Origin of the sequence: Paenibacillus sp. NPDC058898, assembly GCF_049316025.1 — a bacterium.
Classification (GTDB): Bacteria; Bacillota; Bacilli; order Paenibacillales; family Paenibacillaceae; genus Paenibacillus_AQ.
Window position 1 is genome coordinate 1 of the sequence record NZ_JBMOSM010000020.1, and the last position, 57,671, is coordinate 57,671.

Genomic DNA, 57,671 nt, shown 5'->3' on the forward strand with positions numbered 1-57,671 from the left:
GGCCCACATGAAAATCTATAACGCAACAAAACCTACCAATGAACCCCGGTCGCACGCCCATCAATTGGCCTCGATAGAGGTTTTCTTATATTTAAAGATCCAATGCGGCTATAAGTCCCGGGGGGGGGGGGACTGAAATCGCATTAAACCAGGGTTTTCAAGGAATCTGGCGTGAATGGTGCCAACTCGTTTAAACGTCCGTCTCGAACCTTAGCAGCCCACTCTGGATCAGCCAGCAGGGCACGGCCTACGGCAACCAGGTCAAATTCATGCTCCTCAAGGCGGTTCAGCAGCTCTTCAAGGTCCTTCTGGCCGGCACCTTTACCTTGGGTGAAGAGGCTTGTAAATACTTCATCGAGGCCGACAGAACCAACGGTGATGACCGTTTTCCCTGTCAGTTTCTTGGCCCACCCAGCAAAGTTCAGGTCAGAACCTTCGAATTCAGGCTCCCAGAAGCGGCGGGTCGAGCAGTGGAATATATCGACTCCAGCGTCAGACAGCGCGGTTAACAGCTGATCCAGCTTTTCAGGCGTATCCGCCAGCTTTGCTTCATATTGGGTCGTCTTCCATTGGGATAGGCGGATGGCAACAGGGAAGTCCGGGCCCACCGCCTGACGGACAGCTTTTACCACTTCGACCGCAAAGCGGGCGCGCTTCAGCATGTCACCTCCGTATTCATCGGTACGCTGGTTCGTTCTCTCCCAGAGGAATTGGTCGATCAGGTATCCGTGGGCACCATGGATTTCTACTCCGTCAAAGCCAATGCGCTTGGCATTCGCGGCCGCATCGGCATAAGCTTGAATGACCTGCTCGATCTCATCCTTGGTCATCGGCTTCGTGACGACATTGCCGTCCAGGTCAAGTCCGGATGGTCCGATGGGAAGTGCCTCCGGATTTGGCTCGGCGCCTATTGGTCTAGTCATGCCGATATGCCAAATTTGCGGCATGATCTTACCGCCGACTTCATGGACCTGACGGACCACCTCAGCCCAGCCGTTCAATGCGGCTTCACCATGGAAGTTAGGCACATTGGGGCTATCGGTAGCCGCTGGATGGTTAATCAGTGTTCCTTCGGTAATGATCAATCCGACGCCATTCTCCGCACGCCGGCGGTAGTAAGCGGCCACATCCGGGCCTGGAACGCCGTTAGGGGAGAACCCGCGCGTCATAGGGGCCATCACCACGCGGGACGAAAGAGTAAGGTTACCGATGGTAAATGGCTCGAATAGGGCTGCTGTAGAACGGACATTTTGATTTTGGTTGGTCATGTATGGAATCCTCCAATATGTTTAATATGCTTTTCTGTATTTTCATAAAAATAGATATATATGATAAAAAGAAAGAGCTTTTAAGCTTAATCTTCAATTTCACTTTGCTTTTTAAGCCTAAAGCTCTTTCTTGAGTTGTTCGATAAAACGCTGAATGCCTTCCTCATTCCGTCTGTAATATGTCCACTGGCCCGCTCGATGGGATTCCAGTAGACCGGCCTTTTGCAATTTTACCAGGTAGCCAGAAACGACCGACTGAGCGAGTCCTGTTTTATCCGAAATGGAGCCCACGCAGATACCGCCCTGAAAATCACATTTCGAAGGCATGTGATCCTGCGGAGCAAAATGTTCCTCCGGATGCTTCAGCCACTCCAGGATTTTAAACCGGGACTCGTTTGATAGTGCTTTGATGGTTTGTAAGGTATCCATACGCTTATTATATCTATTTTTATAGAAATGTAAATATGGTTTTTAAAAAAATGGCTATCGGAAGATCAAAACAAGACCAAGCGTTTGTTGTTTTGCCGTATGAAGGATGCAGACTACAGCTTACCGTGCTCCCACAAATTCAGCTGATTTGATGCCGGCTTGGCGGCCGAAAATAATGATCTCGGCAACAGAGTTGCCACCGATCCGGTTTTGACCGTGCAACCCGCCTGTTAGTTCACCGGCTGCAAACAATCCTGGAATAGGCTTGCCGTCTTTATCCAAAACTTCCGTGTTCGTGTTGATTTTTACGCCGCCCATGGTGTAGTGAATACCGGGGGCGATTTGGATGGCGTGGTATGGCGCTTCGGACAAGTCGTTATCCATGCCTGTCGTTCTGTCGAATTCGGTATCTTTATTGTTCTTCACCGCACTGTTCCATGTATCCAGTGTGGCTTTAAGCTGATCAGCTGGAACGCCCATTTCTTTGGCTAAAGACTCGATCGAATCACCGTGAATGACAAAGCCCATTTTCTCATATTGCTGAATCGCTTTGACGCGAGATTTTACCCCGGAATCGAACACAAGATAAGCCGATTTTTCAGGAAGCTTATTGATGGCGGCGGTGACATTGTCCCGAGTATCCAACTCGTTTGTGAAACGTTTGCCTTGGCTGGTCACGAGGATGGCTCCTTCTCCCCGAACGGCCTCCCCGATGAGATAAGATTTCTCCTGCTGCACCGTAGGGTGAACCTGGATTTGATCCATATCGACCGTTGTACCGCCGAACTTTTCAATCATGGTGATGCCGTCACCGGTGCTGCCTTCCTGGTTGGTGGTAACGTACCCTTTCAGATCGGAGCGAACTTCGGAAATCATGTCCATATTGGCTCCGAAACCGCCAGTTGTCACAACGACGGCATCTGCTGCAATGTTTTTCTCATCATTCTCGTTGAAGATGACTTTGACGCCTTTTACCTTGCCGTCTTTTTCTGTAATATCCGTTACCTTGGCATTGACGAATAGCGGAATTTCTTGTTCTTGTACATTTTTTACCAGTCCGTTGACAAGGTATTGTCCTACTGCTGAGCCGTCCTCAGGACGGTGCGTGCGTTTTTCGTTCATGCCGCCCGTAATGGTGATATTGTTCAACCGAATCCCAATGGAATCCAGCCAATCGATCGCGCTTGCCGAGTTGTCAACGAAGAAACGAAGCATGTCTTTGTCGTTGGTTCCATGACCGCCCTTTAAAGTCTCTTCATAAAATAAATCGTTGTTGTCCTTAATGCCCTGTTCTTGTTGGAACTTGGTTTCGGAAGCATTCATGCCCGAAGATGATTTTATGGTATTCCCGCCAGCAATCGGCATTTTTTCAAAAATGACCGGATTCATGCCTTTTTCTTTTGCCTCAAGGGCAGCAGACATACCGGCTCCGCCTGCACCGACGATGATGATATCATACTTTTCTTTGAGCTGATCGATCGGCGTATAACCGGTTTGGGACGCACCCGAAACGGCCGTTTCTTGGTCTTCTTCTTTTTTCGTGTTGTCCTGACTCTGATCCTGGTTCCCGCTGCCGCATCCCGCGATAGCAAGCATGAAAGAGAGAATGAGTATAAGCGTTGCTGCAAACTTCCTTTTCACTGTGTAACCCTCCATTTTCTCTATATCTATTTAGTTGACCATAAAGAGCCAATCGAAAAAGGAGGTCGTAACGTAGGAAAGCGAGAAGCGAAAGGGAACGTGAGCGTCACCTTTACTCTTCGAATCTCAGATCTTCCCCGGTTGCCTCCCTCCGGTTGCCTCGTCAGGTCCACTTCATTGTAATATAGAGCAATCAATTATGTGGTGAATTATTTCACAATGTGTATTGGGTTTTATTTATTACGATGCTACCCGGGCTACGATCTCTTGACTTCCTGCGTGTTTTCCAATTTATTTTGCCTCATAAGGATACCGCTTTTTCGCGTTGAGTTCCTTTATAATGAAGATATATAATCTGATCATTGCCTCTGTGGATGATTACGCTCTTGATTGGAGGGGTTTTATGGCACAAACAACAAAAAAGGCGCTTGCCCTATCGCTAAAAAAAATGCTTGAGAAAAAAACGCTTGATAAGATAACTGTTATTGATATTGTTGAGGACTGCGAAGTAAATCGCCAAACGTTTTATTATCATTTCAAGGATATTTATGATCTTGTGGAGTGGATTTGCACAAGCGAGGCTACCATAGCGTTGGATGGCAAGAAAACATATGACACGTGGCAGCAGGGCCTATTGCAAATATTTGAGTATGTGCTGAAAAACAAGGCGTTTGTGACGAGTGTCTATCATTCGATTAAACGAGAGCAGCTGGAAAGGTACCTATTTAACGTAACCTATAATCTTTTGATAGGAGTTATCGAGGAAAAGGCCGTTACGATGTCGATCAGGGATGATGATAAGTCGTTTATCGCTGACTTTTATAAATATGCGTTTGTAGGATTGATGCTGGATTGGATTGCTAAAGGGATGAAGGAAGAGCCCGCTGCGATTGTGGACCGGCTAAGCATTTTGATTCAAGGGGATATTTTTTTCGCGCTTGAAAAGTTTAAATCGCACCACGATCATTAGACAATATTAGGCTTTTGTCGAAAGTTTCGACATTAGGCGGACATTGTCTATAGGAGACCTCCGAATATTTTCTTATGATGAAGTTGCTAGAATCAATTCGGAGGTGACTGGAATGTATTATAGCAATGGAAATTATGAAGCGTTTGCCCGTCCGGAAAAACCGGTCGATGTCGACAAAAAATCAGCATATCTGGTTGGAGCCGGTTTAGGCTCTCTGGCAGCTGCGTGCTTCCTTGTGCGCGACGGCCAAATGAAGGGAGAACGGGTTCACATTCTGGAGGAGCTTAGTCTTCCCGGAGGTGCCTGCGACGGAATTCATGACAGCGATAAAGGTTTTATTATTCGCGGTGGACGGGAAATGGAAGATCATTTTGAATGCTTGTGGGATTTGTTCCGTACTATTCCGTCTCTGGAAATTGAAGGCGCATCGGTTTTGGATGAGTTTTACTGGCTGAACAAGAAAGATCCAAACTATTCACTAATGAGAGCCACGGTTAACCGAGGCGAGGATGCCCATACGGATGGAAAATTTGCTCTGAGTGAAAAAGCTTCGCTGGAAATCGTGAAGTTATTCTTTACTCGAAACGAAGATTTGTATGATAAGCAAATTACCGATGTATTCACGGAGGATTTCTTTGCCTCGAATTTCTGGCTTTACTGGAGAACGATGTTTGCCTTTGAAGATTGGCACAGCGCTTTGGAGATGAAGCTTTACATTCAAAGATTCATTCACCATATTGGCGGACTGCCTGATTTTTCGGCGTTAAAATTTACGAAATATAATCAATATGAGTCATTGATTCTGCCAATGATGAAATACTTGCAGTCGCATGGCGTTCATTTCCAATATGATACAACGGTCACGAATGTAGTATTTGATATTCAAGGTAATAAGAAGGTTGCTAAGCAAATTGTATGTCGCCGTGCTGGCAATGAGGAATATATCGATTTAACGGAAGATGATTTGGTGTTTGTGACAAATGGCAGCTGCACGGAAAATTCTTCTTCGGGCGACCATCATCGTGCGGCTGAATTCAATCGTTCCGCAGGCGGCTGCTGGGAGCTCTGGAGAAATATCGCCAAGCAGGATCCATCCTTTGGGCGCCCCGATAAATTCTGCACGAATACGGAAGCGACGAACTGGGAATCGGCAACCGTTACGACACTTGATGACAGAATCCCGCCCTATATTGAAAAAGTTTGTCAGCGCGACCCGTTCAGCGGAAAGGTCGTTACCGGCGGCATCGTGTCCGTAAAGGATTCCAAGTGGCTCATGAGTTACACTTTAAATCGTCAACCGCATTTCAAAGAGCAGCCGAAAGATCAGCTTGTGGTATGGGTATATGGATTATTCACCGATGTTCCGGGCGATTACGTCAAGAAGCCGATGAGAGAATGTACCGGCGAGGAAATTACGATGGAGTGGCTGTACCATCTGGGTGTGCCGGAGCATGAAATTGCTGACATGGCTGCCAACTCTGCCCGCTGCATCCCGACCATGATGCCTTATATTACGGCATTCTTCATGCCGAGAACAGAAGGAGACCGGCCAAAAGTAGTTCCGGATGGTTGCGTCAACTTCGCGTTTATCGGACAGTTTGCCGACACGGTTCGCGACACCGTATTTACAACCGAATATTCGGTTAGAACGGCAATGGAGGCTGTGTACACCTTATTAAACGTAGACCGCGGCGTACCCGAAGTGTTCGGCTCCTGCTACGATGTCCGTGTACTGCTGGACTCCACTTCTAAAATGATGGACGGTAAAAAACTAACCGATTTGAAGCTTCCGTTGATCATGAACTTATTGGAAAAGCAGGCTTTGAAAAAAGTTTCCGGAACCGTCATCGAAGATATATTGAAACGCTATAACATCATATAGTCGAAGTTCCATTGTCAAAGATGATATGGAACATCAATGAGCGCACCAATCCAAGATTGGTGTGCTGTATGGGAAAAAACAAACACGATAGATCCCTGGCCTTTATGGCCTTTGGAGACCTATCGTGTTTATTTATTCTTTGAAGGAAAGGCCCTTCTCGGCAAGAGCTTCGCGCAGTATTCTGATCGCTTTGGGCCCTACCCCGTGAAGCGCCAGTAGTTCTTTCTCGGATGCTTGGGTGAGGTCGGCAAGCTGATGATAGCCTGCAGCGATTAGGGCTCGACGTGCAGGTTTACCGGCTTTAACGGGAAAGTCGCTCTCTTCAGCAGGAGCGGATGTTTTATCACGCATGGAGATCCCTCACTTTTCGGTTGTTTTGTTAAAGCGGATACAAGCATAAGAAGAATGAGCGGTAGAGGCTAAGTTTGTAGGAATAATTTAGTAAGATTATGTTATACATCTCATGTTCTGTAAAGAACGAATTCCATACTCATGGCAGAAAAGGCAGATTCATGGAGGGTTCAGGCAATCTTCATAAATTCTATTGACAATCTTAATGAGAATAATTATCATTGTGCTGAGTGTTGATAATGATAATTGTTCTCAATAATTATTATTAGTAAACAATATCTACAATACATAGAGGGTATGAGGGGGAGAAATTCAATGCGCAGTATGAAGGGTCTCGTGTTTATCGTATTGATATTTGCATTGGTTTTAGCCGGTTGTGGCGGAGGCGCGGCATCCAATGATGGAGGCGGCTCTACCGCAGCGCAGAATTCAGATCAAGGGGCCGCACAGGGTGGGGATAACACCGAGGCCACGCCGGAGACCCGAACCATTAAGCACGCCCTGGGCGAAACGGAAATCACTGGCGTTCCTAAGCGTATTGTCGCACTGGAATGGCTTTACGCGGAGGATGTCCTTGCGCTCGGCGTTCAGCCCGTCGGCATTGCAGATATTGAGGGGATGAACCAATGGGTAAACATTCCGGTGGAGATCGGTTCGGACGTGACCGATGTCGGCACTCGTCAAGAGCCGAATCTCGAGCTTATCGCTTCCTTGAAGCCGGACCTGATCATCGGTTTGAAATCGAATCTTGAAGCTGGCTATGATACGTACAACAGCATCGCGCCAACATTGGTATTCGATCCTTATCCGGTTGAGGGACAAGGGGACCAATATGAAGAGATGGTTAATACCTTCAATACGATTGCTGACGTGCTTGGCAAAAAAGACGAAGCTGCAAAAGTGCTTAGCGACCTGGATCAAACCTATGCCGACGCCAAAGCCAAGCTTGAAGCTGCCGGTATGACGGAAAAACCATTTGCGCTGGCGATGGGGTACAGTAACCAGAATGCGGTGACGTTCCGGATTTCGACGGACAATTCCCTGGCCGTCAAAATTTTGGAGCACATCGGGTTAACCAATGCCCATAAGCCTAATCAATTTGAGGTTTATGGATTTACCACTGGGGACGTAGAGGCATTGCCTGCCCTTCAGGATGCGAATTTCCTGCATATGATTCAGGATAGCGATAACGTCATCGAGAATCAATTGAAGGACAATCCGGTATGGAAAGGTCTGAACTTTGTTAAAGAAGACCGCGTGTATGCACTTGGCGGTGACATGTGGCCATACGGCGGCCCATTGTCTGCCCAAACCATGGCCCAGAAGACAGCTGATCTGCTCACAAAATGAGTCTCGGTAAGAAACTGGCACAAGGCTCCGCGGCGGTGAGCATCCATCCAGCCCCACCCGTTTCCTCAGGTAGGGGCTGGAAGCCGTTATGGATGCTGGCTGGAGGCCTTGTGGCTCTGTTATTTCTCACGTTTATCAGCTTGACGCAAGGGCTAGCGGATATATCCGTCAAAACGGTGGTACAGGCATTGGTGTCTCCGCAGGATATTGCAGATCATCATCTCATCCGCAGTGTGCGCCTTCCTCGAACAGTGATGGGCTTATTATCAGGCGCGGCCTTGGCGGTGTCGGGCGTGCTCATGCAGACCGTGACGCGCAACCCGCTGGCATCGGAGACAACGCTTGGCGTGAATGCCGGCGCTTATTTGGCCGTCGTGGCGGGGATGATCTTCTGGCCGGGACTGCTGCATCAGTATGCCCTTCCTTTGGCTGTGGCAGGGGGAACACTGGCGGCTGTAGCGGTCTATGCGCTGGCGGGAAAAACGCAGGGCTCCCCCTTGCGGATTGCATTGTCCGGGATGATCGTCACTCTGGTTTTATCCTCCGTTACGAGTGCGCTTGTGCTGCTGAACCAGCAAACGACGCAGGGGATTTTTCTGTGGGGCTCCGGCTCGCTAATTCAGAATGACTGGGATGGCGTAGCTTTCTCATGGCCGTGGATCATTGGCGGGCTGATCGTGCTGTGTTTAGCGGTACGCCAGTGGGACATTCTGACCCTCAATGAAGAGTCGGCACGTTCCCTTGGCCAAAAAGTCGGCACCACCCGCTTGCTTGCGATGGGGGCAGCCATTGTGCTGGCCTGCGTGACCGTGAGCGTGGTCGGTCCGATCGGCTTTATCGGGTTGGTCGCTCCTCATCTGGTCCGCCTGTCCGGCGTGATCCGGCATGCGGGGTTAATTCCGCTGGCTGCCTTATGGGGCTCTGCTCTGCTTGTCGGGGCCGACACGGTGGCCAGGATGTTCATAAACGCCTACGGTGAGCTTCCGGTCGGGGCCATTACGGCCATGATCGGAGCCCCGTGCCTCATCTGGCTTGCCCTGCGGGTATCCCGCTCGTTGATTGGAGGGCGCGGGGCTTCCGGCGGATCGGCCATGGCGGGCACGAACCTGCGCCGGATACCATATCCGGCCTTGGTAACACTGTTCAGCGTGCTGCTGGCGCTGGTATGGATATTCAGCCTGATGAGCGGCAGTCTGCGCATTCCCTTCACGGAAGTGCTGGCCGTGCTTACGGGAGGCGGCGAGTCGATGTATCGCCAGATTCTGCTGGAATTCCGCTTGCCGAGGCTGCTCACAGCCGGCTTGTCCGGCATGGCGCTGGCCGTCAGCGGCAGTCTTCTGCAGAATGCGGTCCGGAATCCGCTGGGGGATCCCCAGGTGATCGGAGTGACCAGCGGAGCCGGTGCGGGCGCACTGCTTCTGATGGTAGGTTTTCCGCAATTGTCGGCTGGCTGGGTACCGGTCGGAGCGGTTCTCGGAGGGTTGGCTGCAGCCGCTTTGGTGTACGCGGTGTCCTGGAAAAGAGGACTTCATCCGACGATTCTTACGCTGGTCGGCATTGCCGTCGCCGCGCTTGGTTCTGCCATCATCAATCTGATGATCATTCACGCGAAGGTCGACGTAGCGCCCGCATTATCCTGGATGGCAGGAAGCACGTATAACCGGGGCTGGACGGAGGTGCAGCGGATTGTTCCCGCCATTCTGATCCTGCTGCCTCTGGCTGCATGGCTCGGGCGGAAGGTGGATCTGCTGACGTTCAGCGAAGAAAGCTCCACCGGTCTCGGCCTTCATGTACGGAATACCCGGATGTATGTCGCCATCATTGCAGTGCTGTTGGCTTCGATTGCCGCAGCCAATGTCGGCTCGGTCGGCTTTATCGGACTGCTTGCGCCGCATGCCGCCAGAATGCTGGTTGGGGCCCGCCATCGGCAATCGATGGTGATCGCTGCGCTGCTCGGCGGAATTTTGCTGGCTGGGGCAGACTGGATCGGTAGGGTGGTCATGATTCCGAAGGAATTGCCCTCGGGTATCGTTACCGCGCTTTTGGGAGCGCCGTATCTGTTATATTTAATGGGGAAATCCAATAAACTGAAAAAGAAATAACCGTATGTTGAATATCCAAAAAGGCTATTCCATAGTCGCCAAGAGAGGTGATATGGGATGGCCTTTTGGTCTTCATTCGGTTGATTATTAGATTTGCCTCGCTTTGCTTCTTCTGGCTGTGGTCGGCTGTTAGGCTTCCGTGTACCGCACAAAAGACAGGATGATATCCTGCGGATGATCTCCGAAACCCGAACCATATAGATTCAGGCCGTTCGGGTGCTCGGCGTCTTTCTTCACCTCAAAGCGGACGCGGATTGGCCGGTTAAAGGCAAGCTCCAGCGAATCGATGGTCGTAGCACTGGATTCGTGGCCATTGACCTGGCTGCCCTGCTTGGTTACGCGCCATTCCGTCAGCATGCCGTACTCACTGCCGCTCCTCCATTTATCCGGGGTGAGTTTCCCCTTGCGATCACCAAAATCACCGGGACTTGTCCAAGTACCTACAGGGAGGTCGTTGATGCTAACGGTGATGTCGGATGGCCAATCCTGCTGGAAGGAAGGCGCCTCGGAGCTAAGCTCCGCTCGGATGCGCAGCTCATCAAGAGCCGCTCCGGGCGGCATAGGGTTCGCAAAATAATATTCGATATATCCTGATCCCGAGAACCAGAGCAGCGCAGCCTCCGTTCGTTCCGGCATGTAAAAGGCGCGTGGATCGTCAGGCGATCCGATCAGAGATCCGTCCCGAGCTGCCATACCGCAGGTTGGCTCGATATAGCAGTGGGAGAACATGCCGATCGGCATGTGAATTTCTTCCGTGCGCTGCAGCCCCTCGCCGGGCTTCGAGGGGAGTTCGAGAAAAATGGAGCGGCAGGTGACGGCGCAGATTTTTTCCCGATTCGCTCCTTGCGAAGAGACGATCAGATCCGCTTGCTCCAGCATCTGGACATTAATGGATACCGTGGGCTGGGCAATCTCAAGCGCCTCCGCCAACTGACCGACACTCATCGGTTTATCGCCGAGCGCTTCAAGGATGCGGACACGGACATCACTGGATAGGGCCTTAGCTACTTCCACGATCCGGGATGCCGGATAACGGTTGGTTTCCAGCTTCGATTCGTTCATAATCCCCTTCCTTTACTGAAGAGTTGTAGTAGCTCCAAGTGTACAATAAATTCGATATATTGTAAAAACATAATATACATTGCATTTACTATATATAGGTGCTAGAATATGGGCAAATTCAGAAAAAGGAAAGGTTGTGTATGCTTCATGAAGACTCCTGTAGCACCCTCCATTCACACGGAAATTCCACGCGCAGAGTACCCCAGACCGGATTTTGAGCGAAAAGACTGGTTGAATTTGAACGGCCAGTGGTCGTTCCGGCTCGACACGGAAGGATCAGATGATGTACGACAGCAAGCGGGTACGAGTACCGGTGATGACGCTACTGCCTTACAGGGCGGAGACGCTAGCCTTTTTACCTCAGAGATTACGGTGCCGTTCTCTTGGGTTAGTCCCTTGTCCGGGATTGAGCGTAACGAGAAGGGGGTAGGCTGGTATCGTCGGTCCGTGAAATGGGAGCCGGCGAAGAAGCAGTCCCGAATCTTTCTGCGGTTTGGCGCCGTCGATTATCTGTGTGATGTATGGGTCAATGGCAAGCATGTCGGCTCGCATCAAGGTGGCTACGGAACCTTTGAATTTGACGTGACAACGGTGTGGGATTCGGCAAAAGACAATACAATCGTTGTGCGTGCAGAGGACTTCGACCACAATTACCAAGCCCGCGGGAAGCAGGGGTATGGCGAGATCCGGGGCATTTGGCAGCCAGTTTGGCTGGAGGCCCGGCCGCAAACCTACATGGAGCAAGCCATCTTTACGACTTCCATTGACGGTCAGATCGAGTTGAAATCCAAGATCCAGGCTCAAGAAGCAGGCGTAGCGACACTCCAACTCTCGTTTGCGGAGGGCTCAGTTACACATCAGGTGGAGTGGGAGCTGCAAGAAGGCGCGAATGAACGGACAACGGTATTCCAAGTCCACGACCCACGGCTGTGGAGTCCCGAAACCCCTCATTTATATGAAGGGGAACTGCGTTTGACCGGTTCATCCGGCGAGGATGTCATCCATACTTATTTTGGCATACGCGAGATCGGAACGGCGAAGTTCGACGGACGGGATTATCGCTGGATTACGCTCAACGGAAAGCCGGTCTATTTAAACGGGACGCTGGACCAATCCTACCACCAGACAGGATTTTTCACCTATCCGACGGATACGGAGATGCGGGACGAGATCTATCTGATGAAACGGCTTGGACTGAACTTCGTGCGGATTCATATTAAACCTGAGGAGCCCCGCAAGCTGTATTGGGCGGATAAACTCGGGATTCTGGTGATGGAGGATATGCCATGCTTCTGGGGGAATCCGGATGAAACAGCACGTTCTGCCTATGAACGCGAGGCGCTGGAAGTGATTGAACGGGACCGGAATCATCCGTCGATTTTTTCCTGGGTCATGTTTAACGAAACTTGGGGACTCCGTACGGATAGCGAGTCCGCCGGCCTGACGGGCGGCGAAGGACAGCATCGGTATTATCTTCCGGAGACGCAGGAATGGGTTAGGGAGAAATACAGATGGGCCAAGGAGCTGGACCCGACCCGGATTGTGGAGGACAATTCTCCATGCGCTTACGATCATGTGGAGACGGATATCAACACGTGGCATTTTTACATCAATGGGTATGAACCGCTGCGCAATCATATCGAGGAGATTGTCCAGAAGACTCATCCGGGATCCGAACATAACTATATCGGCGGCAATCAGCAAGGCGACGCTCCGCTCATGAACAGCGAATGCGGAAACGTGTGGGGAATTGACGGGGGAGCCGGGGACAGCGATCTCGCGTGGCATTACCGTTACATGCTGAACGAATTCCGGCGCCATGATAAGCTGTGCGGTTTCGTATTTACGGAATTCCGTGACGTGACAAACGAATTCAACGGCTACTATCGTCTGGATGGGACGGACAAAAAATTCGGATACGAGGATTTCGTGCCGGGTATGACGATCGCCGACCTGCACACGCCGGACTTCATCGTTATTGACGCACCGCCTTGCCAGACGCTGGAGCAAGGGGCGGAGGCCGTCATACCGCTGCTGCGCTCCAGTTATTCGGATCAATACCATGGACAGAAGCTTATTCTGGCTTGGGAATTATCCTATGATCAGCTCGGAACGAAGGTTGTCGCTGATCAAGGGACCTTGGAAGTGGCCTGGGACGGCTACGGTGTTACGCCACTAACGGAATTGAAGCTTCGCATGCCGAAGACCGATGCGGTTGCGATCCTCGGAGTTCGTCTTCTGAATGCAGCGAACGGTGTGGTAACGCGCAACTTTACAACGTTTGATGTGCGTGGAGGACAGGGACAGGGGAACGATGGAGTGGAAGGCAGAATCGTAAGCATCCCGGTTAACACATTCCGTGAGCAAAGCTTCAGCTACATGTGGGAGGCGCTTCAAGGCTCCAAAGTGAATGGCGGCGGAGAGGGCCGATTCGTCTATGAGGTGCAGCTGCCAGATCATGACGAACAGCCGCTGATCCGCGATATCGAGATTTTCTTCGAGGCTGGCGCGAAACGCTTATTAGCCAGAAATATCGAGGGTGCACGGCATCGCACGCACGGAATCGACTTTATGCACGGGGCGTCGGCAGACGTGGAGTATAACCCAAGCACTTATTATATGACGGATGAAGAGCTGCATGAATCCCGTGTATCCGTGTGGGTGGACGATGTCCAAATCGGCGAGGCTGTGCTCACAGATGATCCTGCCGATAGCCGGGGCGTTCTGTCGTGGCACTATCAGCCGGTCCATAATCTTCTGGAAGAGGCCGGTTCGTACGGATACCTGTGCCAGGCGCAGGTGCCGGGAAGACTCGCGGCTGAGCTTGACCGCAAGCGCAGCTTCCAACTGGAGCTGCGGGCCGAGGAAGGCGGCATCAGTCTGTACGGACGGAATGCGGGCCGCTATCCGATCGATTTGTTGGTGCGGTGCCGGTGATCATGGCAAATACGAACCATTAATGTAAAGTATAATAGTAAGTGGGCTGTCCATCTGTAGTATAACTACGTGCCGGGCAGCCCATTTTTTATGGAGATTTTTCGACTCAATAGCCCTGAGGTGGAAATATGGTGTTATCGGATATTCTCGCCTTCTATGAAAATAACGCCGCTCTCTTACCTCACTTAGTCTGTGCGTGCAATTATTTCAGTATTAAAACTCGCTTGGCCTAGATATACGCCCTAATCCCAATCCATATAAAAAATTCACCACGAGCTTTTCTTGCCCACAATCAGGACAATCAAGTGCGACACGCCTCTCCCATAAACTCAACCACCGATCAGGAATAATCTTGTATAGATGTCAACTGATTTTTCTAACAACTATTTTTCTATACATCCCCTTCAGCATGACGGGTTTATCTTCTTCTATACTTAAATTTTTATTATTTCTTAGGTATAACTCTTCAAAATTCAATCCAATATCTGTCCCTAAGACTTTAATGAGTGGTCTAAACAACTTTTTTGATAACGAGAGTTTATTGTTACTAGGGGTAAATTTATCGAAAATAACGATCCTTCCTTCTTGTTTTAAAACTCTACCCATTTCTTGAAAACACTTGTCAGCATCAGGTACTACGGAAAGAATTAGACTTCCAACCACATAGTCAAACGACATATCGTTAAATGCCATATTTTGAGCGTCCATTTCTAAAAACGTAATGCGTGAATTCTTGAATTTCGCTCTTGCTTTTCTCAACATATCTGGTGAGAAATCTATAGCCGTTATATCTAAATCATAATGGTTCAATAACTCTAAATCAGCTCCTGTACCAACACCGACAAAAAGTATCTTTTGTGTGTTATTGAAGGGGGTCTCTTGGAATATTTGTTTACGTGCATGGAGAAAAACGTTTGAATTGAAAATTTTATCATAAATGGGTGACCAGATTTTATAAATAATTTTATTCCAATTGTTATTCATTAGTTGGCTCCTGAGTAATTATTAATAGATATCTGCCGCTAATTTTTACAAATCCGAGGTTACTTCTGACAACCAAGGATCACTACATTTATACTAGGTATTTCGATTCGATCTTCCTCTTTTCACAGAACTTCAATAGTCTACTCGCTTCTTCGCCCTATTCTTCCGGGACTGAGGGCTGCTAGAACTGCATCGTGAATGCGTTGTTATCGGATCTAATTGCCCTTTTTGATTAATATGGATTTTTCCTTTAATGTCAGTTTAATGGAATTAGCCTCCGCGGCCATTTGTTTATGTACTGTAATAATGCAATCAAGGCGGGTAAGTTTTTCTCTGAGTTTAGTATTATTAGGCTCGTCTTCTAACTGAGCCATAATGGAAAAGAACTGTGGGACCTCCCACACACTTCTTATAGCAGTGCTTAAACAGAATCCATACCTCACTAATCTTATGTCACCCTGCCATCCCATATCTCGCAACCCCCCCAGGTATGCATTATATAAAGAGTTCTGAAACTTCATATATTGGTCAGGCGGAATAATTCCAAGACTCATGTTCACCCCGAATAACTTACCCAAGTCTTCGCCAATACCAGATATACTCATGAACTGCCAGTCGATTAGAACGAGTTGACTTTCGCTCTCTTCTTTTTTAACGAGAAACATATTCATCTGGCTCATGTCTTGATGTGCCAATACACGCGGCAGCTGTTGGAGCGAGTCTATTGAAGAGTCAATGTTACCGAGCAGATCTTGATACCAACCCCACCAAGTACTTCGCACATTGTCTGTAGCTATTCGACTTACATACTCCTCCACATTAGGAGCATACATGCGGCATGCAATCGACCATGATTTGAGCCAAGCCCTGCATATCCACTCATATTCAGGTATCATTTTTATTCCTTTAAGATAGGCACCATTAAAACGACCTAATTGTCGGGCGATGTATGAAAATTGCTCAACTGTTTTTGGGTATACGCCCTTAACATATTCCATCCAGATCCATAGGGTACCATCTTGTTGTTCTTCAACTAAATAGCTCTCTGCACTATAAATAGAATCAGGAAGTTCTCTTAAAACCCCTGACTCCAATACAAGTGCTTCACGTCTCCAGTAGTTGTGATGTTCAACGTTATCCTTTTCGGCTGTGTCTGGCTTAATGATTTTTAAGATAACGCACCACGGCTTTAATTCGTTATATACCTTTACTAACCCATGCAAACGAAATATACCAGAGGTTGTGAAGTTTGGGGTCTTATAATCACTATCATCACAAGTTATTGACACAAGTTCAACAGCTGAATTTCCATGTATGGATTTAATACAAGCGTTGATCTGGTCAATTTTATCCTCTATAGGTATGTTGGAATTATTCTTCAAAATAATTTCTGAGTGCATTTAATCTATCCCTTTATTTAATTTTTACTTGCATTGATTTTAGATAATGTTTTCTCTACGAATTCACCCATTTCCCACATAGAACCCAATGGTCAAATTCGTCTAATGCACATATACAGTATATTAGACGAAGAGGAGGTCAATCCTGCTCCATCTCCGACAAGGTTGCTTCACATGAAAATCAAGCCTTATAAAAAAGCCAGCGTCATCCGAGTGGTTGGATAACGCTGGCTTCTTCTGCCTGTCTTGCAACGAACCTGTTTCACCGCTTCTTCCAGAACAGCTGCAGCGCCATCTTCGCGCACCATAGGGAGAACAGCAGGAACAGCAGCGCCCAGACGAAGGCCGGGAGCACGGTCATGTTGGCCAGGTTGGAGGCGTCGCCCGCTTGCTTGGGCTGGGTCAGCGCCATGATCAGGAGGGTTAGCGGACCGACTACAGATTCTTCCAGCACGAGAAAGGCGAGCAGCAGGTAGTAGAAATTACGGACCTTCTCGCCAAGGAAATAGAAGATCAGATTCACGATCATAAAAATAATGAGCCACCATAATCCATAGCCGGCGCGTACGAAGAAAATGATCATGATGAGGGCAAGCACGGTAATGGTGATCAGGCCGGTGTCCTGTTTTTTCTTGGCATAGCCGTAGAACATCAGAATGGCGAACAAGGATGCCGACATATAGCCTGCAAGCGAGACCACAATCGGACTCCAGCCACCGGAAGCCAGCATGGAATAGGTCACGCCGCTGTGATCGGGATTCAGCTCGATGCTGAGCACCCGTCCCGACATGAGAAGGGTCATGACGGCATGCCCCAGCTCATGGATCATCGTATCCAGGATACGGAACCAGGAAGAGAAGGGGATCAGTCTTGTCAGAATAGCCGCACCCACTAGAAATAACAATGCTTTCAGCCATTTATTCATTCGAAGGTCCTTTCAGCATAAAGTCATTCGCTAGACTATCATTCCGTCCATTATAATACAGATGAGAAACATGTGAAAATCGGTTAGTCCCTATAGGTTAAATGGTATAATTGAAGTTGTGACGGAGGTTCATATTCGATGAAAAACGATAAGCCTAACAACGACAATCACATAGAACATATAAGACATACTACGCTCGTGAATGACCAAGGGATTCGTTTTGCTGAATTTGAGCTGGCCGGCGACGAGCAGGACGTCTCGTTACCGGACAAGCCATCAGATCATCAGGGGAAGGAACCCGTTGATTCTGCTGCCAGAGCGAAGGAATCCCTGATTGTGAAGCCGCAGGAGCCGCTCGATATGAATTGGGGCGAGGACTTCCGCTACGTGACCAAGGAGCGGCAATTCGTGCAAAAGGCGAGGGAACTCGCTTGGCATGTAGAGGGGGAGGCCCCTTTTGTAGCCTTCAAAAGCTATTGGCCGACCTACGACCAGATGGCCAGCGACCAGTTCAAATGGTATTTTTACTGGCGGGAGGAAGTAAGATCCGGGCGGTACCCGGATACGGACTTATCCTATTTGTTTGTCTATTTTTACGAGCTGATCCATGGCGTCGGCTGGAGCGATCCCCAGCAGGGCTATGCATTGATGGAGCAGGCGTGGACAGCCTACCGGAAGCGTTATGCCAAGCTGGATACGTACCTGCGGGAGTGGCTATATGATTTTATGATCGTGCATGGCCTGGATATGCCGATCCGGGAAACGTACCAGCGCTTTCCGCGCGTCTTGTCCGCTGAGCTGAAGGAGAAGGAATGGAAGCGCCGGTTCTCTCTCCAGCCCGTGGAGCTATCATGGGAGCTGCTGCTGGATTTGCTGGATTATGACGTGGAGAAGAGCCGTTTTTACCAGGAGAATGGCCGCAAGGATCTGGAACAGTATGCCCCGAAGGTGATTGCGCTCGTGGACAGCTATTTGACCAAAATGAAGGGGCAGCGCTTCATCGACCGCTTTCAGCCACGGCCTCGGCAGGTGAAACGGCATTTATTCCGCAGCGCCGTGTACGATCATGGGTTATACGGGCGAAACGTCGTGCTGACGGTGGTGTCCTTAAGCGAGTACGCTCCTCTGCGCTCCTATATAACGGGGCTGGTTCGCTTGACCGAGAATAAGCTGCGGGAATTGAGAGGCTTCAAGGGACGGCTGCGCGGCGCGGATGCGGTTGAGCCCGAAGTGGAAGAGATCATTACCCGTTATTTGAAAAAAGAGATTCAGGAGCAGCTGGAGGCACAGCGCAAACAGGCGATACCTGAGGTTCAGATCGACACAGGGAAGCTGCGCAGATTACAGCGGGAGTCGGACCAGGTCCGCGACATGCTGCTTACGGAGGAAGCGGGGCAGCAGGCTGAAGTGATCAACAGCCAGCCGGCAGTGGAGTCTGTTCCATCAGTTGGAGTTTCTTCAGCCTACTTCAAAGATGCGGGAACAAGCACTAACATGGCTTCGCCTTCCAAAGGCCGGTCCTCCCGAAAATCGGCGGCGAAGAAACCGGACGTGTTCCAGGCGGTGATGGATTTTGATGCGGATCCTTATGAGCCGGGCGCCATAGAGGTGCGTGATCAGCTTGATGAAGCAAATGGCATCGTTCGTTCCGTGAACACGGAAGAATCAGAAGCAGCTAATAGAAGGTTTATGGAGCCATCAGGGAGTGCTGATGATAGCACGATGCCATCCATGGACTCTCTAGAGCTCAAGCCACTGCCTTCATCGGAACATTCATCTGAAGCTGGGGGTATCCATGTTATGGATCCGCACGTTGTAGATGAAGAGGCGATTTCAGTGATGCCTACAGTAGGAGAGCGGTCGTGGCAATGGGAGGTAGAGGATGAGGAATGGCAGGAGCTCGCAGAGCGTCTCAATCCCATCCACCTGGAAGTTCTTCACGCCCTCAAGGCGGGAGCGAACCGTCCGAGACTGCAGCAAATTGCGGAGAAGGCCGGTTCCATGCCGGCGTTATTGCTTGATGAGATCAATGAGGCCGCGATGGATACCATCGGCGATCTTCTGATCGATGGAGAGGCCATTGCGGATGATTATATAGATATGCTGGAAACATTAAAGTCCGTGTAACCGGACGGATTGAAATCGTTTGGACTCGCTATGACTGTAAGATGCTTGAAAGAGGTGGAACTATGACGGAATTAAAAATACCGAAACGGCTCACAACGGCCCTCGTAAACTCTTTAACGGCAGGGGTTGTGCCGCGGGTGGGGCTTGAGTTCATCGCCGTCGGCCGGAAGCCGGAGGTGGAGTCCATCCTGCGCGATATGGATAATATCGCCGAGGGCGGCGCTGCTTTCCGCCTGATTACGGGCCGTTACGGAAGCGGCAAAAGCTTCCTGCTGCAGATCATCCGTAATTACGCGATGGACCGCGATTTCGTGGTGGCGGATGCGGATCTGTCGCCGGAGCGGCGGTTGGTGGGTACGAAAGGGCAAGGGCTTGCCACTTACCGTGAGTTGATGACCCATCTGTCCACAAGGACACGTCCGGACGGGGGCGCGCTGGAGGCCATTTTGCAGAAATGGATCGCCGCGATCCAGCAGGACATCATGCAGGAGACGGGCATGCGGCCGGATGACCCTGCCCTGAACGATCGGGTGGAGCTGCAGATCTATGCGGTGACCAACGGCATGCAGAATCTGGTGCACGGGTTTGATTTTGCGAAGGTGCTGGCTGCTTACTGGAACGGCTATAAGCTTGGTGACGATGACCGCAAAGGGGCAGCGCTGCGCTGGCTCCGCGGGGAAGTACCGACGAAGACGGAGGCGCGCAAGGACCTTGGCGTTGGGGTCATTATCGATGACGACAACTGGTACGAGTATATAAAGCTGTGGTCGGAATTCACGGCTGCCATCGGTTATAAGGGATTGCTATTGTTCATAGACGAAGGGGTTAACCTCTACAAAATCACCAACAGCGTGTCTCGTCAGAGCAACTACGAGAAGCTGCTGACCATGTTCAACGACACGATGCAGGGCAAAGCGGAGCATTTGGGCATTTATATGGGCGGAACGCCGCAGTTTGTCGAGGATGAGCGCCGGGGGCTGTTCAGTTATGACGCGCTGCGCTCCCGCCTGATTGACGGGCGTTATGGGAGTGGTTCGCTGAAAACCTACACCTCGCCCATTTTGAAGTTGGACATGCTGTCGTATGAGGAGATTTTGATCCTCCTGCAAAAGCTGCGGGATATTCACGCTCTGCACTTCAAATATGAAGCGCAGTTAACGGATGATCAGCTGATCGCGTTCATGCAGACGGCCGTGAATAGGCTGGGAGCTGAGGAGCTGCTCACCACCCGCGAGGTGGTGCGGGATTTCATGGATCTGCTGCATACGCTGCATCAGCATCCGGAGGCCACGTTTGAGGAGCTGTTAGGCGAGCGTGCCGCAGTGCAGCCGCAAGGCAAAGGGGCCAATGATACCAATTCGGATGATTTGGACGACCTGCTGGCGGAGTTTGAATTATGAGTGCGAATCCTTTTTCCAGACTGGCCCCGTTCATTCAGGAATTCATCTATAAAAAAAGATGGGATACGCTTCGCGAGGCGCAGGTGGAAGCCTGCCGCGTCCTGTTCGATACGCCCAACCATCTGCTGATCGCTTCCGGTACGGCATCGGGCAAGACCGAAGCCGCGTTCTTCCCGGCGCTGACGGGGCTGTACAACGAGCCTTCCAGTTCGGTCGGGATCCTGTATATCGGCCCGCTCAAGGCGCTGATCAACGATCAGTTTGAGCGCATCACCGATCTGTTGAAGGAAGGCCAGGTGCCGGTATGGCATTGGCACGGCGACGTGTCCCAAGCCGAGAAAACGAAGCTGATGCAAAAGCCGTCCGGCGTGCTGCAGATTACGCCCGAGTCGCTTGAGGGGCTGCTGATGAACCGACCGAACGCCATCCCGGCGCTGTTCCAGGACTTGCGGTATGTCATCATTGACGAAGTGCATGCCTTCATGGGAGCCGACCGCGGCATTCAGGTGCTGAGCCAGTTGACCCGGATCGAACGGATGGCTTCCTGCTCGCCTCGCCGCATCGGATTGTCGGCAACGCTTAGCGACTATGAGACCGCAGCTGGCTGGCTGGGCGCGGGCACGAAGAACGCGGTCGAAGTCATCGCCCCGCAAGGAGGACGGAAGCTGCGGCTGTCGGTTGAGCATTTCTCCTTCCCGGATGCGCGGGACGAGAAGCAGGCAGAGCAGCTGGAGCTTGCTCGTAAAGCTTATTACGATTTCGTATACGACAATACCCATCTGAAAAAAGCGCTGGTCTTCACCAACAGCCGCTCGGATGCCGAGCTGACCACGCTCGAGCTGCGCCGGATTGCCGCCAAGCGCGAGCAGCGGGATGTCTTCCATGTGCATCATGGAAGCATCTCCGCCATGCTGCGCGAGGAAGCCGAGGCCGCGCTCCGCGAAGGTCCGGGGCCGGCAGTTGCGGCGGCCACCCTGACGCTGGAGCTCGGTATCGATCTCGGCGAGCTGGAGCGGGTGATCCAGCTGGGCGCGCCGTACAGCTGCTCCAGCTTCGTTCAGCGACTCGGTCGCTCCGGCCGGCGCGGGGATCAGGCCTCCGAGATGATGTTCCTCTGTCCGGAGGACGAGGACGAGGAGGCCATGCTGCCTGCGCGCATGCCGTGGATGCTGCTCCGGGCCATTGCGGTCATTGAGCTGTATATTCGCGAGAAATGGGTCGAACCGCTGGCCCTGCGGAAGAAACCTGTTGGCGTGCTTTACCATCAGACGATGAGCACGCTCAAGAGCATGGGCGAGGCCGAGCCGCCGGATCTGGCGCGAGCGGTGCTGACGCTCCCGGCCTTCCGCGGCATCGAGCCGGAGGAATACAAGGAGTTCCTGCAGTATTTGCTCCAGACGGATCACATCCAGCGGACGGAAGAAGGCAGTCTGATCATCGGGCTTGGCGGGGAGAAAATCGTGAACAACTACCGCTTCTATGCGGTGTTTAAGGACGATGAAGAACATGTCGTATATAACGGGTCCGAAGAAATCGGATCGATTACGACCGTGCCGCCGCCGGGCTACTGCTTCTCGCTGGCGGGCAAGCTGTGGAAGGTGGAGGAAGTCGACACGAAGCATAAGGCCCTGTACGTGAAGTCGGCCAAGGGTAAGGTCGATACGTTGTGGCTTGGCGCAGGCGGCGATGTGCATACGCGCGTGGTGCAGAAGATGCGGGAGGTGCTCGTTGACAGTGCCATCTATCCATACCTGGCGCCGGGCGCGGTGAATCGCCTGGAGCGGGCCCGCCGACTTGCTCGGGAAAGCGGACTGCTGAAGCAGGTGGTCCTACCGGCGGGCGGCGACTCCCTGTTCATCCTGCCTTGGGCGGGCAGCAAGCAGTTCCGCACGCTGGAACGATTGTTGAAGCATAATCTGTCCGAGCGGCTGGCGCTGCGCTCCATCGTGCCGATGGAGCCGTATTATATGGTTGTCGCGGGTAAGGTCGATAATGAGACGCTGATGGAGGAAATCAAGAAGGAACTGATGGATTGTGAGGACGCCGGCGCGCTCCTCGATCCGGACGAAGCGCCGTATCTCGGCAAATATGACGAGTTCGTTCCGCCGAAACTCGTTCGCACCGCTTTTGCCGCCGACGGATTGGATCTGGAGGGATTGGCAGAGGCGCTGGGAATGGCATATGGAGCAGCGGGAAGGGGAGCTATGGATGTGTGACAAGGAAGAAGTACTTCCAGGTGGCAATGTTAACGAAGTGGTACGTATCGGAAATAACGTTCACCGTACGACTAAATGGAGTTCCTTCGTGCATGACTTGCTCCGACACTTGGAGAAGCAGGGCTTTGAAGGCGCCCCCAAGTTCATAGGTATTGATCATAGCGGTCGCGAGATCTTGTCCTTCATTCCTGGAGAGGTGCCGGGAAACCAATATCCTGATTTTAAACCCTATATATGGTCGGACCAGGCCCTTATCCAGAGTGCAGCGTTGTTACGGCGTTATCATGACGCCGTACAAGGCTTTTCAGCAACTTCAATCCAACCGGAGGCTGCGCATAACTCTCAGGCTTCGGAGGAATGGGACGATGAAGTGATCTGTCACAATGATGCCGCTTTGTACAATATCGTGTTTAGAGACGAAGTACCGGTTGCGCTGATCGATTTTGATTTGGCTGCACCAGGTCCACGAATCTGGGACATGGTTTATATGCTGTACACCTCAGTCCCACTAGCAAGCTTTGCAATAGATTCCACTACAGGGACATCGATACCTTATCGATCGGAATACCATGCTGCGGATCGCACTCACAGAATATCGCTGTTCTTTAAGTCTTATGGTATTGCTCCACCTCCCAACATGGAAGAGTGGACTATAAGACGCATCGAGGCACTATGCGATACACTTACAACCGGCGCGGCACAAGGCAACAAGGCATACCAGAGAATGATCGATGAGGGGCATGTGGCTCATTACGAAAAAGAGATTCAATTTCTGCAGGCACACTTTGAAGAGTGGTACCGATGAAGGGTACCGCTTTGAAGAGTGCCTGCTTTTTCAATATGTCTGACTACCGAGGGGTGGGACTAATCGAAAAAATATTTGAAACCCCTTCCAAAAAAGCATTGTGTTCACCTCACATGTATGGTAACTTATGTACATAAAAACGTTTTTATCGCAAAGGAAGAATGGAATGGTTATATGGGCAAAGTAACAATCAAGGATGTGGCAAGAGAAGCCGGGGTTTCCATTTCTACGGTTTCGAATGCATTAAATGATGTAGATGTATTAAACCCGGAGACCAAATCCCATGTGCTGAAGGTGGCGGAACGGCTTAATTATGTACCTAACCTGAACGGAAAGTTGTTGAAGTCGGGGAAGACCAAGATGCTGGGCTTCTTTACAACAAGCGTGTCAGGGCCTTACTTCTACACATTGGTGGAGTCGATGTCACGGGAATGTGACCGTCTGGGTTATGGATTGAACGTGTTTGTGACGAAGGATAAACAGGTGATTATGAGCAATATTATGGGCGGCCGGGTCGATGGCGTCATTATCTTCGAAGAGCTGAAGATCGATGATAGAGACATCGCCGCCATGGAGAAAGACAAGATTAAGGCCGTTTTCCTGGATCGCGAGGTTCAGAACGAGACGATGGGCAGCATCATATTCGACTCTTACGTAGCCGGTTATGAAGCAACCAAGTACCTGATCAGCCTGGGTCATAAGAAGATCGCCTACATTTCCGGCGTGGATACGATGTTTGACAGCGTGCAGCGGAAGGAAGGGTATCTGGCTGCGCTGAGGGAGTGCCAGTTCCCGATCGACGGAGACTACATACTGCAGGGCTATTTTGAGGAAGAAGGTTCCTATAACGCCGTCAAATCGTTTCTTCACTTACACCCCGGGAAAGTGCCGGATGCTTTTCTTGCCGGTAATGATGTGAGTGCCATCGGCTGCATTCGGGCTCTGAAGTCCCATGGATACGAGGTTCCGCAGGACGTCAGTGTCGTGGGCTTCGATGATATCGATATCGCGCAGTATTTTACGCCGCCTTTATCGACCGTACGCAATCAGATTGCCAGACAGGGGATTCTGGTCGTGGATCATCTGGTGCGCATGATTCAGAAGAAAGAGAAGGGCAAGATTCAGAAGCTTCCAGGGGAGTTGGTCGTTCGCGGCTCCAGTCATGTGAAGATGAATCGGAATGAATCGGGTTAAGCGAAGAAAATAAATCACCAAGGCGGTTTTTTAAAATGATTTTAAAAAATCAGGGGTTTTTTTCGCCCAAAATAAAAACGTTTTTATGCGGTTTTTGATCAAAGGAGGCTAAGAGGTGAGCAAAACAGCTGCAGTTCAGTCAACCGGCACAAGCCCGGTTCAACCAACCGGGAAGAAGCCGTTGGGGCAGAGGATCAAGGAATTCTTCATCGATTACAAGCGGCAATGGGAGCTTCAATCGATGATCATTCCCGGCGTTATCTTCATGTTTATCTTCTGCTACATCCCGATTTATGGTTTGACGATTGCGTTTAAGAACTACACCGTTATCGATACGCTGGATTCCGCTCCGTGGGTGGGGCTGGATAATTTCAAAATTATTTTGTCGGACAAGTATTTTTGGGATTCCGTCGTTAACACGCTGGGCATCAGCTTCTTGAAATTGGCGATCGGCTTTGTCATTCCGATCATTCTGGCCATTATGATTTATGAGGTCGGCATGGGGCGTTTCAAAAAATTCGTCCAAACCGTGTCGTATCTGCCTCACTTCTTGTCCTGGATCGTATTGGGCGGCATGCTCATTACCTGGTTCTCGACATCCGGCTTGTTCAACGAAATATTGCTTGCTCTAGGGCTGATTTCGCAGCCGCAAAACATTTTGCTTGATCCAAGCAAGTATTGGTGGATTGCAACGCTGTCGGATATATGGAAAGAGGCCGGATGGGGAACGATTCTGTATCTGGCGATCATGGCCAAGATTGATCCGACCTACTATGAGGCCGCAAGAATTGACGGGGCTAGCCGACTAAGACAGATTTGGAACATCACCTTACCGAACATGAAGATGATTATCAGCTTGAACCTGATCCTGACTGTAAGCGGTTTATTGGGATCGAATCTGGATCAGACCCTGGTGCTCATGAATTCGCAGAACCGGGAAAAGGCGGAAGTCATTAACTCGTACGTGTACCGGATGGGTATGACGCAGGGTGATTTCTCTTATGCAACCGCCGTGGGTTTGGGTGTATCCATCATCTCCGTCATTCTGCTTGTTACGGCCAACAAAGTGACCAGTAAATTGAATGATAATCAATCCGTCCTGTAGGTCATGCAAAAGGGAGGCATTACGGTGAATTTGAAAGCAGCAAAAGGGGATCTCGATAGCCGGATCTTTGATACGATCAACATCATTTTACTGGTTACGTTTACCATCATCATTGTCGTTCCGTTATGGAACGTTGTCGTTTCATCCTTCAGCTCGGGCAGGTCTCTTGCCGAGGGCGGGTTCATCTTCTGGCCTACGGAATTCTCGCTTGAGAATTATCAGGCCGTGTTCAGGGATGCAAACATATGGAATGCCTTCTTCATCTCGGTGGCCAAAACCGTCATCGGAGTCATCACGCACGTGTTCTTCTGTGCCATGGTGGGTTACGGCTTGAGTAAAAAATACGTCCGCGGCCGCAAGTTCTATGTCGCAATGGGTGTCGTCACCATGTTTTTCTCGGGCGGCATGATTCCGACGTATTTGTTAATCAAAGACTTGGGGCTGTTAAACAGCTTCTGGGTTTATATTATTCCCGCTCTATTAAGCTTTTACGATGTTATTATTCTGATGAACTTCTTCCGAAACGTACCGGATTCCCTGGAAGAGTCGGCGAAGATCGACGGCGGGGGCGACTGGAGGATTTTCTTGAGCATCTTTATTCCTCTTTCCATGCCGGCCATGGCAACCATCGCGCTGTTTAACGGGGTCGGGCAGTGGAACGATTTCATGACCACCAAATTGTATATCACGGACCAAGCGCTCTATCCGTTACAGATGATGCTGTATGAGATTATTGTGCAGTCCCAGACGCAATCGATGCAAAACATCGGGTCCGTCGCGATCCAGACGACCACCAAAGGGGTCCAACTAGCAACCATTGTCGTGACGACGCTGCCAATTGTTGTGATGTATCCAATATTACAGAGATATTTTATCTCCGGCATGATGCTCGGAGCTGTTAAAGAGTAGAGAAGCTGCTCTTTAAAGGAGTGGAGCAGAAGCAAGCCTGTAAAAGATTGGGGTCTAACAAGTAAGCGCTTTTATTTAAAAGGGAGGGTTACAGGATGTTGATGAACAAAGCTTTTGGCAAGAAAGGACTTACGCTGATTACGGCACTGATGGCAGTTGTGCTGGTTGTGAGCGGCTGCGGCGGATCAGGCGGCAATTCCGGCTCCAAGAAGGAAAATTGGATTTCGATTGAGGATCGTTATACACCGAATGCCGAGACACCGGCTTGGCAGTTGGATAAAAAAGAAGAGACAACCGAGCTCACATGGTACGTAAATGCCGATTGGTGGAATACGGATTTCGGCAAGGACGTTGTAACCAAGAAGATTAAGGAAGACTTGAACATCAATATCAAATTCATCACGGGTGACGACACCAAGCTGAATACGTTTTTTGCCGGTGGGGAGATGCCGGATCTGATCACGACGTTTGACTCCAACTCCCCGGTCGTGCAGAAGGCGGCGACATGGGCGCTGCCGCTGAACGATCTGGCCGAGAAATATGATCCATACTTCAATAAGGTAGCGGCGCAGGATACGCTCAACTGGTTCCAACTGAAGGATGGCAAAACCTACGGATATCCGAACTACTCCAATACGCAGGAAGACTATGACAGCGGTAACATTCCGGCCAAAACGGCATTTATTATCCGCAAGGATGTTTACGAAGCGTTAGGTAAGCCTGTTATGGGAACGCCGGAAGAGTTCCAGGCCGTTCTCGCTGATATCAAGAAGCAATTTCCTGCTCTGATTCCACTCGGCTTCAACTCCATTGGCGAAGGAACGGGCTCGCTTGGCGACGTGCTGCAGGATTTCATCGGCGTGCCGCTGGAGGAGAATGGCGGTTTCTATAACCGTAACCTGGATGAAGATTATCTGACTTGGGTGAAAGCGTTCAATACCGTGTATCGGGACGGCGCGATTAGCGATGACAGTTTTGCCGATGACGGAACGGCTTTTGAAGAGAAGGTTAAAGCAGGCAAATACGCAACGATTATGCTGGACGGCACGCCGCAGCAGGGCGGTAACCTGCAAAGCTTCTACAGCAACAATAAAGGCAAAGAGTACATCGCGATTGACGGACCGCAAAGCACGGCAGGACGTCAGTCGACGCTGAATCAATCCGGTATCACCGGCTGGATGATCAGCTTCATTACGAAAAATAATGCAGATCCTGCCAAGTCCATTCAGCTCTTCACGTACCTGTTAAGCGAAGAAGGACAAATGCTGATGAACTATGGCATCGAAGGCGAGACCTACCAAGTGAATGCAGACGGCACGGTGGAGTTCCTCCCTGCCGTGAAGGATCTTCAGATGAACAATCCGGATACGTTCAAGAAGGATTACCGCATGGGCGAATTCATGTTCTTCGGGCATGACCGCCATAAAGCGCTGAGCGGGGATGCTTTCCCGGATGCGATCAAGCAAATGCAGGAATGGGGAAAAGGCAAGCTGACGCCGCACTTTATTTTGGAGAATATCAACCCGGATCAGGGAACGCCGGAAGCGCGCTCTCTGACAGCCATCAATACAAAATGGAACTCCACGCTCGTTAGCATGATTCGTTCCAAGGATGATGCAGCGTTCGACAACCTTTTGAACGAATACAAAAAGTTCCTGGACGATAACAACTGGGATAAAATCGTCGAAGTCCGCAATGAGAAGATGAAGGCGAACAAAGAGAAGCTGGGCCTGAAATAAGTTAACGTTTATGGATGGGAGAGCCCCTTTCTTGACAGGGAAGGGGCTCTTTCCAAGTTAACTTTCGATATAGGGCGGGATAGGAAAGCCAGAAGACCATAAGAAACCTGGAGGGAAACAGCATGCTGAACATGACCATCTACCAGTCAAACGGGGAAGAGGAATTATTCGTTAGGAAAGACAAGGAGCGGCTAGCTCCCGGAACTTCGGACACGAAGCATACGGTTGTTATCGATGAGGAGCAGACGTTTCAGGAGATGGACGGCTTCGGCGCGTCCTTCACGGACTCCGCTGCTTATCTGATCCATCAAGTGCTGGAGACGAAGCAGCGTTCGGAGCTCATGACACGACTGTTCGATCCGAACGAAGGGATCGGGTTGTCCGTACTCCGCCAGCCGATGGGCGCATCCGATTACGCGCGAGACTTCTACAGCTACAATGATATGCCTGAGGGCCAAACGGATGTGGAGCTGGATCAGTTCTCCATTGCGCATGATGAGGAAGATATCATTCCCCTCCTGAAGGAAGCACTCCGATTGAACCCGGATGTCAAGCTGATGGGTTCCCCATGGAGTCCGCCAGGCTGGATGAAAACGAGCGGTTCGATGATCGGCGGAGAGCTGAAGCAGGAATACTATGCGGTGTATGCTAATTATTTTGTACGTTACATTCAGGGGTATGAAGCCAACGGGCTGCCGATTTATGCGATCACGCCGCAAAATGAGGCGTTGTATTCGCCAGGACATTACCCTGGCATGATCATGCTGCCCGAGGCGCAAAGCGATTTCATCAAGAATCATCTGAAGCCGCAATTCGTTAAGAACGGCATTGATACAAAAATCCTTTGTTATGACCATAACTGGGACAAGCCAGACTACCCGTTGACCGTTTTTGAGCAAGCGGGTGACGCCGTGGATGGTGTCGCTTGGCACTGGTACGGCGGCAAGCCGTCGGCCCAATCCGAAGTGTTCGATGCATTCCCGGGAAAAGAGGTTCATTTCACGGAAGGATCAGGCGGGGAGTGGATCCCACCGTTTGAGCAGGCCTTCTCCAATGTGATGCGAACCGGTATCGAGATTCTCCGCAATCACAGCAAGTCTTATGTGCTGTGGAATATGGCGCTGGACGAGAAGAACGGCCCTACCGTTCCGGGCTTTGGAAAAAGCACCTGCCGCGGTATTGTCACGGTAAATCAGCAGACGAAGGAGCTTACCTATACGCTGGACTACTACGCGCTGGCGCATTTTAGTAAGGTGATCCGTCCGAAAGCGGTTCGCATTGCTTCTACAAGCCATGAGTCCATCCGTTCGGTAGCATTCAAGAACACGGATGGATCGATTGCCGTTGTGTTGTTTAACGACAGCGAGCAAGAGGAGAATGCTGGACTGCATATGCAGGGAACGGAGCAGCTTAACCTCCGCCTTGCACCGAAAAGTGCCGTGTCCGTTTTAATAGAGGAGTAATTCTTAGGTAACAGTTCATAGATTTAGACAAGATAAGGCACCTTTGTCGGCGCCGTTAGCCCTTTCGGTTGATGGTTGCCTCGGCGTAGGTGTCTTTTCATATATAGAGTTGGTTATTTCATATAGAAACGGTAGAATAATAACAAGAATAAGGTTTACCAAAGAAAATACAGGTGACAATCATGACCATTAAAACGTTATTTATTGCTCCGTATCCCGCTATGAGCCATTTAATAGAAGAATGCCGGAAGGAAGAGCCGGAGCTGGAAGTCCGAGTCGAGGTCGGCAATTTACTAGAAGCGGTTCCTCTGGCAAAAGAAGGCGAACGCCTGGGATATGACGTGATCATTAGCCGGGGCGGTACGGCCAAGCTGATCGAGCCCGAGGTGGGCATTCCCGTTATCGATGTCCATGTTTCAGGCTATGACATGCTGCGCGTGCTCACCTTGGCCAATCATTTTCCAGGCAAAAAAGCCATTGTGGGCTTCTCCAATATTACGCTCGGAGCCAAAGCCATTACCGATGTGCTGGATATCGAGGTGGATGTGTTCACGGTAGAGAAGGCGCAAGAGGTGGACCGGTTGCTGGAGGATCTGAAGGCGAAGGGCTTCGAATTAATCATGGGCGATGTGGTGACGATGGAGGCAGCCGCCAAGCACCACTTGGAAGGGATTCTGATCCAATCCGGGCGCGAGGCCATTTTCGATGCGTTTCAAAAGGCCAAGTCCGCGTTTCGGTTACATGAACGGACGCAGTGGGAAATATCCTTTCTACAAGCACTGCTGGAGGAAACGGCCGCGAACCTTACCGTATTGGATGCTGAGGGAGAGGTTGTATATGAACAGTGGCCGGATTTCGGTTCCTGTCCGCTCCCTGTGGAAGCCTTACAAGCCGATCTTCGGCTAAACCGGGAGGCGGAAGCCTCCATCCTGATACATGAAAACGGAACCCGGAAGTTTAAACAGAAAAGGACGCTGAAAGTGATACAGGGAAAACGGTACTACCTGTACACTTTTTCCGAGGTGAAGCAGAATGGGGAGGCCGCAGGCTATCATGTCGAGGCGATCACCCAATTGCCGATGTTGATTTCGCAAAGCGAAGCGATGCACGGTTGCCTGCAGCGGATCGAGGATCTACTGGACAGCCGCATCCTGATTCTCATCGGTGAAGCCGGAACAGGCAAGCAGCTGCTCTCCCGGTATATTCATTACCGCAAGAACGAAGGCCAGGGCTTGTATGTCCGGCTTACCGCAAAGCAGGCCATGGCCTTGTCAGGAAAAGACGAAGAAGAAGCTTGGGACAACGATATCCGCACGCTGTACATCCATGGATTGGAAACGATCGCTCCACAAGAAATGGCGAATTTGAAGCCGTGGATGAACGAGATGAAAGACCGGGGGTTCACGATCATCCTCTCGCTGGAAAAGGATGATTCGAATTATCATCCACTCCTGCTGGACGAGGAGGCGGCAAGAATCGCCGTGCCGGCTCTGCGTGAGCGCAGGGAGGACATCAAGCCGCTGGTGACTTATTATATTGCGTCCTATCATGGAACGTTAGGGACTTCACCAGTCAAGATCAAGGATGAAGCGATTCTCCTGCTGACCCAGTACGATTGGCCGGGCAACGTGTCGGAACTGAAAATCCTGCTCCAGGACGCAGTGACGGAGGAGAAGGGCTACGTGATCGGCAAGCCACTCATTTCCCGGCTTCTAGCCAAGAAGGAAGAACATCCGTCAGCTGCGATGGGCCCTGAGTTTCTTCGCGGTACGCTGGATGAGATCGAGAAGAGGATCATCGACGCGATTATGGAGGAAGAACAATTTAATCAGACGAAGGTTGCGGAACGGCTCGGAATCAACCGTTCGACCCTGTGGAGAAAGCTGAAACAATAGTTTCAGCTTTTTTTGTTTTGCGATCAATAGATCCCTCCGTTTCGGCAGATATTAGGGGAGTAGGAATATATTTCAACAATCTATAACTAACACAGCAATCGATCGTTTAAATTTGCAACAATTAATCTTTAATATGTTGCAAATTTAATTGGATGCACTTACAATTATCCCTGCAAGCGATTTCAATATTAAATCACTGTTTAATATTGAAACAATTATTAAAGGGGTGTTACAATAATGAAGATTAAAGCGACGTTGGATCGGATTCCTGGAGGTATGATGGTGGTGCCGTTGCTTATTGCAGCAGTCATCAACACCTTTGCACCGGATCTACTCCGGATCGGGAATTTCACGGAGTCTTTATTTGTAAACGGTTCAAGTACATTGATTGCGCTGTTCCTCCTCTGTACGGGGGCACAGATTAACGTCAAGTCCTTTGGCGTTTCCGTCGGAAAAGGGGCCACGCTGCTTGTCACGAAGTGGGTGGTCGGCGCAGCGTTCGGTCTGATTGCTTACCTGTTTGCCGGAGAGAATGGATTGTGGCTGGGTTTGGCGCCGATTGCCGTCATTGCGGCGATGACCAACAGTAATGGGGGATTGTTCGTAGCCTTGGTAGGCCAATATGGCAGTAAGGAAGACCGTGCCGCCTATTCACTGCTTGCCCTGAATGACGGACCTTTCCTCACCATGGTTGCGTTATCGATCTTCGGCGCCATGGGATTCGTGGACGGCATGTTCTCCTTCGTGTCCTTTATCTCCGTTCTTCTTCCGATTATTGTAGGGATGGTGCTGGGTAATCTGGATGAAGAGATGCGCAAGTTTTTGGACAAAGGCAGCTCCATGCTGATTCCATTCTTTGCATTTGCGCTCGGAATGGGCATTGACTTCGGAGCGATCGTGGATGGCGGCTTGTCGGGTATCATTCTTGGATTACTGACGGTTTTTGTTACAGGTACCGCAGGATATTTTGTGTTTAAAGCATTGAAATGGAATCCGATCGTGGGGGCTGCGGAAGGCTCCACAGCCGGTAATGCCGTGGCTACGCCTGCCGCGATTGGGGTGGCGAATGCATCCTTTGCGGCATTTACCGATATTGCGACGGTGCAGGTTGCAGCGTCCGTGGTAACGACCGCCATCCTGCTTCCTTTATATGTCGGATTTTTAGTGAAGCGTCTAGAGAAGAAAGGGCACTCATTTGATACAAATACAGCAGATGCCGAATCATAGAAGGTGTGATGAAATGTGATAAAACAAATTGGAATCATCGCGGACGATTTGACCGGTGCGAATGACTCTGGCGTACAATTGGCGAAGAAGGGACTGGTTTCCACCGTTGTATTCGATCATCGCCATTACCGTCAGGACACCCGTGCCGAAGTGTTGATCGTCGATACGGATAGCAGGGCGAAACGCAGCGTGGACGCCTATGAAGCGGCGTACGAAGCCGCTCATTTCCTTGAAGAGCAGGGCTGCCGCCACATCTACAAGAAGCTGGACTCCACCTTGCGCGGGAATGTTGCAGAGGAACTGCGGGCGGTGCAGAAGGTATTCCAGCCGGACTTGGTGCTGATCGCCCCGGCTTTTCCCAAAATGTACCGTACGACGGTACAGGGACATCACTATGTTCAAGGTGTACTGATCACCGAGACGGAGTTTGCCAAGGATCCCAAAACGCCCGTCATGGAAAGCTATATCCCGAAGCTGCTGCAGAAGGAAGGAGAGCCTGAGGCGGTGCTGGTTTCATCAAGTCAAGTGCGACAGCCCGCCGCGCAATTTATGCCATGGCTCCAATCCAAGCTAGCGGAAGGTCAAACCTGGTTTGTATGCGATAGTGAGACGGAAGCGGATTTGCAGGCGATATCGGCATTATTTTCACAGCTGGACAAGAAGATTCTATGGGCCGGTTCTGCCGGATTAATCGAATACTTGCCGGAGGCGCTGTCTTTGACTTCCATGGAGAAGGGGAGCCAAGACTGGGCCCAGGCGGATAAGGCGCTGATCGTATCAGGAAGCTTGTCCCAAACGACCCGGCGACAGCTTCGTGCCGTCGAAGATATGCCCGACTCGTTGATGCTGGAGATCGATCCGGCCGCACTGATTCGTGAAACTTACGATACAGAGGAGGCCCTGCAGCAAATCGCACAGGATAGGGACAAGCGCTACCTGGTCCTGTACGTGGACGCTTCGGAAGAAAACCGCAGACTTGCAAAAGAAGCAGGGGATGAGCGAGGATTATCTTCAACCGAGGTAAGCGAAGCGATCTCGCTGGGACTCGGAAGAATGACAAAAGCCATTTTACAGGCATACGCTGAGATCCAAGGGTTGGTATTAACCGGCGGTGATACGGCTAAGGCTATCTGTATCGAACTTGGAATGGGAGAAATGCAGCTGTATTCGGAAGTAGAGCCCGGCCTGCCGTTCGGAAGGCTTCAGGGCATGGAGAAAGGTTACTGGACCGTCACCAAAGCCGGGGGGTTCGGAAATGATCAATCCCTGGTAGATTCCTTGCACTATATAACAAATAAGAAAAAGGTGAGAACATGAGCCAGCATAAACCGGTTATCGGGATTACAATGGGAGACGCCGCAGGCGTAGGTCCTGAAATTATACTCAAGAGCCTCATGAATGAGGAGATGTATCATATCAGCCACCCGGTTGTGATCGGGGACGTGAAGATATTGGAGCGGGCAAAGTCTTTCGTGGGCAGTGACTTGGCTATCGAAGCGATTACTGCCGATGAGCTCGAGCAGGTGGACTACCGTTTTGGCACGGTTCATGTGCTTGATCTGGATCTGCTGCCAGCGGACTTGCCGATTGGACAAGTTGCTCCGGAAGCTGGACACGCCGCGTTTAAATTTTTGGAGACGGCCATCGAATTGGCGAAGGATCATAAAATTCAGGCTATATGCACCGCACCGCTGAATAAGGAAGCCCTGCATAAAGGGGGCCATAAATATCCGGGCCATACGGAGATTCTGGCGGATTTGACCGGAACCACGGACTACTCCATGATGCTGTCTGCACCAAATCTGAAGGTCATTCACGTTACGACGCATGTTGGCATCATCGACGCTGTCCGTTCGATAAACCCGGAGCGCGTATACCATGTCATTAAGCTTGCTCATGAGACACTGCAGAAGTCCGGCATCGCCGCTCCGCGGATTGCCGTTTGCGGAATCAATCCTCACGCAGGCGAGAACGGATTGTTCGGATATGGCGAAGAGGAAGAGAAAGTCATACCGGGCGTCGAGAAGGCACAGGCAGAAGGAATCCAGGTCGTAGGCCCGCTGCCGGCCGATACGCTGTTCTTCCGGACGGTTCGCGGTGACTTTGACATCGTAGTGGCTATGTATCACGATCAGGGGCATGGTCCCGTCAAAGTGCTTGGCTTGGATGCAGGCGTCAACATTACCGTTGGCCTTCCGATTATCCGCACCAGCGTCGATCACGGTACGGCGTTCGACATTGCCGGGCAAGGCATCGCCGACGAGAAAAGCTTGATGGAAGCGATCCGTCAGGCGGCGGAGCTGGCGCCTAAAGTCTAATGATGTTGTTAATGGGCGGGTATAGCGGCCGCCATTACCTTTTTAATCGAAGTGACAGCAGAAGATTCCGCAGGAATCAAGCTGTCCATGACAAAAAGATGACTCCACCTGTGGGGTCATCTTTTTTATTGTTCCTCAAGTCTGTTTGCTGTAACGGAATTCGTTCCTCATGACTGGGATAATCCAAACACGTAAGACTCCAAGAACGCTTTCAGCTGATTGAAGGATTCAGGTCTTGCACTGTATTTATATCGCTCATTCGGCATTTTGAAATGCATGCGCAGGAGACCCGCGGTTTTAAGCAGGGATAGATGATAGTGCAGGTTGCTCTTTGAAAGGCCGGTTTTCTGCTGCAATTCGGTAAATGTAACGGGCCCTTTAGCCAGGATGTGCAGCAGTACCAGCCGCTTCTCGTCAGCCAACCCCTTGGTCATCCGCAGCAGCTGACTGGTGGGTGTATCCTCGTCCACCTGCTCATCATCTACGGCATAGCTGATAATGAGTTGTTGGTTGCTCACGTAGTCCATCCGGTTTAACGGCTTGATGTGATAGGTAGGGATAAGAAGAATGGCGTTGTATTCATCTTCAGGATCGAGCACAATTCCGCTTGTTGCCTCATCAATCAGATCAATGTAGGGGAGCTCCCGGCTTAGCTGCTCCATGCGGGCAGCGGAACGTCCCAGCAAGTCGTGAATTTCCGGCGTTATTGTATAGGCCCGGTGCCACTCCGTCATGATCTCATGGCTGAGATCCCGGAATGTTTTAAGTCCCATCGGAAACCCGTCTTCAAGATAAGGCGCCAGGATTTCATACAATAGGCCTTCTCCCAAATCGGCAAACCAGGCAAGAAACCTTTCGACGTTGTCTTTTTCCGGGCTGTCTACGATAGCCAGGTGCAGATAAGCAATAAGCTCGAACAGGTCCAGCTCTTCGAGCTTATCCGTAAAAGATGCAGACAGTTTCTTCTGAATTTCTTTCCTCCACTTATTTCCTAGATCATGCATTTGGTTTTTATTATCTGTATATGCGAATAAGCTGGTGACCAGCTCGTGAACAGGCGAATAGTCAATTCGGATAACGGTCATGATCAATCTCTCCTTCAAGTACACATCATTCCATTTTTATGATACCACATCGTGGTGAAAATAAATATTGAACTTTTATTATGTTCATATATAATTGAACTTAAAAATATAGTTCAAAAAAATATGAACTAATGGGCGGCGAGGGGAGAGACTGGAGATGAACAATTGGTTTGTTGCGGAATATCTCATCAGGCAGCAGCAGATGGAAGTAGATCGAACGGCCAGAGAGTCCTGGAAATCTAGGCATGACCCGGTAAATTTGTGGGCACGCATCTTCTCGAGGAAGAGACGACCAATACAACCGGTCACGAACAGGGCCCGAAGTTGAAACTAAGGGGAACAAGGAAGAATCGATCAACCTACGAGGAAACGGAGCTGGAACCGATGGACTTTTTTTCGGAGAATCGTTTAAGCGAGTGCGCCATGGAGGCGCCTGAATCGATGATGAATAGCGAGGAGAACCATGACGAACTGTTATCTGCTGTGCTTACTCTGCCTGAAACCCTAAGACAGCCGATGTATTTGTATTATTACGAGGATTTCAACACTTTGGAAATTGCCGAAGTGCTCCAAATTGAGCCTGAAAATGTACGGAACCGCATGAGCAGAGCCCGCAAGAAACTGAAGATGATGCTGGGGAAGAAGCTGGGAGCGATACGGGATGGCCGGGAAAGGGCAAGAAAGGATGCGCATCCGTCCCCTTGACTTCATTCATAAAGTTCGGGTATGATTTCCAGTAACTTGAATAATGTTAAACAAAAGCAATGAAGAGAAAGAGTACCTTGGTAACGTCTTTGAACAGAGAGCCCCGGTTGGTGAAAAGGGGTAAGGAAAGAACCTTGGGAATATGGTCTCTGAGCTGTGCACCGAAACCCTGCAGAGGGTTGTAGGCTGTACCGGATCCCGCACCCGTTAACGTGCTAGGGTATACACGCGATATATGGCGTCGTACCTAAAGAGGTGAATGCCGCAAGGCATGAATGAAATTGGGTGGTACCACGTGAGCGGCAAGCTCTCGTCCCTTTTGGGATGAGGGCTTTTTTTGTTGTCCAAAAAAAGGAGGATGATTGATATGACGAACATTTTTATCGGCGGTGCCTGGCCTTATGCCAACGGGTCATTACATTTAGGGAGGCTTGCAAGTTTGCTGCCTGGAGACGTGTTGGCGCGTTATTTCCGCGCGAAAGGCGATCAGGTCCTGTACGTATCCGGCAGTGATTGTCATGGAACGCCCGTGGCGGTTCAAGCCATTCAGGAGGGCGTGGCTCCCGGGGATATTGCGGATCGGTATCATGGTGAGTTCGTGGATTGCTTTAAACAGCTGGGTTTCTCCTACGATTTGTACACTCGAACCGATCAGGCGTTTCATCACGCCGTGGTGCAGGAGCTGTTTCTTAAACTGCTGGAAAACGGCCATCTGTATCGAAAAACTATACAGCAAACGTATTGCGAAACCGATCAGCGGTTTTTGCCGGACCGCTACGTGGAAGGAGATTGTCCTGTATGCGGCAGCAGGGCCCGTGGGGATCAGTGCGACGCCTGCTCCACCATACTTGATCCGTCCGACCTGACGAATAGGACCTGCAAAATCTGCGGAAACCCTCCGGTGGAGCGGCCCACCGAGCATTTTTACGTAGCGCTGTCACATTTCCAGGCTGAGCTGGCGGATGATTTGAATAACGCCCGAGGCTGGCGGGATAATGCTGTGCAATTGACCCGAAGATACTTGGAGGAAGGGCTTCAGGACCGGGCGGCTACGCGGGATCTGACCTGGGGCGTGGATGTCCCCGTTCCGGGCTTTGAGGATAAGAAAATCTATGTCTGGATCGAAGCGGTCAGCGGCTATTTATCCGCTAGCAAGCAGTGGGCCGCGGAAACGGGCGGCGATTGGGAATCCTTTTGGCTCAAGGGGAGGGATGAGATTACCGCTTACTATGTTCATGGGAAGGATAATATCCCGTTTCATACGCTGATCTGGCCAGCGCTGCTGAAGGGGGCAGGTGACCTGCATTTGCCGGACCGAATCATATCTTGCGAGTACATGACGCTGGAAGGGAAGAAGTTCTCGACCAGTCGGAATTGGGCCATATGGGTGCCGGATTTGTTAAGCCGTTATCAACCGGACTCCATTCGTTACTTTCTCATTGCGAACGGCCCCGAGAAGCGGGATGCCGATTTCTCCTGGAGGGAGTTCATTCACAGCCACAATGGCGAGCTGCTTGGCGCATTTGGGAATTTCGTCAACCGTACTTTGGTGTTTGTGAATAAATCGTTTGGTGGGAAAGTGCCCGAGGGCTGTATATCTGAAGAGTGGCAGAGCAGGGTTGAGGCATTGTACTGCGAGTCCGGGGCGCTCATTGAGGGTGGGCGACTGAAGGAAGCGTTGGAGTCAATCTTCAGCGTGGTGCGCATGGCGAACAAATATTTTGATGAACAGAAGCCGTGGATTCAGGTCAAGGAGGATCGCGAAGCGTGCGGGACAACGCTGTACACCTGCGTTCAGATCATTGCCAATTTGGCGAACCTGCTGCAGCCGTTTATTCCGTTCTCTTGCGATAGGATACGAAGTTTTCTCTCGCTGGAGCAGCCTGTGTGGGAGTGGTGCCGTGTTCCGGCTGGCAGGCCGATTCATGACGTCGAGCTTTTGTTTGAGCGGATCGATACCAGCCGGATTGAGGAGGAAACGCGCAGGCTGGGGGAGTTATCCCTCTGATGAGGGAGCTCTCCGTTTCCCCCAAACCCCAAAGAGCGAGTCAGATGGAGTTGGGAGGCCGTGAGGAGCTATTGTCGTCATGATGCAATTGGTACGATGACCCTGCTAGGTAACATAAGAGCATGATCAAGGGATATAAGGATCTAGGGAGCTGAGTCCAAGGAATTAAGGAATTAATAGTAGAGGCGATTAATCAGGATATCGGGAACCGAGAATCGAGAATCGAGGAATGGAAGTATCAAGGGTCGCGGACTCAAAGAATCAAAAAATCAAAAATTCAAGAAATCTAAGTTTTTTGAATGGGTCGTGACTTTTTAAGGACAGTGGTTCCGCTATTTCTGTGTTTTTAGCCATTTCGTAGTGGTTTGAGGACATGAGATCCGCTATTCGCAAAATATTTCGGGATTAATCCGTGATTGTGTTACATTAACGGATTCTGTGTCCGCATGGGCTTAAAAAACGATGGAATATCAGCAATTAACGGATTCTGTGTCCGCATGGACTCAAAAAAGGAGCGGTTTTCAGCGAGAAGAGCATCCATCCGGACGATGCCGCTGAAGCCGTATGACCGAGAGTTTACCGGTTAAAACGCAAGTAGACGTAAAAGGAGCCCCAGCGGAATGCTGAGGGCTCCTCTTCATTACAGTAACGGCATACGTTGTATCTTCAACGGGTTAGTTACCCGTTTCATGAATCCAATCCGTTAATATGGCATCAAAAAGCTCAGGCTCTTCGAACATCGGATTATGGCCGCTCTTTTCAAAAATGACTTTCTTCACGTGTTCCTGCGAGTCGTCTACAGCATCCCAGAGCGATACGGGACTGACTAAATAGTCGTACCGTCCAAGACCGATGAAGACGACGGCTAATACAAACCAAGCCAACTCTCCTTTAGAAGGGGGGCTTAGCTTATCTTCAGCGATCTGTTATATGCTTAGCCCGTCCCAAGCAACGGTAATCGGACAAGGGAACGATTGGTCTGCAAACCAATCCACGAGCTCAGCATGGTTGGAGGTAAAGTGGTTGATATGAGTCAGGTAGATACGCGAATTGGCATGCAGCGTGCCTTGTTCAAGCAGTGTGTGAAATAACTCCATGCAGCTGAATGCGTCCAGATGCCCATTCGGATGGGGTCCGCGCCCAGGCGTCAGACCAAAGGTGCATTCGCTAATCAGCACGTCCAGCGACACATTCTCCAGGGCCCGGAACGTCTCCGGCAAATACCAACCGGTGTCTACGCCATAGTAAATTTTCTGCCCGTCCGGCCGTTCAATTAAATAATTCGCGCAGCTCTCACCCATGTTGCCCAAGTGATTGCCGCGGAGCGGCGTCACTTCCATGCCGGAGATTGTAACCTTATCATTAAACTCCAGCTTATGAAAAGCGACAATGTCGCGCGCCTCCAGGTCAGAAGTCATTCCTTTCATAATCGGCCGGCTTTGCCGATAGAAATCAACGATGTCATACGCTTGATCGGTAAAATAATAGTGCAAGGGCTCCGTCGTGCGTTCGATCGACATATTCCTTATATTCATCATCATGTAATTGAAATGATCCTCGTGCGTATGACTCACCAGCACATGCTGCAGCTTGGTAAAGTCGCCGTATTCGATTGCTTCCTGAAAGGCGTCCGCCCCTAGGTCGATGCAGAGCCGTTCATCAAGCCGAAGCATGGAACGGCGGCGAATTTCACGCCCTCTCTTTGTTCGAGCGTTGCTGCAAACAGAACATGAACAGAACGGGTTCGGAATTCCTTCAGCTGCGCTTGTACCGTAAAAGATCATGGCCTTGTTCCCCTTTCCCTCGGTTTCTCATCTATTATTGCTGATTCCAACGGTCGTAAGCCGCTTGATAGATGGCAAGGTATTTATCCAGCTTCATCTTGTCGAGCGTCTCCACAAATTTTTCCCAGTCATCAATCGGTCTTGCGCCCGTGATAAATTTAACGATTTGTTCATCTGTGAACGCTTCGATATCTGTTGCGTATGTGCTTAACTGAATGTTTTCTTCTTCCGTGAAATTCGGTATCATCAGCTTCTCGTCCGGTACCAGGAATGGACGAATGACATCCTTATTGGCAATCATTTCGGGAAGGACAGCCGCGCTTTGGTCTACATTTTGCGTGACGCGCTGCGGAATATTGCCGCCTTGAAAAATAGTATACTCCGAAAGCGCCTCATCTACAGTAAGCCCGTTAGGATTGTTGGCGAATTCATCCTTCAGCTTATAGAAGCCGTCTCCATCAATCGTGTAAGTAACGTCCTGGATGCCAAGCCGTGCCAGCGCGGTCCCTTCCTCACTAAGGAAATAATCCGCCCAGCGAAGCGTCGCTGCAGGATTCGGATTTTTGCTCGTAATGACAAAGGAGCCGATATCCCGAACCTTCGGGCTGACACCTGTCCAATACACGTCCCCATCAATTGCTTTAAAAACAGGATTTTGCACGTAATGGCCACGATTGTCTCCCATCCAAAGATTGTTGTTGCCTTTCGCTACGTAACCAATCCGTTCTTCATCGACCTTGGAGACCACCTGGTTCATATCCTGCGAGAAAATTTCTTTATCGATCAACCCTTCCGCCCACAACTTGCTGAAGAAGGTCAGCATATCCTTAAACGTATCGTCTGTTGCGATATAACGAATCTTGCCCGCATCATCAACATCCATATAAGGCGCGATAATGCCTGAATTGCCTCCGAAACCCCAGCTGCCGTAAAACGATCTGAAAAACTCATTGCCGCTGCTATTGTTTTCCTTGTAACCGGAAATCGGCAGTTCATCCGCTTTGCCGTTTCCGTTCGGGTCTTGCTCTTTGAACGCTTTCAATACTTCATAGAACTCGTCCATCGTTGTTGGCATCGCAAGCCCCAACTTGTCCAGCCATTGCTTATTGATCCACGAGGATGCAATCCGGCCGTCTGCTTCGCTAATATTCGGAAGCGAGTAAATATGACCGTCGGCTGACGTAATGGATTTGCGAATCCCGTCATTGGCTTCCATCAACGCCGAGAGGTTCGGCGCATAACCGGCTTCGATGTAACCGTCAAGCGGGATGATTTGACCGGAAGCCGCGTAAGAAGTTATTAATTGCGGCGACAGCATCGCCCGCATGACAAAATCCGGCAGGTCATTGGATGCAAACAGCAGATTTCTCCGCTCTTCGAAGGTGTTTTGCGGGACGGAATCCCAATCAATGATGACATTGGACTTCGCCTCGTAATCCTTCAGCCCCTTATGCTCGTTCCAATCCCTGACCAGCTCGTACTTTGCAACCAGCCCTTTCAGATGGACGGGCTCATTGGCAATCGGCATTCCCGTTTTATTAATAGTGGCTGTGCCTTCATTTGCGCCAGGCGCCGGATTCGCTGTATTATTCCCGCCATTACTGCAGGCGCTCATCATGAGCAGCGATACGCTCAGCAAGGCAGACAAGAGCAAAACATATTTTTTCTGGGTCATTCGTAGTCATCTCCTTTATTATTCAGCCTTTAAGAGCGCCGATCATCATGCCTTTGACAAAAAATTTCTGAAGAAACGGATACAGCATTAAAATGGGCACGCTTGATACGATAATAACTGCGTATTTGACCCCTTCAGCGACAAGAAACTTGCTCGAATCGGTCTCGATGGAATCCATCATCACGTTATCCGACTGATTCATAACCAGAATTTCCCGGAGGAACAGCTGCAAGGGATATAATGATCGGTCTTTCAAATAAATCATCGCCTCAAAATAGGAGTTCCAATGATAGACGGCATAGAACAGGACGAGGACGGCTATGATCGGTGCGCACAAAGGCAGCACGATGGAGAAAAATGCCCGTATATTGCTGCATCCGTCCATGTAGGCCGATTCATAGATCTGCTCGTCGATGGTCGATTCGATGAAAGTCCGGGCGACGATCATATTGTACACGTTAATGGCGGTTGGCAAAATCAAAGCCCACATCGAATTGTACAGGCCCAAATTTTTAACGAGCAAATACATCGGGATGATACCGCCGCTGAAAAACATCGTTATCGTGAAAAAGACCATGAACCCTCTGCGCCAAGGGAAATTTTTGCGGGCCAACGGGTAAGCACCCATCATCGTCAGCGCAATGTTCACTATCGTTCCGATAACCGTGTAAAGGATTGTATTACGATAGCCGATCCATATTTCTTCGTTCATAAATACCCGCCGGTAAGCCTCCAAATTAAACCCTTGCGGAAACAAGCCGATTTTGCCGGTTACGACCAGCTTGGGATCGCTAAAAGAGGCACTGACGACGTGAATAAGCGGATAAAGAATGATTAATACCAAAATACCGATTAATGAATACGTAACCGTCAGAAATAAACGGTCTCCATAAGCCTCTTTAATTTTGTTGGAACCAGCCTGCATGGTCATTCCTCCCTTTAGAACAAGCTGCCGCTGCTGTATTTTTTGGCGAGTTTGTTGGCCGCAAGCAGCAGGATGATGTTGATGACATTGTTAAAGAGCCCCACGGCAGTGGAAAATCCGTAATCCATGTTGATCAAACCCATCTTATAAGCGTAAGTGGATATAACCTCGGACGACTCGATATTCAAGCTGTTTTGCATGAGCAGGATACGCTCATAGCTGAGTGTCATCATTTTTCCCATCTGCAAAATAAATTGAATGACGATGGTTGGCAGAAGGCATGGCAAGTTTACATGAAGGATCCGTTTCCAACGGCTGGCCCCGTCGATTTGCGCAGATTCATGTAGCTGCGGATCCACACTGGACAATGCAGCGATGAAAATAATGGAATTCCAGCCTGCATTCCGCCACACGTCGGTCCCGATGTAAACGCCGGGGAAATATTGCGGATCGGTCAGAAACGGAATCGAACCGAAACCGAACATATTCAGGAGATGGTTGATATATCCGTTCTCTCCGGCAAGAAATAGATTAATAATGCCGACAAATACAACCGTTGATATAAAATACGGCGCATAGGTGATCGTCTGGAACGTTCGTTTCAACCGCTCGCGTTTAATCTCATTAAACATGAGAGCCAGGATGATTGGAATGGGAAAGCTGATCAGCGTCTTAAACAAATTAATGACCAACGTATTGGTGAGAATTCGGGAAAACTGGTATGAATCAAAAAGCCTCGTAAAGTTATCCATGCCGATCCAAGGGCTATCGGTAATCCCCGTGGCCGGATTAAATCGTTTAAAGGATAGCTGCACCCCATACATAGGGCCGTAGCAAAAAATAAGGAAATACAGGACGACCGGAATAACGAAGATCAGATAGTCCCAATTTTTTCGCAGTGCAAACCTTTTTCTCCGTGATTCTGAAAAGGTGGCAGTCTTATCTGTAGCAGCCATTTAACGGGCCTCCTTCTTCGTGGCCGAAAGCGGTTCGGCGCCTGAAACGCTTTCGTATGGCTCGATAATAAGTGAATTTACGGCCTGCAACAACAAGCGGATATCGGCTTTTGCACGCTAAAATTGCGATTTGAGCCATAAAAACACCCTGCAAATCTTTCAGCACCCAGTCAATTTTTGCTTTTTGGCGAAGAAGAATTGATAAGCTTATATGAAATCCGTATACTCGAAATACGCTATAGACCTAAATCATCAAGGATGTGACGATGGTGCGCAAAGCAATCCAGTCCAAGCTGTATCGTAAATTTTTGTTCCGGTACCTTCTCATATTGGCCGTATCCGGCCTTCTATTCTTATTGACCAATATCATTTCTTTATCGAACACCTATAATCGGCTTATGGACAACACGCAGAAATCGATGGCGCACATGACCGAACTGCTCGATACCCGAATATTCGATTTGCAGATGCTGACCTTGTCCGTATCGCGAAATACAAGGCTGCTCCCTTATCAATTGCAAGAGCAGGTGGCTTATCCGTATTCTATTGCGAATGAACTGGCAAATTTGAAAGCGCCTTCAGCAAATCTCGATTCGATAGGCCTTTACTATCGTCAATCCTCTTATCCTTCGCTGGAGAACACGATTTTTACGGATACGGGCATGTATACCCCGGAAAGCTATGTTCGTTTAATCGGCCATAACCGAATAGCGTCAGAGCAATTATACGATGTACTGGATAAGCTGAAGGAGCCTGCGTTTATTTCCTCGCTGATCCATACGAGTGAAGAACCGGGCAAGGAACAGGTTCTTCTATTGTTGATCCCGCTCAATGGTACGCCATATTCCAGCGGGGTGATGATTTATAAATTGGACTATTCTGCTTTATTGAATAATTTCCGGCAAATAACCGATAACGAAAGCAGTTTGATCGCTTTTGACCGCAGCGGCACACCGATTTTCTATTTAAAAGGTCATAGCGACTTGGATTGGAGAAGGCTTGCCCTTGCCATCAATGATGCTAAGATGCGCATTCCAGGCTATCTACTCCTGCAGGAAACGTCCGAAAAACAACAGTTCCATGTCATTAACGCGATTCAACGCAGTGCCTACAACCAAGAGTATTATGCCGCCCTCACGATTTCCTTGGGAATATTCCTGTTCTCGCTTGTTCTTGGTGTGGTGCTTTGCTTCCGTTCGGCTTTCAAAAGCTATCAGCCGATCCAGGAGCTATCGAACCGTTTTTCCGGGTTCACGGATAAAGCCGAGACTACGGAGCAGGATGAGCTGACCCGGTTAACACAATATATCGAGCAGATGAGAGATGAAAGCCTACACTTGTCCCACATGATGCATAATCAGGAAATTTTGACAAGAAACCAGCTGTTGCTGGCTGTACTGATGGGGAAGTTGAACGTAGATAATACGTCCGAGGCCAACCGGAATGCATTGGACAAGCTGCTTGGCATGCGAAATACAAGCAGCGTACTGATGTTTATGTTTGACGACTACAATGCCAAAATAAGCAAAGAGCCGCTAAGCGAGCAGTGGTTGATGAAGTATGCCATCTGCAACGTTTTTGAGAACTTATCGGGCGAGCATGGCACCAATTATGCGCTTGATTTGGCTATCGACAATGGTATTGTCGGTATCGTCTCGTGGAATACCGATGACGCAGGCCGCTGGGAGCAGCATAGCCGCGCGTTTGCCGAGCAGATTTTGGCGTTCATGGAAAGGCATTTCGCGCTTTCCTTGTCCTGTGCCGTTGGCGAGCCGCAGCCAACCAATGAACTGCATCAATCGTTTAATTCGGCGACTTCACTTTCGGAATACCGGATTTTTGCCGGCAAAAAATCGATTATTACGCCTTCGGCAGCAGCTCCGAGAATCGCGAGTGAGGCAGCTGCCGGCACGGGCGACGTGCGGCAAATTTCGCTGCTGGCAGATGCGCTTCATGCTGCAGTCTGCTCCAAAGATCCTGAAAACCTGGAGCGGCAAATCGTCGAGCTTAAAGCGCGGTTTACGTTTTTGGAGGATGCATCAGCCTTCCGCTTGACGTACCAGCAAATGATCTTCACCTTGAACCAGCTTGTCAATAACATTCCGCTTTCGCATCGCGAAGCCATTAAATACAAGCTGGATGCTCTTACCGAATACCAGTCGAAGACGATCGACGAGGCTTGCGGCAATATGTTTGAAGCCGCCCGTAGCATTCAAGACAGCTTAGGGGAGGATTCGAGTCACGACCGATTGTATACGTCCATGCTGGAGTACGTGGCCCGATCGTATATGGACTGTAATCTCAGTCTCTCGACCATTGCTGAAGAGCTCTCGTTGACTCCGTCTTACGTAACGCGCTATTTCAAGAACAAGAACGGATTGCCTTTGATGCAATATGTCTCGAAAATCCGGATCGAAAAAGCAAAGGAGCTGCTTGAAACAACGCCGCTGTCCATTAAAGAAATCGTCGAGCAGGTTGGATTCGTCGATGAGAATAATTTCTCGCGCGCTTTCCGTAAAAGGGAAGGCATTTCTCCGTCGCAATACCGCTCCGTTCGGCTTGGTTAAAGTGACGTAAAAGGAGCCCCCAGCGGAATGCTGAGGGCTCCTCTTCATTACAGTAACGGCATACGTTGTATCTTCACCGGATTAGTTATCCGTTTCATGAATCCAATCCGTTAATATGGCATCAAATAGCTCAGGCTCTTCGAACATCGGATTATGGCCGCTTTTTTCAAAAATGACCTTCTTCACGTGTTCCTGCCAGTCGTCTACAGCATCCCAGAGTGATACGGGACTGACCAAATAGTCGTACCGTCCAAGACCGATGAGGACGGGCTTGGCAACCTCTTTCAGCGAATCGATCAGATTGAGCCGCGGGAAGGCTTCTCCCCATAAATGATCCATGACGGGCATGCTGGTGAAGACCCCTTCCCACATCCAAGCCGCATCATAAGCATAGTCATAGAAGCTGTGCGCTCCCATTCGGATGCACATATGAGCAAAACGACGTTCCGGCTCTTTCTGAATGTCCCCCGCCAGCAGGGCGATATCCGCATCAAACTTCCGTTTCCGTTCTGGGCTTGCCGTTTCATTGAAAAAAGCGATGCTCTGCTGCTGCCGCTCCGGGCTGTTGGTCGGGGCCGTGTTCAGCAGGACCACCTTCCGGACATGGTCCGGATATTTTTTGGCATACTCCAGCGCCATGAAAGCATGGCCCGAATGCCCCAATATAATAAAATCCTCCAGTTCCAGCGTTTGCCTTGCCGCTTCGATATCATCCAGAACCTTATCCAGCGCATAGTCTTCCGGCTCCAGTGTCCGAGGGGGCTTCACAAAGCCTCGATGGTCCAGGAAAATCAGTTGAAATGAAGTGTAGAGTTGTTCCGAAAACAAGCGGGGGTAGTAAATACTGCTTCCCACCACCAAAATAGGCCTGCCGTTTCCACGAATGGAAACATTCAATGAAAATCCTTCGCTTATTACCGTACTCTGTATGCTCATGTGTATCGTCCTCGTTTCGTTTTTTATTTAATCGCACCATCCCCTTTCCTGTTCTGATTCCATTACATTCTCCATAGAACGTTCCAGCATTCTATATCACCTCGATTAGCGTTCGTTCAAGCTCAGTATAGCACCAGACATGTGTTCGGTCGACAGCCATCCAAGCTTGCTCGGACCCCACACCCCACACCCCACACCGTGTGTCTCTACCACCCGGACCGGTATCGTTCCAGGACCGTTGCTTCGGCCACGGTTTGCATAGGGAGCAGTACACTCGATGTGGCATCTGAGCGTACCGCTGCTGTAAAAAAGCACGGTGCACATTCTTCGAACTGCCCCTTCTGGAGCTCCTTTATTCAGCGGTAACGCGGATTGTTAGGGTGAGTCCAGGATAGTCCGCGGCAATTGCGCTCTTACGCTCGAGGATGCGGTCAAATTCAAAGGCAGAGCTGAATAATTCCGGCTCAGGCTTGAATGTCACGCTGGTACCTGTCTCCTGAGTCATGCCGACAATCTGAAGCCCGGTCTGCGGAATGCCGTGCCTGTACTCCTGCCGGTATATGTTCCCGTCACGGCGAATTTCCACGGTCAGCTGCTTGGAGAGGGCATTGACTACGGCGATGCTGATGCCTTTTTCGGCGCCGGGGACCAGAAAGTGTGCGCTGGCGTTCAATTGGTGGACATCGGTTAGTACCGATTGTACGACTGGGATGTTGGAATTCGGAAGGGCCTGCACAGGTATGCCTCTCCCGTTATCGGTAACCGTCACGCTGCCATCCTCATGCAGGAAAATGCCAATCTGATCGCCATACCCGCTTGTGTGCTCCAATACTGAATTTTCCACCACGGCCCAAAGCAGCTGATGAATATCGAAGCCGTGCGAGGCTCCAAAATACATCCCCGGATTGTTGCGGGTTTCGGTCATCTCCAGGTAATCGCTTGTATCGAGCAAATCGCCTGCAGCAGACAGCAGCAGCAGGAACGGCAGGCTCCGATGCTTAGGAAGAGTGTACCGGCCGCCCTGCTCCTGCACAAGGAGATCCGCGCCGAGCAGCGCCTTGAGATGGTGATACAGCTGACCCGTCGTTCCCATATTCAACCGTTCTACCAACTCGGAACCGGATAGGGGCTCTGCCATGACGGCCTTTAAAATATCCAGGCGCTGCTTGTTGCCCAGTGCTGCGAGGATTTTGGCAGCCTTCTCGGTGTTCATGTCCAGCAATTGATCCATTCGCCGTTCCTGCGGCTCCCAGCGGATGTTTTGTCCGTTCAGGTGCACTTGCCCGGAGTAGAATACGGAGCCGTCTTCGAGGGTTGCTTCATGTATCGTAGGTGCTGTTGCGATTTCTTGGCGGTGTTGGTTTGATGCGGAACCAGGTTTGCGTTCCACAAGAGCTTGATAGACAAGCTGCTGTAGCTCTGCCATTTGATTCTTTAAGACATCCATCTCATAAACCAGATCACGTGTCATGGGGAATCATTAACCTCACTTTATCGATATTATGTTATTACGTAATTATTATATTACGTAATTTAAACATTGTAAACCCATATTAAGGAAATCAATACATGAATAATCGATTTGTTTGTCTATAGTTGTTTTTTATCTATGTTTATCATCCCGGGTCGTCTTACAATGAACGCAAAGGTTGGTGACATTCATTTGGGTGAAAGAATCATACGGAATTTTAGGCAGGGCGATATGCCTCTGCTGGGGGAGTTGTATCAGGCGGTATCCGCAGCGGATGCACTGTTCTGGTGGGTGGGTGACCAGGAGAATTGGGGTAACGTGTTCTGTGCATTCGAAAACGGGAAGATGGTGGCCAAGGGACAGGTCGGCATTATTAACGTGATTCCGCCGGGATGTGGGCCTAACTGCAAGCATCACATTTATGTGAACCTCAAGGCTGTACCGCAGCGGGAGCGGGATTATGATCTGTTAGGTGCAATGTATAAGGTGCTCTATGAACGTGCCCTTGTGTTAAAGAGGACGCTACCGGAGACATACGGGACGTATTTGTGCGTGGGCAACTATGCCCATGAGATCGGCAACAATACTTTCTTTACAGAGGAAATCGGATTCCAGCCGCTGGAGAAGCTGTATTCCATGAAGCGGTCGCTTGAGGAGCCTTTATATGCCTTGCCGTTAGATGATCGCTATCGCTATCGATTGTGGAAGATGGAGTCTGCGGAAGAGGAAGAGATGTATCTAATGCTCGAGGCCGAGATTTGGCCGGAAGCGCCGCTGGGGCTTGGACGATTACGGGAATATAAAGGACATCCCAGTTGGACTGCGATGAATGTCCTTGAAGGGGACACGTTAATAGGCAGTACCATGGTATGGCTAGAAGAGGGGAATATCGGCGCGATTGAAGATGTGTTTGTGAGAGAAGCCTGGAGACAACAGGGAATTGCAAATTATCTGCTCCATCGTGCCATGTCCTATCTTCAGGCTCATGGATCCACCTCGGCAAAACTTCAAGTGAAGGCAGCCAATGAAACGGCGTTGTCACTCTATCATTCGGTTGGCTTTGCCAAAGATCAAGAGGAGCATCGATTTTATCTGCCTCTGTAGCAGGAAGGTCACGAATACAAAGACCACGCGAAGGAATAATCCTGGCGTGGTCTTTTCTATATAAAATAAGAAAGTTATGAGGTCGATTCTTGCCCGCCTGTTATATTCGGATTGGCATCCAGAATACCTTCCGTGACGGTCCACAGTTTTGGCAGGAACCGAAGAACCTCGTCGGCCCGCTGCAGCAGGTCATCGGTGGACGTTATGCCGAGATCCGCAAGGATGGCATCAAAAGCAGGGGCGTACTGCTCTTGAAACTCAGGAGTCCCGTCGACTTCCAATATGTTGTGGCATCGAGCGAAGGTGGCCACCATCCAGAAGACGGCCTCTCTATGGCTTCCGTTTAGGATCAGCTCGCGGCTGCCGTCAATGGCAATCGGTCTTGCATCCGGCGTAATGTCACTGCTGAAGAAGAAGGGGGTCTTGGCAATCGCAGCAGCGGCATCGAAGGTGCGGGCCAGCCCATTAAGATGATGGAGCGCTTGTTCGGCACTCATGTCTTTACAACCCAGTAGTCGTAACAGTTCGTCGTAAATTACCTCTTGGTCATATTCCTTGAGCACATCGCGAACCGCCGCATAGCGCAGCCTGACCGTGGGGTTGCGAAGAGCGGCGACCAGGAGCATATGGGTGGTTACGCCGGTAGGGAACAGCCATGAGGTAACCTGGCGATGCCAAGGGGCAGAAGGATCTATGGAGCGGAGTCCGGTTATGATTCGTTCGCGTACGTTCTCACAGCGGCGGGCGACCCATATCCGGTCGGCAAAATGACGCGAAACCTCCGTCTGCAGCTTACGCAGCTGCCCGGTTGGATCGGACATCAGGGTATCCACTCGGAAGCTGCCCGCAAGATGATAGGATGTTAATACCTGCTCGGGCGAGGCGAGGTCCCGCCAGGACAGGTAGGTGGCTTCGATCAAAGCATCCTGGTAGATAAATTTTCCCAGCTTAAGAGGGGGCTCCGCATCCTGGGTAACAACAACGATGTCAATGTCCGAGGACGGAGCCATCTCTGCTTCATCCGGCTTTCCAACCGTGGAGCCACTAAAATAGGCACCCATAAATCCAGGCTCCCTGCTGGCATGCTGCAATACCCAATCCGTCGCCGCTGCGCGTGCTGATCCAACGTTCATAACCTTTATTCCTCCTCTACTTGCATGGTGTCTCACATAATTAGAAAAAATATCCTGTTTCTCACTACATTATATTGACTTCAATTCGAATGTACAACCGCTTACAAGAAGACTTGAGCTTTCACGCTTATGAAAAGACGGGATTACAGAAGAAGAGAAAATGATACTGGTCCAAGAGATTCGCAAGGGCTTGGCACATATAAATTAAAAGTTAATACGGGTGCGTGCCTGTGTGAAACCGAAACGGACATTCCCTTATCGCTAAACATTTAGCGAGGAGGAACGCCCGTTTTTTTGGTCTTTTATTCTATTCATCGGCAATCACTAGCGTTGAATTGGTTTTTTTGAATTTTGGAATGAAGCTTGCATGGACATTCGCATCGGTCACGATCATATCAATTTTGTCGAGCGATGCGATGGAAATGGTGACGTCTTTGCCGAACTTGGTGCTGTCCGCCATGACAACCACCTCTTTGGACAGCTCGATCATTTTTTTGCGCGTAATGGCTTCTTCCAGGTTGTAGTCGGAGATGCCTTTTTCAATCGTAATGCCGCTGCAGCAGATGAAGGCTTTCAGCACATTCAGCTCGTGAAAGTTGAAGATGTATTCATACGCTACGACGGATTGTTCTTCCCTACGGATTTTGCCGCCGATCATAATCAGTTCCACATCGCTGTCCATCAGCTCAATCGCAACCGGCAGCGAGTTGGTAACGACCGTCAGCTTCTTCTTATGCTTCACGTATTTGGCCATCTGATATGTGGTCGAGCCGCTGTCGATATAGATGCAATCGCCGTCATGAATGAATTCGCTGCATTTGCGGGCGATCCGATCCTTCTCTTCCAACTGGCTGACCATGCGCTCGTCCATGGAGGATTCGCCGAACCGGGACTCCACGAGTTTAACCCCGCCATATATCTTCTCGATCCGCCCCTGCTTGGTCAGCGTGTTCAAATCCCGGCGCAGCGTATCTACAGAGACGCTCAGCTCTTCCGTTAGCTCCGTGATCTTCAATACTTTTCGAATCGTTAGCAGCTCAAGTATTTTCTTCTGCCTCTCCAGTGGAAACATTCGCTCACCCATTCAATCTGCATTAGTAGTTGATGCCTGTATTCATGTCTAGTTTACCGATTCGCCTGGCCATGTTCAATAGATTCACCTATATTATTCCTAAGTTGGGCATCAATTATGGATCAATATGGTCAATAGTTGGTATTGACATATGAATGATATATGCATAATTTACTTACATTTAACAGTTTCCATGATTCTTATTTACATATGGTTTCTATACTGAGGATGTGTTTAAAGGAGGTGAGCCGTTTGCTGAAGCTAGAGCATATTAGCAAACAATTCGACGATAAAGTGGTTTTGGATGACATCAACGTAGAAATCGGTTCGGGCGAAATCGTGTCACTGCTCGGTCCGAGCGGCAGCGGGAAGACCACATTACTGAATATTATTTTGGGACTCACCCGGATGGATCAGGGAAAAATCGTGTTCCATGACCAAGATCTGAGCAACGTACCGATGAAGAAGCGCGGGTTTAATATCGTTTTTCAGGACTATGCCTTATTTCCCAATCTGAATGCCTACGACAATATCGTATACGGCCTGCGCAACAAGAAGGGGAGCGTGAGCCAGCAGGAGGTACAGGAATATATCGACTTTCTGGAGCTTCAGCCTCATGTGAACAAGCGGATCGGCGAACTGTCAGGAGGGCAGAAGCAGAGAGTGGCCCTGGCCAGAACGCTGGTCACGAAACCGAAAATCCTGCTGCTCGATGAGCCGCTCAGCGCGCTGGACGGCGTGATCAAGGAGTCGATCAAGCAGCGGATTCAATCGATTGCCAGAGAGTTTAACCTGACCACGATTATTGTGACGCATGACCCGGAGGAGGCGCTGACGCTCTCGGACAAAATCCTGATTATCCATCAGGGGCAGATCGCCCAATTCGGCACACCCCAGGAGATTGTCCATCATCCGAGCAATGATTTTGTGAAGCAGTTTATTATCAAGCAGCTGCACATCAAAAGGCAGAACATCTACAATCTGTTCGGTGAGCAGTATGCATAACGTGAAACCGGAAATGCGGATCATCTTTACCGTCATCCTGTTATTGTTCGCCGTGTTTCTGTTCTTGCCGCTGCTCATCTTGCTGGTCCGTTCCTTCGAATCCGATCAGGGGTTTACCCTCGGGCATTATGTATCCATAGGGTCGAATCGGGAATTCATCGCAGCGATTGGCAACAGTGTGAAGATATCGGGCATCACGGCGGTAATCACAACTGTCCTCGGGTTTATACTAGCGTATTCCATTCATTGCACCAAAATATATCGGCCCGTCAAAGGCCTGCTGAAAACCGTCATCATCATCCCCATGTTGCTCCCGACCATTACATATGGGTTCGCCATTATGTATTCGTTCGGTAATCAGGGGTTGATCACCCGGCTTGCCGGACGCAATCTGTTCGAAATCTACGGATGGAACGGACTGCTCATAGGCTACGTCATTTACACGCTGCCTCCAGTATTCCTGTTGATCCATAACGCGTTTAAATATATTGATAAAAAATTCATCATCGTCTCCAAGTTAATGGGTGACGGAACGTTGAGAAGTTTCCTGAATACGATTTTGCGTCCCTTGGCCGGAGCGCTTGGCGGAGCCTTTGTGCTTTCCTTTATCTTAAGCTTTACGGATTTTGGGATTCCGGCTTCGGTTGGCGGGACCTATCCGGTCGTGGCAACGCAGCTGTATCAGGTGATGCTGGGCTCCATTCCGGACTTCAACCAAGGCGCTGTCATTGCGGTGCTGATGCTGATTCCGGCCGTGTTCGGCATCTGGCTGCTGAATTATCTGGAAAAGTGGAATTTCCACTATGACAAGCTGTCGGATATCGAGCTGCCGCGGCAGCGCGTGCGGGATATCGCTTTCGGCATAATGTCATCGGTCATTGTGCTTGGAATGCTTTCCATTTTTGCCGTGATGTTCATTGCGCCATGGCTGAGCAGTTACCCCTATGACATGACGTTTACGCTTAAGCATGTACGGGACGTGTTTCAATCGAGTGATTTAACGGGGGTATACCGAAACTCCCTCTGGGTCGCCTTCTTGACGGCGCTGTTCGGTACCTTGATGGCGTATGGATCAGCACTGCTCAATGTGCGCACATCGTTAAAAGCCCGATCCACGGTGGATATGGTATCGATGATCACGAATACGGTGCCTGGCATGGTGCTGGGGATATCCTACCTGCTCTTCTTTAATGGAAGCAGTCTGAAAGGAACCTTCATTATTATCGTTCTGTGTAATATTGTTCATTTCTTTACGACGCCGTATCTGATGGCCAAGAACTCCCTGTCCAAGATGAATCCTTCTTGGGAAACCACGGGGGAACTGCTCGGTGACAGCTGGTTCAAGACCGTTTATCGGGTGATCCTGCCAAACTCGGCTTCAACCGTTATTGAGATGTTCAGTTACTATTTCATCAACGCCATGGTGACGATCAGCGGCATTATCTTTCTTGTATCCGCCCAGACGTCGCTCGTAGCCAGCAAGATCAAAGAGCTGCAGCATTTCGCCAAGTTTAATGAGATTTTCGTGCTGTCGATGCTGATCTTCTTCACGAATCTGATCATCAAGCTGGTGTGCGACGCATTACAGAGGAGAACGGCGCAGCGGTAACTTATTTATTAATACAAATAAAAAACAAGGAGTGGAGTTAATCATGATGAAGACGCTTAAGGGAATGCTGCTGTCATTGATCGCAATCAGCATGGTGTTGGCTCTGGCCGCTTGCGGCAGCGGAAGCACGGGGGAAGCGAAGAAGGTGGTCATCTACACCAACGGGGATGAAGAGGCCGTCGCCGCAATGGAAACATCGTTGAAGAATGCCGGATACGAAGGACAGTATCTCGTGCAATCCCTGGGTACATCCGAACTTGGCGGCAAACTGATGGCTGAGGGGAACAAAATCGAGGCTGATCTCATCACGATGAGCTCGTACTTTATCGAAAGCTCGCAGACCAAGCACTCCATGTTTAAGGATTTGGCTTTTGACGCAGGCGCTGTCGGAACTTATCCGAAATACTACACGCCGATTCTGGCGAATACCGGCTCTATCTTCGTGAATACACAAGTGCTGAAAGACAAAGGCTTGTCAATGCCAACCTCCATCACGGACCTGACCAAACCGGAATTCAGCGGACTCGTATCGATACCGAATATTATGGATTCCTCCACCGGTTGGCTGCTGGTTCAGGCGATTATCAACCAATACGGCGAAGATGCGGGACGTAAGGTGCTCCATGACCTGATCGCTAATGTGGGACCGCATCTGGAGAGCTCGGGTTCAGGTCCGATCAAGAAAGTGCAGGCTGGAGAAGTGGCTGCGGGCTTCGGACTCCGCCATCAGGCGGTAGCCGCCAAAGCTGACGGTGCACCGATAGATTTCGTGGATCCGGTCGAAGGAAACTTCTCGCTGACCGAGTCGGTTGCGGTGGTGGACAAGAAGAATGCCACAACGGATTTAGCGATGAAAATGGCTGAGACCATCGTGAAGGATGCCAGAAAAGACCTGATCGTGAACTATCCGGTGGCCCTATACGAAGGGGAGACCGTGGATGAAGTCAACAAACCTGCGTACTCGATGACCTTCGAGAAGCCGCTGACGGTGGAGCTGCTGGAAAAGCATCAGCAATTCTTCAATGGATCTAAAGAATAAGCCAGCATAGGAGCGATGCGAAATGAATACCTATAAGCTTTTGACACCAGGACCTTTGACGACAACCAAGACGGTGAAAGAGGAGATGCTCTTTGACCGCTGTACATGGGATGATGAGTATAAATCGATTACGCAAAAAATCAGATCGCAGCTCCTGGCACTCGCCGGGGCGGATGCGGCACAATACACAGCGGTACTGATGCAGGGAAGTGGAACGTTTGCCGTCGAAGCGGTGATGACATCCACCATATCGAATGACGATAGAGTGCTGATTGTAACGAACGGCGCCTATGGTGAGCGGATCGTCAAAATGGCAAAGTATATTGGATTGAATTATGAGGAGTACCAAGTGAATTACGATGAACATCCAAGCGAGGATGAACTGCGAGCCATACTGCATAAGGATGTGCGTATTACGCATATCGCAATGGTACATTGCGAGACGACAACCGGGATTCTGAATCCGCTGGAGATGGTCTCGAGGCTGTCCAGAGAATATGGCAAAACCCTCATTATCGATGCGATGAGCAGCTTTGGCGGAATGGAAATCGATGTGCAGGGACTTGCCATCGATTATCTCATCAGCAGTGCGAATAAATGCATCCAGGGCGTTCCGGGTTTTGGATTTGTCATCGCCAAGCTGGACAAGCTTGCAGCCTGCGAAGGGGTTGCGCGCAGCCTGTCGCTCGACCTGTACGACCAGTGGAAGGGTATGAACAATGACGGCAAATGGCGTTATACCTCGCCGACCCATGTCGTGGCAGCTTTCTCCAAAGCGTTGGATGAGCTGAATGAAGAAGGCGGCGTCCCTGCCAGGTTCAGCCGTTACCGGAATAACAATCGCCTGCTGCGGGAGAGATTGGCGCAGATCGGCATCCAGGCTTATATTACCAATGAC

43 protein-coding genes, 1 pseudogene and 1 other annotated feature (1 of these 45 running past the window's edge) are annotated in these 57,671 nt (G+C 50.1%); of the genes and pseudogenes, 26 read left to right on the plus strand and 18 right to left on the minus strand.

All coding sequences use genetic code 11. The annotated features are described in order from the left end of the window. Positions 1–143: 143 nt before the first annotated feature. The 3 genes from ACOZB4_RS30835 to ACOZB4_RS30845 all read right to left on the minus strand — a co-directional run bounded on the left by ACOZB4_RS30835 (position 144) and on the right by ACOZB4_RS30845 (position 3,338). Positions 144–1,268, minus strand: coding sequence for an NADH:flavin oxidoreductase (locus tag ACOZB4_RS30835; protein ID WP_379414120.1), 1,125 nt, complete (start codon positions 1,266–1,268; stop codon positions 144–146). Positions 1,269–1,385: 117 nt separating this feature from the next. Next, on the minus strand, positions 1,386–1,697 hold the full coding sequence (locus ACOZB4_RS30840; protein WP_076322657.1) for an ArsR/SmtB family transcription factor: 312 nt from the start codon (positions 1,695–1,697) through the stop codon (positions 1,386–1,388). Positions 1,698–1,817: 120 nt separating this feature from the next. Continuing rightward, the gene (locus tag ACOZB4_RS30845) at positions 1,818–3,338 is read right to left on the minus strand and encodes a flavocytochrome c (protein WP_379414116.1); all 1,521 of its coding nucleotides are present in this window, start codon (positions 3,336–3,338) and stop codon (positions 1,818–1,820) included. A gap of 403 nt (positions 3,339–3,741) precedes the next feature. Between ACOZB4_RS30845 and ACOZB4_RS30850 the strand changes: the two genes are divergently transcribed. Together ACOZB4_RS30850 and ACOZB4_RS30855 are read left to right on the plus strand one after the other, a co-directional pair. Beyond that, positions 3,742–4,308 (plus strand): TetR-like C-terminal domain-containing protein, encoded by a 567-nt coding sequence (locus ACOZB4_RS30850; protein ID WP_339269407.1) that lies wholly within the window; start codon positions 3,742–3,744, stop codon positions 4,306–4,308. Between the two features lie 112 nt (positions 4,309–4,420). Further along, positions 4,421–6,190: an oleate hydratase gene (locus ACOZB4_RS30855; protein ID WP_379414114.1), complete on the plus strand. Its 1,770-nt coding sequence runs from the start codon at positions 4,421–4,423 to the stop codon at positions 6,188–6,190. A gap of 132 nt (positions 6,191–6,322) precedes the next feature. Here ACOZB4_RS30855 and ACOZB4_RS30860 read toward each other — a convergent pair whose 3' ends face one another. Continuing rightward, positions 6,323–6,541, minus strand: a complete 219-nt coding sequence (locus tag ACOZB4_RS30860) for a DNA-binding protein (RefSeq protein WP_379414112.1) — start codon at positions 6,539–6,541, stop codon at positions 6,323–6,325. Between the two features lie 315 nt (positions 6,542–6,856). Here ACOZB4_RS30860 and ACOZB4_RS30865 point away from each other — a divergent pair, with 315 nt between their 5' ends. Both ACOZB4_RS30865 and fhuB read left to right on the plus strand, forming a co-directional pair. Further along, on the plus strand, positions 6,857–7,891 hold the full coding sequence (locus tag ACOZB4_RS30865) for an ABC transporter substrate-binding protein (protein WP_379414110.1): 1,035 nt from the start codon (positions 6,857–6,859) through the stop codon (positions 7,889–7,891). Further along, the gene (gene fhuB, locus ACOZB4_RS30870) at positions 7,888–9,993 is read left to right on the plus strand and encodes a Fe(3+)-hydroxamate ABC transporter permease FhuB (protein ID WP_379414107.1); all 2,106 of its coding nucleotides are present in this window, start codon (positions 7,888–7,890) and stop codon (positions 9,991–9,993) included. Before ACOZB4_RS30865 ends, fhuB begins: the two co-directional genes overlap by 4 nt. Positions 9,994–10,122: 129 nt before the next feature. Here fhuB and ACOZB4_RS30875 read toward each other — a convergent pair whose 3' ends face one another. Continuing rightward, positions 10,123–11,055: an ArsR/SmtB family transcription factor gene (locus ACOZB4_RS30875; protein ID WP_379414105.1), complete on the minus strand. Its 933-nt coding sequence runs from the start codon at positions 11,053–11,055 to the stop codon at positions 10,123–10,125. Between the two features lie 147 nt (positions 11,056–11,202). Here ACOZB4_RS30875 and ACOZB4_RS30880 point away from each other — a divergent pair, with 147 nt between their 5' ends. After that, positions 11,203–13,992, plus strand: a complete 2,790-nt coding sequence (locus ACOZB4_RS30880) for a glycoside hydrolase family 2 protein (protein ID WP_379414103.1) — start codon at positions 11,203–11,205, stop codon at positions 13,990–13,992. A gap of 363 nt (positions 13,993–14,355) precedes the next feature. Here the strand turns inward: ACOZB4_RS30880 and ACOZB4_RS30885 are convergent, their stop codons facing one another. The 3 genes from ACOZB4_RS30885 to ACOZB4_RS30895 all read right to left on the minus strand — a co-directional run bounded on the left by ACOZB4_RS30885 (position 14,356) and on the right by ACOZB4_RS30895 (position 17,301). After that, a complete protein-coding gene (locus ACOZB4_RS30885) occupies positions 14,356–14,976 on the minus strand; it encodes a class I SAM-dependent methyltransferase (RefSeq protein ID WP_379414100.1) in 621 nt (206 codons plus the stop codon). A gap of 215 nt (positions 14,977–15,191) precedes the next feature. Continuing rightward, a complete protein-coding gene (locus tag ACOZB4_RS30890) occupies positions 15,192–16,376 on the minus strand; it encodes a phosphotransferase (protein WP_379414097.1) in 1,185 nt (394 codons plus the stop codon). Positions 16,377–16,638: 262 nt separating this feature from the next. Then, on the minus strand, positions 16,639–17,301 hold the full coding sequence (locus ACOZB4_RS30895) for a M50 family metallopeptidase (protein WP_379414095.1): 663 nt from the start codon (positions 17,299–17,301) through the stop codon (positions 16,639–16,641). Between the two features lie 138 nt (positions 17,302–17,439). Between ACOZB4_RS30895 and ACOZB4_RS30900 the strand changes: the two genes are divergently transcribed. The 13 genes from ACOZB4_RS30900 (at position 17,440) to pdxA (ending at position 35,699) form a co-directional block, all read left to right on the plus strand. Beyond that, on the plus strand, positions 17,440–19,428 hold the full coding sequence (locus ACOZB4_RS30900; RefSeq protein ID WP_379414093.1) for a TerB N-terminal domain-containing protein: 1,989 nt from the start codon (positions 17,440–17,442) through the stop codon (positions 19,426–19,428). A gap of 62 nt (positions 19,429–19,490) precedes the next feature. Continuing rightward, the gene (locus ACOZB4_RS30905) at positions 19,491–20,828 is read left to right on the plus strand and encodes an ATP-binding protein (RefSeq protein WP_379414091.1); all 1,338 of its coding nucleotides are present in this window, start codon (positions 19,491–19,493) and stop codon (positions 20,826–20,828) included. Then, entirely contained in the window at positions 20,825–23,044 is a 2,220-nt protein-coding gene (locus ACOZB4_RS30910; RefSeq protein ID WP_379414089.1) for a DEAD/DEAH box helicase, read from the plus strand. The genes ACOZB4_RS30905 and ACOZB4_RS30910 overlap by 4 nt, the downstream gene beginning before the upstream one ends. After that, a complete protein-coding gene (locus ACOZB4_RS30915; protein WP_379414128.1) occupies positions 23,037–23,849 on the plus strand; it encodes a phosphotransferase in 813 nt (270 codons plus the stop codon). The genes ACOZB4_RS30910 and ACOZB4_RS30915 overlap by 8 nt, the downstream gene beginning before the upstream one ends. Positions 23,850–24,023: 174 nt before the next feature. Then, on the plus strand, positions 24,024–25,043 hold the full coding sequence (locus ACOZB4_RS30920; RefSeq protein ID WP_098741376.1) for a LacI family DNA-binding transcriptional regulator: 1,020 nt from the start codon (positions 24,024–24,026) through the stop codon (positions 25,041–25,043). 115 nt (positions 25,044–25,158) lie between these two features. Further along, the gene (locus ACOZB4_RS30925; RefSeq protein WP_379414086.1) at positions 25,159–26,148 is read left to right on the plus strand and encodes an ABC transporter permease; all 990 of its coding nucleotides are present in this window, start codon (positions 25,159–25,161) and stop codon (positions 26,146–26,148) included. A gap of 24 nt (positions 26,149–26,172) precedes the next feature. Further along, on the plus strand, positions 26,173–27,057 hold the full coding sequence (locus ACOZB4_RS30930) for a carbohydrate ABC transporter permease (protein WP_083659649.1): 885 nt from the start codon (positions 26,173–26,175) through the stop codon (positions 27,055–27,057). Between the two features lie 95 nt (positions 27,058–27,152). Further along, positions 27,153–28,796: a sugar ABC transporter substrate-binding protein gene (locus ACOZB4_RS30935; protein ID WP_379414082.1), complete on the plus strand. Its 1,644-nt coding sequence runs from the start codon at positions 27,153–27,155 to the stop codon at positions 28,794–28,796. 122 nt (positions 28,797–28,918) lie between these two features. Next, complete coding sequence (locus tag ACOZB4_RS30940; RefSeq protein WP_379414080.1) at positions 28,919–30,259, plus strand: glycoside hydrolase family 30 protein; 1,341 nt, start codon at positions 28,919–28,921, stop codon at positions 30,257–30,259. A gap of 182 nt (positions 30,260–30,441) precedes the next feature. Beyond that, positions 30,442–32,154 carry a PrpR N-terminal domain-containing protein gene (locus tag ACOZB4_RS30945; RefSeq protein WP_379414077.1) on the plus strand — a complete coding sequence of 571 codons (1,713 nt, stop codon included), beginning with the start codon at positions 30,442–30,444 and terminating at the stop codon, positions 32,152–32,154. A 237-nt stretch (positions 32,155–32,391) separates the two neighbouring features. Next, a complete protein-coding gene (locus ACOZB4_RS30950) occupies positions 32,392–33,381 on the plus strand; it encodes a 2-keto-3-deoxygluconate permease (RefSeq protein WP_339269441.1) in 990 nt (329 codons plus the stop codon). Between the two features lie 15 nt (positions 33,382–33,396). Continuing rightward, complete coding sequence (locus ACOZB4_RS30955; protein WP_379414070.1) at positions 33,397–34,698, plus strand: four-carbon acid sugar kinase family protein; 1,302 nt, start codon at positions 33,397–33,399, stop codon at positions 34,696–34,698. After that, positions 34,695–35,699, plus strand: coding sequence for a 4-hydroxythreonine-4-phosphate dehydrogenase PdxA (gene pdxA, locus ACOZB4_RS30960; RefSeq protein ID WP_379414068.1), 1,005 nt, complete (start codon positions 34,695–34,697; stop codon positions 35,697–35,699). Before ACOZB4_RS30955 ends, pdxA begins: the two co-directional genes overlap by 4 nt. Before the next feature lie 167 nt (positions 35,700–35,866). Here the strand turns inward: pdxA and ACOZB4_RS30965 are convergent, their stop codons facing one another. Then, positions 35,867–36,784, minus strand: coding sequence for an ArsR/SmtB family transcription factor (locus tag ACOZB4_RS30965; RefSeq protein WP_379414066.1), 918 nt, complete (start codon positions 36,782–36,784; stop codon positions 35,867–35,869). Positions 36,785–37,045: 261 nt separating this feature from the next. Between ACOZB4_RS30965 and ACOZB4_RS30970 the strand changes: the two genes are divergently transcribed. Together ACOZB4_RS30970 and metG are read left to right on the plus strand one after the other, a co-directional pair. After that, complete coding sequence (locus ACOZB4_RS30970) at positions 37,046–37,489, plus strand: RNA polymerase sigma factor (RefSeq protein ID WP_379414063.1); 444 nt, start codon at positions 37,046–37,048, stop codon at positions 37,487–37,489. 50 nt (positions 37,490–37,539) lie between these two features. Further along, positions 37,540–37,810 (plus strand) — a binding site (T-box leader). A 46-nt stretch (positions 37,811–37,856) separates the two neighbouring features. Further along, positions 37,857–39,497 carry a methionine--tRNA ligase gene (gene metG / locus ACOZB4_RS30975; RefSeq protein ID WP_379414060.1) on the plus strand — a complete coding sequence of 547 codons (1,641 nt, stop codon included), beginning with the start codon at positions 37,857–37,859 and terminating at the stop codon, positions 39,495–39,497. Between the two features lie 674 nt (positions 39,498–40,171). Here the strand turns inward: metG and ACOZB4_RS30980 are convergent. The 5 genes and pseudogenes from ACOZB4_RS30980 to ACOZB4_RS31000 all read right to left on the minus strand — a co-directional run. Further along, positions 40,172–40,357, minus strand: a pseudogene (locus ACOZB4_RS30980) (alpha/beta fold hydrolase); the annotation flags it as partial. Positions 40,358–40,423: 66 nt separating this feature from the next. Further along, a complete protein-coding gene (locus ACOZB4_RS30985; RefSeq protein ID WP_379414057.1) occupies positions 40,424–41,281 on the minus strand; it encodes an MBL fold metallo-hydrolase in 858 nt (285 codons plus the stop codon). 34 nt (positions 41,282–41,315) lie between these two features. Further along, positions 41,316–42,956, minus strand: coding sequence for an extracellular solute-binding protein (locus ACOZB4_RS30990; protein ID WP_379414055.1), 1,641 nt, complete (start codon positions 42,954–42,956; stop codon positions 41,316–41,318). Between the two features lie 22 nt (positions 42,957–42,978). Continuing rightward, positions 42,979–43,881, minus strand: a complete 903-nt coding sequence (locus tag ACOZB4_RS30995) for a carbohydrate ABC transporter permease (RefSeq protein WP_098741393.1) — start codon at positions 43,879–43,881, stop codon at positions 42,979–42,981. Between the two features lie 14 nt (positions 43,882–43,895). After that, on the minus strand, positions 43,896–44,837 hold the full coding sequence (locus tag ACOZB4_RS31000) for an ABC transporter permease (RefSeq protein ID WP_379414050.1): 942 nt from the start codon (positions 44,835–44,837) through the stop codon (positions 43,896–43,898). A gap of 269 nt (positions 44,838–45,106) precedes the next feature. Between ACOZB4_RS31000 and ACOZB4_RS31005 the strand changes: the two genes are divergently transcribed. Further along, positions 45,107–47,404 carry a helix-turn-helix transcriptional regulator gene (locus ACOZB4_RS31005; RefSeq protein ID WP_422759722.1) on the plus strand — a complete coding sequence of 766 codons (2,298 nt, stop codon included), beginning with the start codon at positions 45,107–45,109 and terminating at the stop codon, positions 47,402–47,404. Positions 47,405–47,485: 81 nt separating this feature from the next. On the opposite strand, the gene ACOZB4_RS31010 is transcribed toward ACOZB4_RS31005, so the two are convergent. Continuing rightward, positions 47,486–48,340 (minus strand): alpha/beta fold hydrolase, encoded by an 855-nt coding sequence (locus ACOZB4_RS31010; protein WP_379414045.1) that lies wholly within the window; start codon positions 48,338–48,340, stop codon positions 47,486–47,488. A 352-nt stretch (positions 48,341–48,692) separates the two neighbouring features. Then, positions 48,693–49,811, minus strand: coding sequence for an ATP-binding protein (locus ACOZB4_RS31015; RefSeq protein ID WP_379414042.1), 1,119 nt, complete (start codon positions 49,809–49,811; stop codon positions 48,693–48,695). Between the two features lie 165 nt (positions 49,812–49,976). On the opposite strand from ACOZB4_RS31015, the gene ACOZB4_RS31020 reads away from it, so the two are divergent. After that, positions 49,977–50,915, plus strand: a complete 939-nt coding sequence (locus ACOZB4_RS31020; RefSeq protein ID WP_379414039.1) for a GNAT family N-acetyltransferase — start codon at positions 49,977–49,979, stop codon at positions 50,913–50,915. A gap of 74 nt (positions 50,916–50,989) precedes the next feature. On the opposite strand, the gene ACOZB4_RS31025 is transcribed toward ACOZB4_RS31020, so the two are convergent. Beyond that, on the minus strand, positions 50,990–52,048 hold the full coding sequence (locus ACOZB4_RS31025; RefSeq protein ID WP_379414036.1) for a hypothetical protein: 1,059 nt from the start codon (positions 52,046–52,048) through the stop codon (positions 50,990–50,992). 307 nt (positions 52,049–52,355) lie between these two features. Continuing rightward, positions 52,356–53,132, minus strand: a complete 777-nt coding sequence (locus ACOZB4_RS31030; protein ID WP_379414033.1) for a DeoR/GlpR family DNA-binding transcription regulator — start codon at positions 53,130–53,132, stop codon at positions 52,356–52,358. A gap of 240 nt (positions 53,133–53,372) precedes the next feature. Between ACOZB4_RS31030 and ACOZB4_RS31035 the strand changes: the two genes are divergently transcribed. The 4 genes in view from ACOZB4_RS31035 to phnW are tightly spaced (at most 43 nt apart) and all read left to right on the plus strand, a layout consistent with a single transcriptional unit that may run on beyond the window. Beyond that, positions 53,373–54,125 carry an ABC transporter ATP-binding protein gene (locus tag ACOZB4_RS31035; RefSeq protein ID WP_339269453.1) on the plus strand — a complete coding sequence of 251 codons (753 nt, stop codon included), beginning with the start codon at positions 53,373–53,375 and terminating at the stop codon, positions 54,123–54,125. Further along, on the plus strand, positions 54,118–55,734 hold the full coding sequence (locus ACOZB4_RS31040) for an ABC transporter permease subunit (protein WP_379414029.1): 1,617 nt from the start codon (positions 54,118–54,120) through the stop codon (positions 55,732–55,734). Before ACOZB4_RS31035 ends, ACOZB4_RS31040 begins: the two co-directional genes overlap by 8 nt. Before the next feature lie 43 nt (positions 55,735–55,777). Further along, positions 55,778–56,773, plus strand: a complete 996-nt coding sequence (locus tag ACOZB4_RS31045; protein ID WP_379414027.1) for an extracellular solute-binding protein — start codon at positions 55,778–55,780, stop codon at positions 56,771–56,773. Between the two features lie 22 nt (positions 56,774–56,795). Continuing rightward, positions 56,796–57,671, plus strand: the 5' portion of a protein-coding gene (gene phnW / locus ACOZB4_RS31050) for a 2-aminoethylphosphonate--pyruvate transaminase (RefSeq protein ID WP_379414025.1). It continues 219 nt past the right edge of the window; only the first 876 of its 1,095 coding nucleotides appear in the window; the start codon lies at positions 56,796–56,798; its stop codon lies off the right edge, out of view.

What these genes read in the sequence shown, in the direction of transcription:
- ACOZB4_RS30915 (WP_379414128.1), top strand. Translation starts at nt 23,037, where the DNA reads ATGTGTGACAAGGAAGAAGTACTTCCAGGTGGCAATGTTAACGAAGTG.
- ACOZB4_RS31015 (WP_379414042.1), bottom strand. Translation starts at nt 49,811, where the DNA reads ATGACACGTGATCTGGTTTATGAGATGGATGTCTTAAAGAATCAAATG.
- ACOZB4_RS30840 (WP_076322657.1), bottom strand. Translation starts at nt 1,697, where the DNA reads ATGGATACCTTACAAACCATCAAAGCACTATCAAACGAGTCCCGGTTT.
- ACOZB4_RS31025 (WP_379414036.1), bottom strand. Translation starts at nt 52,048, where the DNA reads ATGAACGTTGGATCAGCACGCGCAGCGGCGACGGATTGGGTATTGCAG.
- pdxA (WP_379414068.1), top strand. Translation starts at nt 34,695, where the DNA reads ATGAGCCAGCATAAACCGGTTATCGGGATTACAATGGGAGACGCCGCA.
- ACOZB4_RS31045 (WP_379414027.1), top strand. Translation starts at nt 55,778, where the DNA reads ATGATGAAGACGCTTAAGGGAATGCTGCTGTCATTGATCGCAATCAGC.
- ACOZB4_RS30895 (WP_379414095.1), bottom strand. Translation starts at nt 17,301, where the DNA reads ATGAATAAATGGCTGAAAGCATTGTTATTTCTAGTGGGTGCGGCTATT.
- metG (WP_379414060.1), top strand. Translation starts at nt 37,857, where the DNA reads ATGACGAACATTTTTATCGGCGGTGCCTGGCCTTATGCCAACGGGTCA.
- ACOZB4_RS30890 (WP_379414097.1), bottom strand. Translation starts at nt 16,376, where the DNA reads ATGCACTCAGAAATTATTTTGAAGAATAATTCCAACATACCTATAGAG.
- ACOZB4_RS30945 (WP_379414077.1), top strand. Translation starts at nt 30,442, where the DNA reads ATGACCATTAAAACGTTATTTATTGCTCCGTATCCCGCTATGAGCCAT.
- fhuB (WP_379414107.1), top strand. Translation starts at nt 7,888, where the DNA reads ATGAGTCTCGGTAAGAAACTGGCACAAGGCTCCGCGGCGGTGAGCATC.
- ACOZB4_RS31020 (WP_379414039.1), top strand. Translation starts at nt 49,977, where the DNA reads ATGAACGCAAAGGTTGGTGACATTCATTTGGGTGAAAGAATCATACGG.
- ACOZB4_RS30990 (WP_379414055.1), bottom strand. Translation starts at nt 42,956, where the DNA reads ATGACCCAGAAAAAATATGTTTTGCTCTTGTCTGCCTTGCTGAGCGTA.
- ACOZB4_RS30880 (WP_379414103.1), top strand. Translation starts at nt 11,203, where the DNA reads ATGAAGACTCCTGTAGCACCCTCCATTCACACGGAAATTCCACGCGCA.
- ACOZB4_RS30965 (WP_379414066.1), bottom strand. Translation starts at nt 36,784, where the DNA reads ATGACCGTTATCCGAATTGACTATTCGCCTGTTCACGAGCTGGTCACC.
- ACOZB4_RS31040 (WP_379414029.1), top strand. Translation starts at nt 54,118, where the DNA reads ATGCATAACGTGAAACCGGAAATGCGGATCATCTTTACCGTCATCCTG.
- ACOZB4_RS30865 (WP_379414110.1), top strand. Translation starts at nt 6,857, where the DNA reads ATGCGCAGTATGAAGGGTCTCGTGTTTATCGTATTGATATTTGCATTG.
- ACOZB4_RS30875 (WP_379414105.1), bottom strand. Translation starts at nt 11,055, where the DNA reads ATGAACGAATCGAAGCTGGAAACCAACCGTTATCCGGCATCCCGGATC.
- ACOZB4_RS31000 (WP_379414050.1), bottom strand. Translation starts at nt 44,837, where the DNA reads ATGGCTGCTACAGATAAGACTGCCACCTTTTCAGAATCACGGAGAAAA.
- ACOZB4_RS30850 (WP_339269407.1), top strand. Translation starts at nt 3,742, where the DNA reads ATGGCACAAACAACAAAAAAGGCGCTTGCCCTATCGCTAAAAAAAATG.
- ACOZB4_RS30835 (WP_379414120.1), bottom strand. Translation starts at nt 1,268, where the DNA reads ATGACCAACCAAAATCAAAATGTCCGTTCTACAGCAGCCCTATTCGAG.
- ACOZB4_RS30905 (WP_379414091.1), top strand. Translation starts at nt 19,491, where the DNA reads ATGACGGAATTAAAAATACCGAAACGGCTCACAACGGCCCTCGTAAAC.
- ACOZB4_RS31030 (WP_379414033.1), bottom strand. Translation starts at nt 53,132, where the DNA reads ATGGGTGAGCGAATGTTTCCACTGGAGAGGCAGAAGAAAATACTTGAG.
- ACOZB4_RS31010 (WP_379414045.1), bottom strand. Translation starts at nt 48,340, where the DNA reads ATGAGCATACAGAGTACGGTAATAAGCGAAGGATTTTCATTGAATGTT.
- ACOZB4_RS30900 (WP_379414093.1), top strand. Translation starts at nt 17,440, where the DNA reads ATGAAAAACGATAAGCCTAACAACGACAATCACATAGAACATATAAGA.
- ACOZB4_RS30910 (WP_379414089.1), top strand. Translation starts at nt 20,825, where the DNA reads ATGAGTGCGAATCCTTTTTCCAGACTGGCCCCGTTCATTCAGGAATTC.
- ACOZB4_RS30995 (WP_098741393.1), bottom strand. Translation starts at nt 43,881, where the DNA reads ATGCAGGCTGGTTCCAACAAAATTAAAGAGGCTTATGGAGACCGTTTA.
- ACOZB4_RS30855 (WP_379414114.1), top strand. Translation starts at nt 4,421, where the DNA reads ATGTATTATAGCAATGGAAATTATGAAGCGTTTGCCCGTCCGGAAAAA.
- ACOZB4_RS30940 (WP_379414080.1), top strand. Translation starts at nt 28,919, where the DNA reads ATGCTGAACATGACCATCTACCAGTCAAACGGGGAAGAGGAATTATTC.
- ACOZB4_RS30985 (WP_379414057.1), bottom strand. Translation starts at nt 41,281, where the DNA reads ATGATCTTTTACGGTACAAGCGCAGCTGAAGGAATTCCGAACCCGTTC.
- ACOZB4_RS30885 (WP_379414100.1), bottom strand. Translation starts at nt 14,976, where the DNA reads ATGAATAACAATTGGAATAAAATTATTTATAAAATCTGGTCACCCATT.
- ACOZB4_RS30935 (WP_379414082.1), top strand. Translation starts at nt 27,153, where the DNA reads ATGTTGATGAACAAAGCTTTTGGCAAGAAAGGACTTACGCTGATTACG.
- ACOZB4_RS30920 (WP_098741376.1), top strand. Translation starts at nt 24,024, where the DNA reads ATGGGCAAAGTAACAATCAAGGATGTGGCAAGAGAAGCCGGGGTTTCC.
- ACOZB4_RS30950 (WP_339269441.1), top strand. Translation starts at nt 32,392, where the DNA reads ATGAAGATTAAAGCGACGTTGGATCGGATTCCTGGAGGTATGATGGTG.
- ACOZB4_RS30860 (WP_379414112.1), bottom strand. Translation starts at nt 6,541, where the DNA reads ATGCGTGATAAAACATCCGCTCCTGCTGAAGAGAGCGACTTTCCCGTT.